Origin of the sequence: Actinomadura vinacea, assembly GCF_039532545.1 — a bacterium.
Lineage (GTDB): Bacteria > Actinomycetota > Actinomycetes > Streptosporangiales > Streptosporangiaceae > Spirillospora > Spirillospora vinacea.
Genome location: NZ_BAAARW010000037.1, coordinates 112,859 through 168,359 on the forward strand (window position 1 = coordinate 112,859; position 55,501 = coordinate 168,359).

A 55,501-nucleotide genomic window follows, 5' to 3' on the forward strand; every position below is an offset into this window, starting at 1 on the left:
TCACCTCGGCCGCCGTCATCTTCGCCGTCGTGATGGCGGCCCTGGCGACCTCGGGCCTGGCGCTGCTGAAGATGATCGGCGTCGGGCTCGCGCTGGCCGTGCTGCTGGACGCGACCCTCGTGCGCTGCCTGCTGGTGCCCGCCGTCATGCGGCTCGCGGGCCGGGCCAACTGGTGGACGCCTTGGCCGTCGCGATGGCCCTGGCCGCCGTCCAGGGGAGCGCCCCGCCGGTCGTCCGGGCGTTCGCGACGGCGGTCGCCCGGGGTGCTGGACGGCGTGCCGCTCACCGACACCCCGAGTCCCGTCCCGGTGAGGGAGCGCACGTGGTCATGACCGGCGAATTCTCCGTCCAGCGGGCGCACGCGCTGGTGAGCGACCTGTTCACCCCGCGTCTAGGCGTCTACTGGGGCGACCTGCTCGCCTCGTTCACGGTGTGCGCCGCGGCCTTCTGGGCCGCGGGCCCGGCCGGATACGCCACGCCGCTCGGGGTGCTGCTGTCCGCGGTCTCGACCCTGGCCGCGTACCGGTGCGCGGCGTTCATCCACGAGCTGGCGCACCTGCGCGGGAAACGCGCCCTGCGCCGGTTCCGCCGCGCGTGGAACCTGCTGGTCGGGACGCCGCTGCTGATGCCGGCGTTCACCTTCGACGCGCACGTCAACCACCACAACGTCCGCTCGTACGGCACCAGCAGGGACCCCGAGTACCGGCCGCTGGACCGGCTATCGCGGCGGCAGGCCCTGGCGTTCCTGGGCTCCTCTTTCGTCCTGCCGCTGCTGGCGCCGATCCGGTTCGGCCTGCTCACCCCCCTCTCCCTGGTGAACGCCCGGCTCCGCCGCCACCTCTACACGCACTTCACGACGCTGAAGATCGACTTGGACTACGCCGGGGCCGCCCCGGCCGACCGCCGCCAGGCGCGGGCGTGGCTCGTCCAGGAGGCCGGCTGCATGCTCTGGGTCGTGCTCGCCGCGGCGCTCCTGCTGAGCGGGACCGTTCCGGCCGAGCGCGCCGTCCAGGCCTACGCCGTCCACAGCGCGCTGCTGCTGATCAATGCGGTTCGCACGCTGCTCTCCCACCGCTGGAGCGGCGACGAGGAACCGATGAGCCTGGTCGACCAGATGATGGACAGCATCAACCACCCGCGCCGCCCCCTGCTCACCGGGCTCTGGGCACCGCTCGGGCTGCGCCTGCACGCCCTCCACCACCTCTTCCCAGGCATGCCGTACCACTCGCTCCCCGAAGCGCACCGCCGGCTCAGCGCGGCCCTTCCACCGGATTCGGCCTACCACCGCACCGCCAGCGACGGGCTGACGGCGTCCGTGGCGGCCCTCTGGAAAGAAACCGGACGCGTCCGGCGCCCGGCGCGGGGGCGCCGGACCGCTCCTCGACCCCTGATCCGCTCCTGACCTGGGATTCTCTTCTGTCACAGGCGGCTGCCAGGATGGATCCATGAGCGATCGGCCCCGCCTCCTCCTGCTGGACGGCCACTCGCTGGCCTACCGGGCGTTCTACGCGCTGCCCGTCGAGAACTTCAGCACGACCGGCGGGCAGCCGACCAACGTGATCTACGGTTTCGCCAACATGCTGGCCAACGTGCTGCGCGACGAGCGGCCCACGCACCTCGCGGTCGCGTTCGACGTCTCCCGGCAGACCTTCCGCACCGAGGCCTATCCCGAGTACAAGGCGGGCCGGGCGCGGTCGCCCGAGGAGTTCAACGACCAGCTGGAGATCCTCGACCGGCTGCTGGCGGCGATGAGCGTGCCGACGCTCCGGGTGCCCGGCTTCGAGGCCGACGACGTGATCGCCACCCTGGCCGCGGCGGCGGAGGCCGGCGGTTTCGAGGTGCTGATCAGCACCGGCGACCGGGACGTGCTCCAGCTGGTCGGCCCCGATGTCACCGTCCTGTACTACTACCGCACGGCCACCGAGATGGTTCGCTACACGCCCGAGCTGGTCGAGGAGAAGTACGGCCTGACCCCGCGGCAGTACCCCGACTTCGCGGCGCTGCGCGGCGATCCGTCCGACAACCTGCCCGGCATCCCCGGCATCGGCGAGAAGACGGCCGCCAAGTGGATCCGGGAGTACGGCTCGCTGGCCGCGCTCCTCGACCGGGCCGGCGAGGTGAAGGGCAAGGCGGGCGAGCGGCTCCGCGGCGCGCTGGACACCGTGCGGCTGAACCGCCGGCTGACCGAGCTCGTCCGCGACGTCGACCTGCCCGTCGGCGTGCACGACCTGCGGCGCGAGCCGTACGACCTGGCCGTGTTCGCCGCGCTCCTGGACGAGCTGGAGTTCCGCAATCCCAGCATCCGGCAGCGGCTCTTCGCCGCCGACCCGGGCGGTGGCACGGGCGGTGGCACGGGGGCGGAGCCGGCCGGCGAGCGAGCGGCTCGGCCGGCGCCGCTGAAGGGCCGCGAGCTCGGCCCGGGCGAGCTGCCCGGCTGGCTGAGCACCAGGGCGGGCGCCGCGGGCGAGCCGGTGGGCCTCGCCGCCGACCTCACGTGGGAGCGGGGCGAGGGCCAGATCGTCCGGGTCGCGCTGGCCACTGCCGGCGGCTACGCGGCCTGCTTCGAACCCGCCCGGCTCATCCCGTCCGACGAGCGCGCCTTCGCGGCCTGGCTCGCCGATCCGGAACGGCCCAAGGCGCTGCACGACGTCAAGTCGCTGCTGCGCGTCTTCGACGGGCGCGGGTGGCGGCCGGCGGGCGTCACCATCGACACGGCCGTGGCGGCCTACCTGCTGCTGCCCGGCTTGGCCGCGTACGGGATCGCCGACCTGTCCGCCCGCTACCTGGGCCGCCGCCCGTCCGCCGAAGGGGCCGCCGGGCTGATGCTCCGGGCCCGCGCCGTTCTGGAGCTGGCCGGCAGGTTCGCGGCCGAGCTCTCCGGCACGGGCATGGACGAGATGCTGCGCGAGGTCGAGCTGCCGCTCGCGGCCCTGCTGGCCCGCATGGAGCGCACCGGCGTCTTCGTCGACGGGGCGCTGCTGCGCGAGCTCGACGAGCGGTTCGGCGCCGCGATGGAACGCGCCGCGGACGAGGCCGCGCGGATCGCCGGCCACCCGTTCAACCCGGGCTCCACCAAGCAGCTCCAGCAGGTCCTGTTCGAGGAGCTGGGCCTGCCGAAGACCAAGAAGATCAAGTCCGGTCACTCCACCGACCTGGACGCGCTGACCTGGCTGGCCGGGCAGACCGGCAACGGGCTGCCGCAGACCCTGCTGCGCCACCGGGACCAGTCCCGGCTGCGGATGACGGTGGCCGGGCTGATCAGGGAGATCGGCGCGGACGGCCGCATCCACACCACCTTCCAGCAGACCGTCGCCGCCACCGGCCGGCTCACCTCCACCGAGCCCAACCTCCAGGTCATCCCGGTCCGCACCGAGGACGGCAGGCTCATCCGCCGGGCCTTCCTGCCCGGCCCCGGCTTCGAGTCCCTCATGACCGCCGACTACGGCCAGCTGGAGCTGCGCATCATGGCGCACCTCTCCCGCGACCCGACGCTCCTGGCGGCGTTCGCGTCCGGGGAGGACCTGCACACCACCATGGCCGCGCAGGTGTTCAAGGTGGCCCCGGACGGCGTCAGCCCGGACATGCGCCGCAAGATCAAGGCGATGTCGTACGGCCTGGCCTACGGGCTTTCGGCGTTCGGGCTGGCCAAGCAGCTGGGCGTGGCCGTGGCGGAGGCCCGGCCGCTGATGGACGCCTACTTCGCGCGGTTCGGCGGCGTGCGCGACTACCTCGGCCAGGTGGTCGAGGAGGCGCGCCGCACCGGCTACACCCGCACCGTTTTGGGCCGCCGCCGCTACCTGCCGCACCTGTCCAGCGAGAACCGGCAGCGCCGGGAGACCGCCGAGCGGATGGCGCTGAACGCCCCGATCCAGGGGTCGGCCGCCGACATCGTCAAGATCGCGATGCTGCGGGTGGCCGAGGCGCTCGCCGCGGCCGGGCTGCGGACCCGGCCGCTGCTGCAGGTGCATGACGAGATCGTGCTCGAGGTGGCGCCGGGCGAGCGTGACCTGGCGGCCGAGCTGGTGCGCGACCGCATGACCACCGCCTACCCGGTCAGCGTGGGGCTGGAGGTGGCCATCGGCACCGGCGCCGACTGGAACGCCGCCGCCCACTGACCGGCGACCGGGTCAGACGACCGGGTCAGGCGACCGGGTCAGGGGTCCTCCGGGGGAGGCGGGGCCAGCCCTTCGAGCCTGCGCACCTGGTCGATGATGGTGTGCACCGCCTCCAGGCCGGTCTGCGAGAGCCCGGCAGCGCGCAGCGCCACGCCGCGCACCCCGATGTCGCGGAGCGCCGCGAGCGCGGTGAGCTCCTGGTCCACCCGCCGGGTCGTCTCCTCGTCGAAGAAGTAGGCGGGCGGGACGCCGAAGAACCGCGCCAGCGCTTCGAGGTGCTTCAGCGTCGGGTTGTCGCGCTCGCCTCTGCGCAGCAGCGACAGGTAATGGGCGGAGATGTCGGTGCCCGCGTCGCGGATGCCCGCCGCGACCTCCTGGTTGGTGTACGGGCCGCGGCCCGGCGGGACGATCGTGGCGAACAGGTGGTTCAGCCGGTCGGCGAGCGTCGCCCCAGGCGACGGGCCCATCGTGTCCACGCTCGCTCCTTCCCGCCCGGCCGGTCCGATCCTGTTCGGGCCTGGCGATGCTCTCGTTCGGCCCGGCGATATCGTGGTCGAGCCCGGCGTGCAGTGAAGCGACGCCAGTCTATGCCGCACCACGGTCCGTTCCGCAACTGTTGTTGCGAGGTTTTCGCGCAGCGGCAATATGAGTTGACTAACCCGTGGTTCCGGTGATTGTGTCGGTGATGTCCCGACAAGCGACGGCACGGGGGAGGAGGCCGCGATGCCCGAGGCCGCGTTCGAGGCCGTCACCGGCTTCGACGCCCTGCGTCCCAGCTCCGCCCGCATCTACGACTACTTCTTGTCGGGCAAGGACAACTACTCGGCCGACCGGAGCCTGGCCGAGCGGCTGAGGCGCGCGGCCCCCGGCATCCGCGTGCTCGCCAGGGCGAACCGGGACTTCCTCGCCCGCGCCGTTCGGATGCTGTCCGCCGAGGCCGGGATCGACCAGTTCCTCGACATCGGCTGCGGGCTGCCGGGTCGCGAGAACGTGCACGAGATCGCCCACCGCGAGGCCCCCGGCTGCCGGGTCGCCTACGTCGACAGTGACCCGATGGTGGTCGCGCACGCCCAGGCCCTGATGGCCTCGGGCGGCGAGACCACCGCGTTCCAGGCCGACCTGCGGGCGCCGGAGACGATCCTGCACGATCGCAGGCTGCGCGCGGTGGTCGACCTGGAGCGCCCCGTGGCCGTGCTCATGACCGCGGTCCTGCACCACCTGTCCGACGACGAGGACCCGCACGGCGCCGTCGCCCGGATCCGCGACGCGCTGCCGCCCGGCAGCCACGTCGTCCTCTCCCATGCCGAGGTGACGCCCGCCCTCAGGCGCGCCGCCGCGCTGCACGCCTGCGCCGACGCCCCGTTCGTGCCGCGGACCCCCGACCGCGTCGCCCGGTTCTTCGACGGCATGGAACCGCTGGCGCCGGGCCTGGTCCGGGCGCCCCGGTGGAGGCCGGACACCTGCGGTGCCCGCCTCACCGGGGCCGGCCGCGTCGCGCTGCTGGCCGGGATCGCCAGAATCCCCGCCTGACCGGACGCGCCGGTTCAGCCGAGCCACCCCGGCGCGACGAGGACGAGCCAGGCGGCGGGCGGGGCGATCAGGGTGACGGCCGTGCCGTACTGGAACAGCCGGCGGTAGAACAGGTCGCGTTCCATGCCGCGCACGTTGGCGACCAGCAGCGCCCCGGTGGTGGAGAACGGGCTGACGTCGACGATGGCCGAGGAGATGGCCAGCGCGGCGACCACCCCGGCCACCCCGATCTCGCCGCTGAGCAGGAACGGCACGGCCAGCGGGATCAGCGCGCCGAGGATGCCCACGGTGGAGGCGAACGCCGAGACCACCCCGCCGAGGTAGCAGATCAGCAGCGCGGCCAGCAGCGGCGCCCCGATGCCCGCGATGGCGTCGCCGACGTAGTCGATGGTGCCCATCTCCTCCAGGACCCCGACGTAGGTGACCACCCCGCCGATGAGCAGCACGGTCGGCCAGGCGATCTTCTCGACCGCGCCGCGGTGCGCGTCCGGGGACGTGATCGCCAGGACGACGGCGACCGTGATGGCCACCAGCCCGACGTCGAGGTCGAAGGCGAGCGCCGCGACGCACAGGACGAGGATCCCGGCGAGGGTGAGGATCTGGTGCGGGGTCAGCCGCAGGTCGCCGGCGGCGGGCCCGGATTCCCCGGATCCGGCCGGTTCGGTCGCGGTGGCCGCGGGCGCCTTCTCCGCGGCCTTCTCCGTGGCCGGATCCGTGGTCGGCTCCGGGCCCGCGGGCTCCTTTCCGTCCGGTGCTTCGTCCCCGTCCGTGCCGGCGGGCCGGGTGTGGCGGCGGTGCAGGAGGGCGATGCCGCCGAAGAGGACGAACGCGATCGCGGCGGCCGCGACGTTGAACAGGAAGCTGCCCAGGAACAGCGCGAGGTCGTTGCCGGGCAGCTTCTCCTTGTCGAGGACGCCGTTGACGATGCCGCCCAGGACGCTGATCGGGGAGAACGCTCCGGCGTTCGTCCCGTGCGCGACCAGGACGCCGATGAGCATCGCGTTGATGCCGTACTCGGCGGCGAACCCGAACGCGATCGGCGCCAGGATCGCCGCCACCGCCGGCGCGGGCGCGCCGATGGCGGTGAACAGCGCGGCCAGCAGGAACATCACGATCGGGATGGCGACGATCCGGCCGCGGACCGCCCGCACCGACGCGCGCACCAGCCAGTCGACGGTGCCGTTGTTGGTCGCGATCGCGAACAGGTAGGTGACCCCGACGAGGATCACGAACAGCCCGCCGGGGAAGGCGCTGACGATGTCGTCCTCGGACATCCCGGCGACCAGGGTGCCGACGAGGAACGCGCCGGCCAGTGCCAGCGCGCCCAGATTGATCGGGAGAAGGGTGCCGATGACGAACATGATCACCAGCGCGAGGATGGATACGTGCTCGGCGGACACGGGCGTGTCTCCGTTCTCCCCCGAGCTTCATGTGGGCGGGCCTGCGGCCGGCAGCGCCGGTCAGGGCGGGGTCATGGCACGGCGGACGAGTTCGACGGGGTGGACGGCGGGGCGGCCGGAGCCGTGCGCGATCTGCTGGCGGCAGGACACCCCGGTGGCGGCGATCAGCGTGTCCGGCGGTTCGGCGCCGATCGCCGGGAACAGCCGCAGGCCGCCGATCCGCATGGACAGGTCGTAGTGCTCGGACTCGAACCCGAACGACCCGGCCATCCCGCAGCAGCCGGCGTCCAGCTCGCTGACGTCGGCGCCGGGGAGGCGTTCCAGGAGCGCCCGGGTGGACGCGGTGCCGGTGACGGCCTTCTCATGGCAGTGGCCGTGGAACAGGATCCGGCGGCCGCCGGTCGCGGCCTCCGGGTCCAGGACGAGCGAGCCGTCATCGATCGCCTCGACCAGGAGGTCCGGCACGAGCCGCGCGGCGTCGGCCACCGCGCGCACGCGCTCGTCGCCGGGCAGCAGCGCGGCGTACTCGTCCCGCAGCGTCAGCAGGCAGGACGGCTCGACGCCGACGATGGGGACGCCGCGCGCCGCCGCCGGCGCGAGCCGTTCCACCATGGCGGCGGCCTGCCCGCGGGCCTGGTCCAGCAGTCCCTTGGACAGCGCGGGACGGCCGCAGCAGCCCTGGCCGTACAGCCGGACCCGCCAGCCCGCCGTCTCGAGCAGCTCGACCGCGGCGCGCCCGACCGCGGGCTCGGTGTAGGCGGTGAACGAGTCGGCCAGCAGGATCAGGTCGCCGCGCGGGAACGGGCCCGGGGGCGCGGCCCGCCGGTTGAACCAGCGGATCAGGGTGTCGTGGCGGAAGCGCGGCAGCGGCCGGTGCCTGCTGATCCCGAGCCGGCGGTCCAGCACGGCGCGTGCGGCGCCCATGCGGCCGGGCAGGTTGGACAGCGGGGCCAGCGCCGCGCCGAGCCGGTTGAGCGCGCGGATCGAACCGAACGCGCGGGAGCGCAGGGGCGTCCCGTGCGCGGCCTGGTAATGGTGCAGCGCCTCGCTCTTCAGCGCCGCCATGTCGACGCCGAGCGGGCACTCGGACTTGCACGCCTTGCACTCCAGGCACAGGTCGAGCACCTCGTGCAGCCGCTCGTCCCCCAGAGCGGCCGCGGGATCCGGCTCCGACAGGGCCTTGACCAGCGCGTTCGCGCGGCCTCGCGTGGAGTGCTCCTCCTCGCGGGTGGCCATGTACGAGGGGCACATCACCCCGGCGCCGTCCTTGCGGCAGACGCCGATGTTCTGGCAGCGGTCCGCGGCGTCCCGCATCCCGCCGGCCTCGAACTCGAGCCGGGTGGTCAGCGGCACGGCGACCGGGAGCGCGCGGTCGCGCAGGTTCTCGGTCATCGGCGGCGCGTCGACGACCTTGCCGGGGTTGAGCCGGCCGGCGGGGTCGAACAGCCGCTTGACCGCGCGCATGTCCTCGTACAGCTCCGCGCCGAACAGCTCCCGGTTGAACTCCGAGCGGGCCAGCCCGTCGCCGTGCTCGCTGGAGTTGACGCCGCCGTACCGGGCCACCAGCTCGGCGATCTCGCCGGCGACCGCGCGCATCGCCTCGACCTGGCCGGGCGCCCGCACGTCGACGAACGGCCGGATGTGCAGGCAGCCGACCGAGCAGTGGCCGTAGAAGCCGGCGTGCAGCCCGTGCCGGTACAGGATCTCGGAGAACTCCCGGACGTAGGGTTCGAGCCGCTCCGGCGGCACGGCGGTGTCCTCGACGAAGGCCAGCGGCCTGCGGGTGCCGACGCTGGAGGCCATGAGCAGGCCGAGACCGGCCTTGCGGACCTTGCGCACGGCGGCCTGCACGTCCGGGGTCAGGGCGCGGAGCGTGTGGTAGCCGTGCCCGCCGCGGCGCCAGCTCGCCGCGAGCCGGTCGACCTGCGCGGCGACCTGCCCCGGCTCGTCGCCGAAGAACTCCACGAACAGCAGGGCCTGCGGCGTACCCTCCAGGACGCCGGAGAGCCCGGCGTACTCGACCCGTTCGCGCGACAGCCGCAGGATCGCGTCGTCCATGAGCTCGACGGACGCCGCGTCGAGGGCGAGCGCGTCGCCGGTGGCGGCGATCGCCGCCGGGGTCGAGTCGAAATGGCCGACCGCGATGGCGCGGGCCCGCGGCCGGGCCACCAGGTCGACCTCCGCCTCGGTCACCACCGCGAGGGTGCCCTCGGATCCGACGATCAGCTTGGCGGGGTCGAGCCGGCCGCCGTCGGCGGTGCGGTCCAGGGCCCGGTCGAGCCGGTACCCGCCGGAGTGCCGCCAGTACGGCGGGAAACCGCCCTGCCTGTCCGCGCTCTTCTCCAGCAGGCCGGGCAGCTCGCGGTGGAGGCGTCCGGCCAGGCCGCCCGCGCGGCCGCGGCGGCGCGCCTCGTCCAGCGCGACCGGCTCGAGCCGCGCCTGCGTCGCGTCCGACAGCACCACCTCGAGCCGCTGGACATGATCGATGGTGGAACCGTACAGCACCGAGTGGCTGCCCGCCGAGTTGTTGCCGATCATCCCGCCGATGGTGGCGCGGTCGCTGGTGGAGGTGTCCGGCCCGAACACCAGCCCGGCGTCGGCGACGGCCCGGTTGAGCTGGTCCTGGACGACGCCCGGCTGCACCCGGGCCCGCCGCGCCCCGGCGTCGACGTCCAGGATCCGGTTCATGTGCCGGGAGCAGTCGAACACGATCGCCCGCCCGACCGCCTGCCCGGCCAGGCTGGTGCCGCCGCCGCGCGGCAGCACGGGGACGCCCAGCCGCCCGGCGGTCTCGACGATCGCGGCGATGTCGGCGGCGTGCCGGGGGAACGCGACGGCCAGCGGCTCGATGGCGTACATGCTCGCGTCGCCGGAGTAGAGGTGCCGGGTGTAGTCGTCGATCCGGACCGTGCCCTCCATGACGGGCGCGAGCGCCGCGCGGATGGCCTCCGAGTCGGCCGCGGAGTCGGCTGCGGAGTCGGCCGCTGGGCCGGGCGCGGGGCCGGACGGGGGTCGCGGGGTCATGACGCCTCCAGGCTCGCCAGGGCGGCCTGCACGCCGCCGCGCTCGATCGGCACGCCGGCCGCGGCGAGGCCCATCTCCACCCCGCACAGCGTCCCGGCCAGCGAGATGTCGTCGAAGTGGCCGAGGTGCCCGATGCGGAACACCCGTCCGGCGAGCCTGCCGAGCCCGGTGCCGAGCGACATGTCGAAGCGCTCCAGGACGATCCTGCGGACCTTGTCGGCATCGTGGGGCTCGGGCAGCAGCACCGCGGTGAGCGAGCTGGAGTACTCGCGCGGATCGGCGCAAAGGATCTCCAGGCCCCAGCCGCGCACCGCGCGCCGGGTCGCCTCGGCGTGCCGGTCGTGCCTGGCGAACACCGCGGGGAGCCCCTCCTCCTCCAGGAGCGCGAGGGCCTCGCGCAGGCCGTAGAGCAGGTTGGTCGGCGGCGTGTACGGGAAGTAGCCGTCGCGGTTGGCGTTCAGGATCGGGCCCCAGTCCCAGTACGAGCGGGGCAGCCGGGCCGACCGGGCGGCCTCCAGGGCCTTCTCGCTCACGGCGTTGAAGCCCAGCCCGGGCGGGAGCATGAGCCCCTTCTGGGAGCAGCCCACCGTCACATCGACGCCCCACTCGTCGTGCCGGTGGTCCATCGACGCCAGCGAGGAGATGGTGTCGACGAGCAGCAGCGCCGGATGCCGGACCCGGTCCAGCGCGGCGCGGATCTCCGCGACCCGGCTGCGGACCCCGGTGGAGGTCTCGTTGTGGACGACCATTACCGCCGCGAACGCGGGTTCGGAGGAGCCCGCGGCCAGGTCGGCGGTCAGCCGCTCGGCGATCGCGTCCGGATCGGCGCCGTGCCGCCAGTCGCCGGGCAGGAACTCCACGCGCAGGCCGAGCTTCTCGGCCATGTCCCGCCAGAGCGTGGCGAAGTGGCCGGTCTCGCAGGCCAGCACGCGGTCACCGGGGGAGAGGGTGTTGACCAGGGCCGCCTCCCACGCCCCGGTGCCCGAGGACGGATAGACGATCACCGGTCCGCGGGTGGCGAACACCGTCTTGAGCCGTTCCAGCAGGTCGAGCGCCAGCGCGGCGAACTCCGGGCCGCGGTGGTCGATCGTGGGCGCCGCGAGCGCGCGCAGCACCCGGTCGGGGACGTTGGTCGGTCCGGGGATCTGCAGATGATGCCGCCCACCGGGCACGCTGTTCGCCTCCTCGCTGTACCGTTATACGGCACATGTTCCGTGTAGAGGTACGCGGATCGTAGAATCGGAAGTTCCCGGGAGTCAATGCATGCAGAACGTTGTGAACGCCCTGCGGGTCCTGGAAGAGGTGGCGGTGCGGCAGCCCGTCGGCGTCGGCGAGCTGGCCCGCGTCCTGGGCCTGCCCAAGAGCACCGTCCAGCGCGCACTGCGGACGCTCGACACCGCCGGGTGGATCCGTCCCGCCGGCGGAGAGGTCACCCGCTGGGTGCTGACCGCCAAGGCGCTCCACGTCGGGCGGCACGCCAGCGGCGAGCTGAGCCTGCGCGACGTCGCCGTCCCGGTGATGGAGGACCTGCGCCGGCGCACCGAGGAGACGATCCACCTGGCCGTGCCCGAGGGCGACAGCGCCGTGCTGATCGAGCGGCTCGAGACGCCCAAGGTGGTGCGGATCATCCTGCCGCTGGGCAAGGCGCTGCCGGTGCACGCCTCCGCCAACGGCAAGGCGATCCTGGCGAACAGCCCGCCCGAAGTGATCGAACGGCACCTCGGGCACGGGCTGCCCCGCCACACCGGGACCACCGTCACCGACCCTCAGTCGCTGCGCGCCGAACTGGCGCTGATCCGCGAGCGCGGGTACGCGACCAACGGCGGCGAGTGGCGCGAGGACATCGCCGCCGTCGCCGCGGCCGTGCTCGGCCAGGGCGGCCGGCCCGTCGCCGGGCTGAGCATCTCCGTCCCGGCGATGCGCATGACCGAGGAGCGCTACCCCGAGTACGGACGCCTGGTCGTCGAAGCCGCGGCCACCCTCGCCGACCGCCTCGCGGCGCGCTGATCGGCCGTCCGGGAGGTGACCGATGAGTCGTTTCATTCCCGGTTCGGGTCCTTCGCGCCGCCGCAGCGGGCAGTATGGCCCCCATGGACCTGGTGGAGTTCCTCAGAGCGCGGCTGGCCAAGGACGAGCAGATCGCACGTGCCTGCGACGGCGCGTCCTGGGCGGCCTCGCCCTCCGGGACGGTCCACCTCGACACGCCCGACGGCGGCCCGTCCGAGCCCAGGTTCGTGGCGTCGGTGGAGAACGGTGCCTGCGCCGAGCACATCGCCCGGTACGACCCCGCCCGCGCGCTGCTGGAGGTCGCCGCCCGGCGGCGGATCATCGACGACTACGAGAAGGGCGCCTGGGTGCTGGAGCAGGGCCACCGCACCGAGGCGGGCGAGGCGGCCCACGCCGCCCGCCTCGAGACGCTGCGGCTGCTCGCGCTCGCCTACGCGCAGCACCCCGAGTTCCGGCCGGAGTGGCGTCCCTGAACGGGACGGGCGTCAGGCCAGCAGGCCGCCGAGCGCGATCATGACCGGGATCGACAGCAGCGTGCTGACCAGGACGGCGCCGCGGGCCAGCCGGGTGGCCGTGCGGTAGTGCGTCGCGTACACGTAGATGTTCTGCGCCGTGGGCAGGGCGGCGAACAGCGTCGAGGCCAGCAGCGCCGTGCCGTCGAGGCCCAGCGCGAACCGTCCCACGAGGTAGGCGGCGGCGGGCTGGAGGAAGATCTTCAGGAATACGGCCAGTGCGACGTCGCGGCCGGCGCCGTCCTCCTCATCGGTGCGCCGCGGTCCGCTGAGGCTCAGCCCGTAGGCGATGAGCGCGACCGGCACCGCCGCCCCCGCCACCAGCTCCACCGGCCGCATCAGCACGGCCGGCGGGTGCAGGCCCGCCACCGCGATGGCCAGGCCCGCCAGCGAGGCGACGCTCAGCGGGTTGCGCAGCGGCCGCAGCAGCGCCGCGCGCACCGCGCGGCCGCGCCCGCCCTGACCGCCCCCGCCGTCCAGGACCAGGAACGCCGCGGGTGTCATCACCAGCAGCTGGAGCAGCAGGATCGGCGCGATCAGCGCGCCGTCGTCCAGGACGTACACGCTGACCGCCATGCCGACGTTGCCGGCGTTGCCGTACGACGCGGCCAGCAGTCCGATGGTCGTCTCGGACCGGGAGCGCCGCCAGATCCAGCGCGCCACCGCGACGTACACCGCCTGGGCGGCCAGCGCCCCGGCGACATAGGTCGGCAGCACCGGCGAGAAGATCGATCCCAGGTCGGCGGTGGCCACCGTGGTGAACATCAGCGCGGGCGTGGCGACGAAGAACGCCAGCCGCGAAAGGACCAGCTCGTCCTGCCCGCGCAGCACCCCGGCCACGCCGACCAGGTAGCCCAGGACCGCGACCGACACCAGCGTTGCGAACGCCGCGACGACTGCCGACAAGGCGCCGGCCCGCTCAGGTCCGTGCCATGGATCGTTCCATGGCCGCGCCCGGGATGAGGATGACGTCTCCTGGATCTGTGTGAAATGTACGGATCGGTAGGAGATTAGTCCCCGCACCGCGAGCGCCCGCGCGGCGGGTGGCGCCGACCGGCCGTCACTAGGGGATCATCACGGAGTCCGGGGCCCGGCCGTCCACGCCGACCAGGCGCCGCTCGAACAGCCACCGGTCGCCGACCGGCACCAGGGTGTCGCGGTAGCGGCCCCAGTGGTCCGGACCGTGCGCGTTCATCGCCAGGAAGTACGCGGACGTACGGGCGCGGTGCGGAGTGATCTCCTCGAACCGCAGATTGGCCACGAAGTGCCGGATGACGCCGGGCCGCCCCTGGTGGCCCGGCGCCGAACCGCGCTCCACCGCGTCCGACAGCATCTCCGCGATCGCGTCCCGGCCGAGGTGGGTTCCGCCGCCGCGGATCTCCAGCACTCCGTCCTCGGTGAAGGTCGCGGCCAACTCCCCGATCCGGCCCCGGTCGCCGGCGTGGGTGTAGGCGGCCAGCGTGTCGCGGACGCGCTCGCGCGCCACCAGCTCCCAGGTCTGCACCGGACCTCCGAAGATCATGCGGGAGGGAAGAGCGTACTTCGCCGCGGTACAGGACGAGGCGGTGGCCCCAGGGGACGGAACCCGCGAATCCCCGGGGCGCGGGGACGCGCGCCGGACGGAGTTCTCGCGATGGCCCGGTTCGGGTGAATCGCGTCCGATCAGCCCCGGGAAACGGCTTCGCCGATGGGGCGGGCGACCTCGGCATGTCCCAGGTAGCGGTCGATGGCATGCGGCCGGTCGCCGTTCTCCACCTGGACGTCCCGTAGCGGTTCGCCGTACATCGGGCGCAGCGGGTGGCCCAGCGCGACGATGTCGTTGACGTCGTAGGCGCTGACCCACTCGACCGTGGGGCCCGGATGCCGGGCACCGGGCGGGTTCATGTTGCGCTGCACGGCCTCCAACCCGAGCGGGGAGCCCGCGGTGATCCAGGCCAGCGTCCGGCTGCGCAGGCCCGCGTCGTCGAGCAGGTCGCGGCCGACCACCGTGCCGAGACTGTGCGTGACCAGCACCACCGGCCCGTTCGGGGGCAGGCCGGCGCGGACGGCGGCCAGCACCTCGGCGCGGCCGCGGGTGAGGTAGACGGCGACGTCCCGCAGATGCGCGCTGATGATCTCCTGGTCCACCCGGGTGCGCCGGGCGAGGTCCACCAGGACCCGGCGGGCCAGGTCCCAGGACAGCAGCCGGTCGGGCGTCCACATCCGGGCCTCGGGTCCGGCCGTGTCGAGGGACGCGACGGCGGCCATGTCGGCCAGCAGGCTCCGCTCGGTCTCGCCCACGTCGGCGGGCAGCTCCGGGTGCAGCGGCCCGGGGGCGCCGGGGCCGTCGGGCAGCACCTCCAGCCGCGGCGGCTGCGAGAGCCGGGCCGTGATCTCGTAGAGGACGTTGCCGTAGTGCGGCAGCACCACCTGCTCGGGCCGGATCGTCGCCAGGCCCGCCTTCGTGAGCCCCGCGTTGAGGCCCGCCACCCATTCGAGCGCCAGGGCGGCGGGATCGCGGAACTCCTGGGCCCGGCCGTGCACGAAAACGATCGTGGGCGTCATGATGCCGCCCCGTTCGTCACGAAGGTCCACGGCGTGAACGCGTTGGACCGCCCGGCGAGCGCGGGCCGCAGCGCCGGGTAGTGCCGCAGCAGCACCGTCGACATGGTGTTGTCCGCCACCCAGGCCAGGCCCTCCGGCGTGTAGACCTCCGGCCGGTACGCCTCGGTGAGGAACCGGTCGGCGGAGAGGCGGCGGGTGGCCATCAGCAGGAAGACGCGGAAGGCGGTGTCGCTGACGGCGAACCCGCGGGGCCGCCGCTCGGCGTACATGCCGACCATGAGGTCGACGCGTTCGATGTCGCCGCCGTAGACCTCCGCCATCTCGCGCGCGGCCACCGGGTCGCCGGTGAGCTGCCGGAAGCCGCGGGCCGGCGGCAGCCGCAGCAGCCGGCGGAAGGCGTTGTAGCGCGGGACGCCCAGCTCCCTGGTGCGCAGGATGTCGGTCGCGGCCAGGTCCTGCATTCTGCCGTCCGGACGTTCGAACTCCTGCAGGAACCGCGGGAAGTTGTGCAGGGTGACCAGGCCGGGCCACATCGTGCCGAAGGAGTACAGCAGGTTCGCGATCCCGTGCCGGCGCGCGACGTCGAGCGCCGCGGGGCCGGTCAGTTCGCGCAGGGTGGCGGCCTCCGGGTCCGGGCCGTACCCGCCCTCGACGTCGAGCGAGCGCAGCGCGAAGTCGTCCGGGACGAGCGGATGCATCCGGTACACCGCGGCGAACTCCTCGGTGAGCGCGAACGGGACGCCGTCGAGCCGGGTACGCGACCCCGGGATGCCGCTGATGAGGGCGCCGTCGCCGATCCGGCCGAACAGCCGGCGGGCGTGCTCGCCCGCCAGGCCCCACCAGTTGGCGCGCAGGCCCGCCCGGGTGGCCGGATGGCCGAAGACCGCGGGCGTCCACTCGACGGTGTGGATCTTGGCGATCAGCGCCGCGTTGATCAGCCGCGCGCGCTGGAACAGCTCCTCGTCGGACCAGGTGGGGTGCTCGGCGCGGAGCCGGTCGCAGATCGCGTTGTGCTCGAGGGTGAACAGCGTCTGCATCATCAGGATGCCGGCCCAGAAGCCGGGGACGCGCGCGACGTCCGCGGCGGCGTCCGCGGGCCACCCGGGCAGGCCCTCGGGCGTCACGCGAAGCCTGCCGTCCCGGCCCGAGCGGACCTGCCGCTGCCACCGGAGGTCCGAGCCGTAGATCTGCGAGGCGTCCCACCAGTGGGTTTCGGTGTTCGCCCAGGTCGGCGGGCGGGAACCGGGCGGCATGGTCGGGTCCGGCCGGGTCCGCGGCACCGTCATCGGCCGTGCCGGCCACGGGTCGTCGGCGGCCAGCGGGATGTGCCAGGGATCCTCCCGCGGGCCGGTGCCGTGGCTGAACCAGTCCCGGACCATGAACTGGAGCCAGGCGCTGACCAGCGTGTTCACCGATGTGGCGGGGATCAGTTCGGCCCGGGTCAGCAACCGCCGGCTGATCTCGCGCGGGCTCGGCGACAGCATCAGGGCCGGCGGCTCCGGGACGGTCGCCCGGTGCGGGACGTTACGGCCGAACCGCGTTCCGGCCATGCCCATCCGCGGGCTGTCCTGGGCGTTGTAGGCGCCGTCGGCGGAGCGGGACGCCCGGTCGGCGGGCGCGGGCGGGCGCAGCGGGGGACGGCCCGTGGAGGGCAGCTCCTCGGTGTCGAAGAGGTTCTTCTGGCGCAGCACGTCCCGGAGCCCGGTCAGCACCAGCAGCCCGAGCGGCGCCGGCAGGCGGTGCCAGCCGATCGTGCGGTCCAGCAGCAGGGCGCCGCCCTGGTGGAGCCGTGCGAGCGCCGAACGGCCCCGGGCCCGTCGCGACGGCACCGCCCGCCGTCGCGTCCGGACGCGGGTCGGCGCGGGCCGTGCGCGTTCCGCGGTTCCGGCCATGGTGATCACCTCCTCGTGCGGGACCGCCCCGTCGGCATCGCGGTCGTCCCGATTCCCTGTTCCGAACATTTATCGGCGCAGGGTAAAGCCCGCAACCCGGCTCCGGTGAAATCCGGCGAAATGGCCGGAAAGAGCGTTGCTGCGGGCCGTGCCGTCGCACAGCGCCCCGACGATTTATTTCATGACACAGGGGAAATATAAACTTCTATCGCCATCGGATCGGGTGAGGCCTCGCGGGGCCGGCGAACGGCCGGAGACCGTGCCGCGGCCCCGCGCGGCGGCGGAGCGGCGCTCAGACCGTCACGGGCACCCGCTCCAGCCAGGCGGCGTCCCAGGTCTCGTGGTCGACGCGCCCGGTCACGGGCAGCCCCTTGAACGCCTGCAGCGCGTTGCAGGCGCTCTCGGTCTTGGGGCCGAAGACGCCGTCGGCCTCGAGGGGCCAGCCGCGGCTGTCCACCTGGCGCTGCCAGGTGCGGACGTGCTCACCGCTCGAGCCCTTCTGCAGGACCTCGCTGGGCGCGGGCGGCGGCATCGTGCTGGGCGCCTCCCAGGTGGCCTTCCAGGTGTTCGGGCCGACGATGCCGTCGACGGGGAGCCCGTGCTCGCGCTGGAAGTTCTTGCAGAGCCGCTGGCTGATCGGGCCGTAGTCGCCGTCGGCGGTGATGTTCCAGCCGCGTTCGCGCATCTGCGTCTGCCACCGCCTGACATTGGGGCCGCTCGTGATGGGCGGGAACTTCATCAGCGGTGGTTGGAACGGTGGGGCCGACATGGCGCCTCCTCACGGAATCGAGCCGGTTCCTTTCCCTTCCAGCCAAGCATCGGCGGGGTTTAGGAAAAACCAATGAGGGGCACTTCGGGGGCTCGCTTGACGGCCAATGCAATCACCGCCAAAATCGTCGCGTTTTCAACGGCGCGGGCCCCGCTCATTTGGCGATCACGAGCTTGTCGGCGGTGCAGGACAGCACCCGGATCTCCCGCGTGCGCCCCGCCCCGGCGGAGTCCGGGGCGGGGGGAAAGGTGAGCCGCAGGACGCCGCCCGGCCCGGCCTCCCAGCGGCCGGTCACCGGGCGCGGCCGGTCGTCCGGGCCGGGACGCAACTCCACGACCGTCCCGTCCGCGCGGAACTCCAGCCCCCGCCGCGGCCTGCGCGAGGGACGGAACGGGTGGTCCGCGGGACGGTACACCTCCTCGGCCGCGGTGTCCTCCTCGCGGGAGTGCAGCCACGCGCCGACGATGCCGGGCGGCGCCTCGCTCATCGGCGCCCGCTCATCGGCGCGGCCCGCGCGCGGGCGGCGCTCAGGACCGTCCCGCCGCGCGGCCGGTGACCAGCCCGAGCACCTTGCGGATCTCCTGCAGGACCTCCCGGGTCAGCCGTTCGCTGTCGTGCAGCAGCCGCTCCAGCTCCCCGTCCTGCGCCGCCGGGGGCATGGCGGGGACCGCGCCGGCTGCCGCCGGGGCGGCCGCGGCCACCGGTTCCGGCGCCCGCCGCTCTCCCCCGATCAGGAACGACGCCCGGGGCCCCTCCAGGCAGGCCCGCATCCGCGTGCCCTGCCCCCGCGTGAACATGAACATGCCCACGTCGTCGGTGTAGTCCATGTAGTTCATGAACATGTCGCCGTGCGGGCCGTTGTTGCAGGTGATGTGCGGGAACGCGGGCTGGCCGGTGTTCGCGTCGGCCTGGTTGGGGGTGTCGGCGACCTTGTCGTCGCTGGAGCAGGCGCCGTCGTCGTCCCCCCAGATGTGGTACAGGTCCAGCCAGTGGCCGATCTCGTGCGTCGCGGTCCGGCCCCGGTCGAACGGCGCCGTCGCGGTCCCGGTGGTGCCGAACGCCGAGTGCAGGACGACCACGCCGTCGGTGTGCGGCGGCCCGCCGGGGAACTGGGCGTACCCCAGCAGCCCGCCGGTGAGCTGGCAGACCCACAGGTTGAGGTACTGATCGCTCGGCCAGGGATCGGCGCCGCCCGTCGAGGCCGATTTCACACCGTCGTCCCAGGTGAAGCCGTGCTGGTCGGTCTCGACCCGGATGATCCCGCCGGTGGGGTCCCCGTCGGGGTCGAGGTCGGCGAGCCGGAACTCGACCTGGGCGTCGGCCACCAGCGGCCGCCACACCTCGGGCACCAGCCCCGCGTCGGGATTCTTGGCGCGGAAGTCCTTGTTGAGCACCTCGATCTGGCTGTGGATCTGCTCGTCGGCGATGTTCTGCTCGGGCATGTCGGGATGGTGGACGACGTGGACGACGACCGGGATGGTGACGAGGTCCTGCGTCAAGGGGGTGCGGCGTCCCTGCTCGTACCGGAGCGCACGGTTCTCGATCATGCCGCGCTGGGCGCGGTAGGTCATGCTCTCGTTGAGGAGCCGGCGGTGCACGAGCATGGTCCCGCACAGGTCGCGGGACGGCGGATGCGGAGCGTCGGTCTCGGTCATGCGGACGCTCTACCCCCGCGGATCCGGGGGCAAGCTGACCGGGAAGCAAGCTCTTCACCATGCGAACGACATACGAACCGGTCACGACGGCTGGCACGCGGGGCACCAGACGGTGCCGCGGCCGGAGACGCGCCGCCGCGCCAGGATCGTGCCGCAGCGCGGGCAGGCGCCCGCCGGTTCGTCGCGGACGCCGGTGAGCCAGGTGTCGCTGGGCGGGACCCGTCCCGCCTTCACCGAGTCGCGCAGCACCTTCCGCATCGCCCGGTGCAGCGCGTCCAGGCCGGCGTCGTCCAGGTCCCCGGCGGGCCGGAGCGGGTTGACGCGGGCCCGCCAGCAGATCTCGTCGGCCAGCAGGTTGCCCAGCCCGGCGATCAGGGTCTGGTCGGTGAGCGCCGACTTCAGCCGGCCGCGCCGTCCGGACAGCAGCTCGCCGAGCCGCCGGCGGGACACCTGGAGCGCGTCCGGGCCCAGCTCCTCCAGGACCAGGCGGGCCTGCCCCTCGTCGTCGGCGAGCCGGACGCCCTGCAGCTTGCGCATGTCGCGCAAGCGCAACTCGCCGTCCGCCAGCCGCCAGACGACCCGGTCGTGCCGGTGCGGCGGCTCGGCGGCGGAATGCCAGGAGAGCGAGCCGGTCATGCCGAAGTGCAGCATCAGCACGGGCCCCTCGGCCGGCGCGACCAGCCACTTCCCGTGCCGCCACGGCTCGCCGAACCGGCGGCCGCGCAGCGCGGCGTCCAGCTTCCGCGCGCCGACGCCGCGGAGTACCCCCTCGTCCCGGACCCGCACGGCCTCGATGGGCTCGCCGGCGTGCTCTGCCAGTACCCGGCGGAAACCCTCCACGTCAGGAAGCTCCGGCATACGGCAGCCTTACCCGCTGTCACCCGGTCAATCTCGCCCCTCGGGATCCTCGGCGAGGAAATCCGCGACCAGCTCGGGCGGGTTCGCCGCCCTGCTGAGGGCGAACATCTCGTCGGGGTTGAACATGTCGTACAGGATCACCGGGACGGGGCGCCCGAGGGCTTCGCGGATGTGGCCGCCGGCGTGGAGCCCCTTCGCCACGTCGACGCAGAGCCGGTGGAACCGCTCGTCGAGCCGTTCGCCGCGCTCGTCCCGCTCGTCTTCGGACAGGCCGTCGTCGTCCTCGTACCAGAGCCCCTGCCGGACCGCCTCCCGCCGGTGCAGTCCGGCGCCGACGGGGTCGGACCCGACACTGCGGACGCCCTCGAGCCCGGTCGGCGGGAAGTAGGCGTAACTCCAGCGGGCCTCCCACGCCTCCGGCGGGTGCGGCGAGGCCAGCAGCGCGGCCACATCGGCCTCGGTGCTGTAGCCGATGGCCAGGTACGGGTGCCGGGGGTCCTGGTCGACGCCGTCGATCCGGAAGGTGACGCAGTGGATCTGCGGCACGTGCTCGTCCGGAAAGGCCGCCAGGGTCTGGGCGGCGGCCCGCTCCATGTGCTCCCGGAACGTCATCGGCGGCGCGCCCCCGGCCGTCGCGGAGATCGTCATGCCGGAACTCTAACGAGCCGGAGACCGCGCCCGAACTCCGCTCCCGGATGGAGCTGCTCACCGGCCTCGACCGGCCCGAGTACCGCCGCCGCGGGCATCGTTCGCCGCCCGGTTGCAAGACGCCATGCCGTTTCGGCAGATTTGGGGTCATGGACGATCTGAACGACGTGCTGACCGCCGTGGGGCCGCGCCTGCGCGCGCTCCGCCGGGAACGCGGCGTCACCCTCGCCCGGGTGGCGGAGCTGACCGGTATTTCCGAGAGCACGCTGTCCCGGCTGGAGGGCGGCGGGCGGCGGCCCAACCTGGAGCTGCTGCTGCCGCTGGCCCGCGTTTACGGCGTCCCGCTGGACGAGCTGGTCGGCGCGCCCCAGACGGGCGATCCGCGGGTGCACTTCAAGCCGGTGCACCGCCACGGCAGGACGTTCGTGCCGCTGACCAGGCGGGCCGGCGGGCTCCAGGCATTCAAGGCGGTGATACCGGCGGACTGGCCGGCCACCGCCGATCCCGACCCGAAGTCGCACGAGGGCTACGAATGGCTGTACGTGCTCAACGGCCGGTTGCGGCTGATCCTCGGAGAGCGTGAGCTGGTCATGAAGCCGGGGGAGGCCGCGGAGTTCGACACCCACGTCCCGCACTGGATGGGCGCCGCCGGCGGCGAGGCCGTCGAGCTGCTCGTCCTGTACGGGGCGCAGGGCGAACGGGCCCACGTGCGCGCCCGCCCGACCTGACGTGACGGCCTACTCGGGCGGTGGGGTCCGGTCGACGGGATGGCCGTTCTTCCAGATGGCCGTGATGGCGCGCACGGCGCCGATGTCGGTCGTGGGGTCGCCGTCCACCAGCAGGAGGTCGGCGCGCAGGCCGGGGGCGACACGGCCGCGGTCGGCGAGGCCGAACGCGCGGGCCGGTGCGGAGGTGGCCGCGGCGAGCGCCGCGCGCGGGCCGAGTCCGGCGCGGACCAGATGGCCCAGCTCGGCCAGCATGCTGACGCCGTTGGCGTTGGCGCGGATGGGTGTGTCGGTGCCGGCCAGGATCGGCACGCCGGCCGCGTGCAGCCGGCCGACGTTGGCGGAGCCGATCGCCAGGAAGTCGGGCCGGCCCGGCCGGTCGGGCGGGACCTGCTCCAGGAGGTAGCGCTGCGTCGGGCTGAGCCAGGGCGTGATCCGCTCGTCGGCGAGCAGGTCGCGCGCGCCGGCCCCCCAGTCGACGACGGACAGGGTCGGGACGACGAAGGCGCCGCCGCGGCTGATCTCCGCGATGTCGCCGGGGCCGCCCTCGCCGTCCCAGAAGGCGTGCACGAGGCCGTCGGCCCCGGACCGCACGGCGGCGAGGGCGAGCCGGAGCTTCTCGGCGTGGACGACCGCGCGGCGGCGGTGGGCGTGCGCGGCGGCGATCACCTGCCGGGCCTGTTCGGGCGTCAGGCTGGGCAGCGACGGCCGGGGCGGCGGCCCGCCGTCCTCCAGGATGACCTTGATGTAGTCGGATCCTTCGGCGACCCGGTCGGCGACGAAGCGGTCGATGTCGGTGCCGGCGGTCACGCGCGGGATGTCCCAGTCCGGGTTGACGGGGTGGCCGCCCGGCACGGTGACGCCGATGCCCGCCGACCACAGATCCGCCCGCTCGGTCCTGGCCGTGGAGCGGCGCTGCCTGCGGGCGGCGGGGAGGATCGCGGGGTCGTTGAACATGTCGAGTTCGGTGGTGACCCCGAAGCGCAGCGCGTCCGCGCGGCCCTCGTCGAAGGAGTGGACGTGGCAGTCGATGAGTCCGGGCAGCAGCGTGCGGCCGCGGCCGTCGTGCACCCGGTGGCGGGGGGACGCGGGCACGTCGCCGACCGCGCGGATGAGCCCTTCGGCGACCAGGACCGAGGCGCGTTCGATGACGCGCCGGCCGTCGAAGACGCGGACGTCGCGGATGACGAAGGAGCCGCCCGCCGCGGCCCGGGGGCCGGAGGCCGCCGCCGCGGCCGGTGGGACGCCGACGGCGGCGGCGCCCAGGTAGGCGGCCAGGGACAGGACGCGGCGCCGTGACGTTGGCTGGTTCATGGGCTCTGACGCTACGAAGGCGGGCGACGCGCCGTAAGCGACTTTGGTCGTTGCCGGGGCGACCGAAGTCCAGCGGTGGCGACCACCAAGGTTCGGCGGGATGGGGTTTCAGCGGGGCGGGGTTTCAGCGGGACAGGAGGTCGCGGGCGATGTGGGTCACCTGGATCTCGTCGGTCCCGGCGTAGATCTGGAACGACTTGGCGTCGCGGGCCAGCTGCTCCACCCGGTACTCCGACATGTAGCCGTTGCCGCCGAACAGCTGCACCGCCTCCATCGCGACCTCCGAGGCGGCCTGCGCCGAGTACAGCTTCATCGCCGACGCCTCCGCCAGCGTGGGAGTGCGGCCCGCCTTCTGCATCTCGATGTGCCGGAACACCAGGTTCTGCACGTTGAGCCGCGCGACCTCCATCTTGGCGAGCTTGAGCTGGATGAGCTGGAAGTCGCCGATGCGCTGCCCCCACAGTTCGCGCTTTTTGGCGTAGTCGACCGACAGCGCCAGGCACTCCTCGATGACGCCGAGCGACATCGCCGCGACCCCGGCGCGCTCGGTGGCGAAGTTCTGCCTGGCCGACTCCTTGCCGCCGCCGGCGCCGGCGCTCAGCAGCCGGTCAGGGCCCACCCGGACGTCGTCGAGGAACAGCTCGCCGGTGGGGGAGGAGTGCAGGCCCATCTTGCGCAGCGGCTTGGTCTGCGTCAGGCCCGGCATGCCGCGGTCGAGCACGAAGGTGAGGATCTCGCGGTCGCGCGGGCCGGCGCCGTCGTCGAGTTTGCAGTAGACGACGATGGTGTCTGCGTAGGGGCCGTTGGTGATGAAGGTCTTGTTCCCGTTGAGGACGTGACCGTCGCCGTCCCGCCGGGCGGTGGCCCGCATGCCGCCGAACGCGTCGGAGCCGGACCCGGGCTCGGTGATCGCCCATGCTCCGACCTTGTCGAAGGTGAGCAGGTCCAGGGCCCAGCGGCGGCGCTGCCCGGGCGTGCCGCGCTTCATGATCGTCCCGGCGGCCAGGCCGAGGCTGACGCCCATCGCCGACACCAGCCCCGGCGCGACCCGGCAGAGCTCGATGATCGGCAGCATGCTCATCGCCGCGTTCCCGCGGCCGCCGCCCGGGCCCTGCTCGCCGCCCGCGCCCGGCTCGTCGTCCGCGGTGCGCTCCGCCCGGGCCTGGAACGACGAGCGGGCCAGCTCGTCCAGGCCGAAGGTCTTGTAGAGGTCGCGGATCAGGTCGTACGGGGGGAGCCCGCCCGACTCCAGCTCCTCCAGCCGGGGCCGGAGCTCGGCGTCGATCCAGCCCCGCACCGCGTCCCGGATCATCACGTCCTCGTCGGACCACTCGATCATGTCGCGCCTCGCCTCCGGCCTCCGCCTGATGATCGTCCATCCAAGCAGAAGTTGAAAGTGATCGCTTACGCAGGGGCCCGGGTCGCCGGACGTGCCCTCCTTCCCGGTGCCCTACTTCTCGAAGGTGAGCACGTCGGCCAGCACCCCGCCCGCCGAGGTCAGCCGCTCGTCGGCGGGGCTGTCGTAGACCACCAGCAGCTTCGGCCGCCCGGCGGCGTCGGTCTCGTCCAGGACCGCGATGCCCTCGGGGTGGTCGTCGCCCACCCCGTACGGCAGCTCGCCCAGCACCGGCAGGTCCTCGGCGGGGACGACGCCGGGGTCCTCCACCTGGGCGGCGCCCGGCCAGCGCACCACCTGCACCGGGCCGTCCAGGTCCATGGTCGGGCCGGTCAGGATGAGCAGGTCGTCGCCGTGCGGGCACAGGTCGCGCACGCCCAGGCCGGCCAGGTCCAGGAAGTGCGTGCGGTACGGCTCGCCGTCGTCCCCGATCGGCCGGAGCCGCAGCCGCCGCGGATCGTCCGGATGGGTCTCGGGCTGGATCTCCATCAGCACGGCCCAGCCGCGCAGCACCGGCCCCCGGAACCCGATGTAGAGGCGCTCGCCGTGGGCGGCGATGCCCTCGATGTCGATCCCGTTGTCCTTGCTCGGGACGGACAGGAACGGTGCCAGGTGCGGGTCGTCGGAGAGCAGGTCGGTGATGGAATCGCCGTGCGCGCCGAGGACGGCGGCGGTGCGGTCGCCGTCCTCGGCGACGGCCTCCGACAGCCCGTCCTCCCCGGCGGCCAGCGGCAGCCGGGCGAGGATGAACCGGTTGTCCTCGCGGACCACGCTCGCCAGCCGCTTGCGGGACTTGGCGACGGACTGGCCCCGCTTGATCTTCTTGCGCTTGAGGCTGTGCGACCCGATCGCCCAGAGCCAGCCGTTGGTACGGGCCAGGCCCTCGATGTCGGCCTCCTCGTCGGGGCCGGCCGGCAGCGGCACCAGGTCGGCCAGCCGCACGGTGCGCTGGCCCTCGTAGCCGGTGACGTGCCCGGAGGAGTCGGTGGTCGCGGTCAGCCGCTCGATGGTGGCGGTCTCGTCCCCGGCCACCCAGAGGCAGCGGCCGTCCTGGCGTACGGCGGACAGGTTGGTGTGCGTCTCGGCCTCGCGGCTCTCCTGCGCGAAGCGGAGCTCGACCCGGCGTTCCACGATCATGCTGTCGATGGTGTCACATGTCGCTTGAAACGGCGGTCGCGCCCCAGAGAACACGCAGGTACCGGGGCTTGCGGAAAACCAGCCCGTGTGCATGCGGCGCCGGTCCGGGCGCGAATCGCAGGTTCGGCAGGCGGGTCAGGACGGCCTCCAGCGCGGTGCGGGTCTCCAGCCGGGCCAGGTGCGCGCCGAAGCAGAAGTGCGGTCCGTGGGCGAACGCCAGGTGGTCGGCGGCGTTGGCGCGGCGCACGTCGAAGTCGTCGGGGTCGGGGAAGACGGCCGGGTCGCGGTTGGCCCCGGCGATCGACACCCGCACCAGGTCGCCCTTGCGGACGGGGACGCCGCCCAGCCGGATGTCGCGGACGGCGTACCGGTCGACCACCGAGGCCGACGGCTCCAGCCGCAGCGACTCCTCGATCGCGCCCGGGAGCAGCCGCACCGGCTCCGCCCGCACGAGGTCGAGCTGGTCGGGACGGCCGAGCAGGTGCAGGAGGGCGTTGGAGATCATGCCCTCGGTGGTGTCGATGCCGCCGAACATCAGCACGGCGGCGTTGGCGACCACCTCGGTCACGCTCAGGCCCTCCTCCTGGTGGGCGGCCTCGGCGAGCAGCGACGCCGAACCGGGCGGGCCCACGGCCTCCTCGACCGCGGCGCGCAGGCGGGCGTGGGCCTCGTCGGCCCGCCCCGAGGGGGTGCGGCCGGCGGTGATGTCGGAGACGGCGTCGACGAACGCCCCGTACCACGACCGGATCGTCGCGGGGTCCACGCCCTCCAGCCCCAGCGCTGCGGCCACCACCGCGACGGCCAGCGGCCCGGCGAGCTCGCCCCGCAGCTCGGCCCGGCCCGCCGGTGCGAGCGAGGTGACCAGCCGGTCCACCTCCGCCGCGACGAAGGCGGTGAACCGCTCGCGGGTCTGGGCGGGCCGGAACGGGCGGGCGAACGGTTCGCGGTGCCGCGTGTGCGCCCGCCCGTCCAGCGCCAGCATGCTCGGGCCGAGCAGCCGCGCGGTGGAGAAGCGGGGATCGTCGACGGTGAACGCGGCGGCGTCCCGCATGACCCGCACGGCCAGGTCGTGCGAGGTGACCAGCCAGCCGCCGAGCGCGGGCAGCCAGGAGACCGGCTCCTGCGCCCGCAGCCGGGCCAGGAGCGGATGGGGGTCGGCCTCCAGCTCGGCGATGGTGGCGCCCGCACCGACCGGAAAGGTGTTGTTCGTCTCGGATGTCACCTCGGAAGCCTACGTGGCCCCATTATTGATCTACATTGTAAAGGCGCCGGGCCGGACGCGCCACGGCGGCGTCACGCGGCCGTGGACGGGCGCCCCCACCAGGCCCGCCCCGGTCCCGGCAGCGTGTAGATCGGGTCGTAGTACTCGTAGCGCCTGGTCAGCGCGTCGGGATCGGCGCTCTCGATCCCGGTGCGGTAGTTCTTCGTCCAGTACGAGACGCCGCGCTCGCGGTCGTAGTCGGCGAGCTGGTGCACCCACCGCTTGCCGACGTACGGGACGTCGCACACGATCCGCGGTGTGGCGAAGCCGGGCAGGTAGCCCATGATGGCGTGCTGCAGCTCCTGCGCCTCCCAGACCGCGACCCGCCAGTGCTCGCTGTAGGGGATCATGTCGCACATGTACAGGTAGTACGGCAGGATCGCGGCCTCGTCGAGCAGCGCGAACGACAGGTCCAGCAGCGCCTCGGGCGTGGCGTTGACGCCGCGCAGCAGGACGCCCTGGTTGCGCACGTCCCGGATGCCGGTGTCGAGCATCGCCCGGGAGGCCCGCGCGACCAGCGGGGTGAGTGACTGGACGGCGTTGACGTGGGTGTGTATCGCGATCTGGGCGCCGCGCTCGTGCGCCTTGGCGGCCAGGCGCTCCATGCCGGCGCGGACCTCGTCCTGGAGCCAGTGCTGGGGCAGTCCCATGAGCGCCTTGGTGGCCAGGCGGATGTCGCGGATGTTGTCGATGTCCAGCAGCGCGTCGACGAACGACTCCAGGCGCGGCCAGGGCAGGTTGGCCACGTCGCCGCCGGAGACGACCACGTCCCGGACGCCCGGCGTGCGGCGCAGGTAGTCGAGCATCGCGCCGTGCCGGTCGGGGGCCTTGATGGCGAACTTGTGCTTGTCGACCGCTGGAGTGGAGTTGCCCACCAGGTCCATGCGGGTGCAGTGGCCGCAGTACTGCGGGCAGGTCGGCAGCAGTTCGGCCAGCACCTTGGTCGGGTACCGGTGCGTGAGCCCCTCCACGGCCCACATCTCCGCCTCGTGCAGGGAGTCGCGCGTGGCGTAGGGGTGGGAGGGCCAGTCGGTGCGGCGGTCGCTGAGCACCGGGACCATGTAGCGGCGCACCGGGTCGGCGTAGAACGCCTCGGTGGAGGAGACGTCCATGGTGTTGAGCATCTGCGGGGTGACCAGCATCGACATCGTGGCGCGCTCGGCCTGGTCGCGTTCCAGGTCGGCGTAGAAGGACTCCTCCAGCAGGTCGCCCATCACCCGGCGCAGCTGCCGGATGTTCTTGACGCAGTGCGCGCGCTGCCACTGGGCCGACTCCCATTCCGCGGCCGTCACGTCCTTCCAGCCCGGCAGCCGCCGCCAGTCGGGCTCCACCAGCGGCCGGCGCCGGTAGGCGTAGGGCTGGCGGGTGGAGGCTCCGGTGGCCGAGGTCGGCCGCGTGGACGGGACGGAGTGGGTGGCGTCCGGTTCCGGACGCAGGGGGGTGGTCATCGTTGACCCCTCCTCGCGTTGCGTGGGCGTCGACATCTGGATTGCATAAAACTCTTGTATAGGGCAGACGTTACGGGAAGAATTTCGATGCAACCAGTGATACTAAGTACATCTTCCGTTACCTGGTCGTAGTGTGCGGCACGGTGCGGAGGGCGGCGGCGAGGCGCGAGGGGGCGTCAGATGATCGGAACCGAGGTGGGGCTGCACCGCGTGCTGGAGCCGGCGGGCGTGCTGCCCCAGGCGGCGCTGCGGCTGGACCCCGACCCCCGGATCCGCCCGGACGAGGTACGGATCAGGGTCGAGCGGCTCAACCTGGACGCCGCCTCCTACCGCCAGCTGCACACCGCCCACGGCGGCGACCCGGGCGCCGTACGCCGCGAGGTGCTGCGGATCATCGGGGAGCGCGGCAAGATGCACAACCCCGTCACCGGCTCGGGCGGCATGCTCGTCGGCGTCGTCGACGAGGCCGGCCCCGACTCGCCGCTCGGCCTCAAGCCCGGCGACCGCGTCGCCACCCTGGTCTCCCTCACGCTCACCCCGCTGGCCGTGGACGACGGCCTGGCCCGCTGGGACGGCCGCTCGGAGCAGATCCCCGCCTCCGGCCACGCGATCCTGTTCGCCCGGTCCATCGCCGCCGTCCTGCCCGACGACCTGCCGGTCCCGCTGGCGCTGTCGGTCATGGACGTGTGCGGCGCGCCCGCACTCACCGGCCGCGTCGTCGCCGGCCTGCGCGATCCGGTGGTGGCGGTGCTGGGCGGCGCGGGCAAGAGCGGGTCGCTGTCGCTGGCCGCCGCCCGCCGCGCCGGCGCCGCCCGCACGATCGGGCTCGTCCCCACCCAGGACGAGGAGCGCCGGCTGGCCGCCACGGGACTGGCCGACCGGGTGGTGCGCGCCGACGCGCGCGACCCGATCGCCGTCGCCGCCGCGCTCGGCGAGCCCGCCGACGTCACCGTGGTCTGCGTCGACGTGCCCGGGTGCGAGCACGGCGCGATCCTGGCCACGGCGCCCGGCGGCACCGTGGTGTTCTTCTCCATGGCCACCTCCTTCTCCGCCGCCGCACTGGGCGCCGAAGGGCTGGCCGCCGACGTGACGATGCTGGTCGGCAACGGCTACGTCCCCGGACACGCCGAGCTGGCGCTGGAACTCTTCCGCGACGTTCAGGGGGTTCGCTCGCTGTTCACCGCGCGGGCAGGCCACGATTCGGCAGAATGACGCGGGTATGCCCCGGCAGTGGCGGGGAGCGCACCCGAACATCGAGGAGGACCGTTTCATGGCCGGCATCACCAAGGCCCTGCGCGAGAAGGATCCCAAGGAACGGCAGGCCCAGATCGTGGACGTCCTGGTGGACACCTTCTCGCACCTCATGGAGCGCAGCCCCGCCGAGTTCCGCCGGCGGTTCCGGAAGATGGCCTCCGACCCGTTCGCCTTCTACCGGGGCAGCGCCTGCCTGTTCTACGCCGACGTCATCCACGACGAGGACCCGTGGGCCGACGAGCGCACCGGCCGGGTGTGGATCCAGGGCGACCTGCACGCCCAGAACTTCGGCACCTACATGAGCGACGACGGCGTCTTCGTCTTCGACGTCAACGACTTCGACGAGGCCTATGTCGGGCACTTCACCTGGGACGTCAAGCGGCTGGTGGCCAGCCTGGCCCTGCTGGCCTGGAGCAAGGCCATCTCCGACGCCGACATCCGCCGGCTGCTCGAGACCTACACGCGGGCCTACGTCGACCAGGTGCGCCACTTCGCCGAGCACGCCAGTGACCACCAGTTCGCCCTCACCCTCGACAACACCGACGGGTACGTCCGCGGCGTGCTGATCGCCGCGCTGTCGTCCACCCGGGTCGGGCTGCTGGAGAGCAAGACGCTGGTCGACCAGCACGAGCGGCGCTTCCGCCAGCGCACCGGCGTGCGCCGGCTCGACGACGCCGAGCGCGCCAAGGTGGAACGCGCCTACCAGGAGTACCTGCAGACGATCCCGAAGGAGAAGCGCTTCGGCAGCCTCACCTACGAGGTCAAGGACATCGTCGGCGCCTCCGGGTTCGGCATCGGCTCGGCCGGGCTGTCGGCCTACAACATCCTGGTGGAGGGGCACAGCCAGGCCCTGGAGAACGACGTCATCCTGTCGATGAAGCAGGGCAACGTCGCCGCGCCCAGCCGCGTCGTCGACGACCCGCGCATCCGCGAGTACTTCCAGCACCACGGTCACCGCACCGCCGTGTCGCGGCGCGCCCTGCAGGCCAACACCGACCCGTGGCTCGGCTACACCGAGATCGACGGGGTGGGTTACGTCGTCCAGGAACTGTCGCCGTACGAGGCCGACCTCGACTGGTCGGGGCTGACCGAGCCGGAGGAGATGCTGTCGGTCCTGGACGACCTGGGCCGCGCCACCGCCAAGGTCCACTGCGTGTCCGACAGCGACTCCGACCACACCCTGGTGGACTTCCAGGTCGAGGACGCCATCGGCTCGGCCATAGGCCCCGACGAGCACGACTTCGTCGAGGCCATGGTCGCCTTCGGCACCGAGTACGCCGCGATCGTCCGCGACGATCACAGGCTTTTCGTCGACGCTTTCCGGAACGGCCAGATTCCCGGCCTGTGACGGCGGGGATCAGCGGCGGGACAGCACCCGCGCCACGGCCGCGGCGATCACCGTGACCAGGATCCACCCGGCGGCCACGAGCGCGTACGAGAACCACTGGTACCCGCCCGCGGGGTTGAACGCGCGCTCCTGGCCCAGGTCGACCAGGGGAAGCAGCAGGTCCAGGGCATAGACGACGGGGTTGAAGTGCGGAGCCTCACCGGGCTTGAGCGGCTTGGGCGGCTCCGCACCGTAGACCAGTGCGCCCGCCGTCACCAGCAGCCCCAGCCACAGCACCGCCCGCCAGGGCTGGTAGCCGTAGCCGACGGCGGCGTCCTGCAGCACGCCCCACACCCTGCCGATCGGGGTGCCGCGGCGATGGTGGAGCCGTTCCTTGGCCAGCAGCACCTGGCGGGCTTGGCCGTGCTGGCCCAGGGCGGTGTAGTGCGCGGCGAGGTGCTCATAGGGCTGCGGCTGGCGCGCGCCGGGGTCGAGGGCGAGCCAGCGCAGGCGGTCGCGGGCGGGCAGGCGCGGCTCCAGGCTCTCGTAAGTGAGCCCGTTGAGCGACAGCGCCTCCGGCCAGGTGCCGGGGTCATCGTGCAGGACGCCGATGCGGGCGTGCTCCAGGATGACCGTCCCCTCGACGGGCTCGGACGGGCGTAGCACGAACTCGCTCGCCTGCAGGCCGCGGGCGTGCAGCGCCACTCCTCCCGGAGCGCTCAGCCGGGCGGGCTTCAGGTCGAGCCGCCCGCCGATCCTGGCCCCGGTGAGTTTGACCATTCCAAGCGCCACGGTGCGGTTGCCGAACACGTCGGCGGCGATCTCGGCGCGCGACAGCCGCAGTGCCTTGCCGCCGGGGTTCTCCAGGTGGGCGTCCTGGAGCAGGAGGCGGCCCCCGATCCGCGACAAGACCGCCCGGACCTCGCCCTGCGCCCGCATCCCGCCGCAGTCGAAGGTGGCGCCGACGGCGGCGTTGTCGGCGGTGAGCGCCACGCCGTCGTTCCGCAGACGTGCCCGGCTCAGTCCCACGTGGTTGGCCACCTGCGCGCCTGACAGGTTGACGGTGCCGGCGGACACCTCCAGCGCGGTGCCGTCCAGTTCGCCGAGCGAGGCGCGGCCCAGGTCGAGTGCGGTCCCGTCCAGGGCGGCCAGGGACGCGCCGCGCAGGGCCAGGACGGAGCGGATCTGGGCGCCCGGCAGGAGGATGCCGCCTTCGGCGGTGAACCCGTCCCGGCACAGCAGCGGGCCCTCGACCGCGAGCCCGCCGGCGCCGAGTGCCGGGCCCTCACGGTTGCGGAGCACGGCGGCGTCGAGGTGCACGCCCCCGCTGACGCGCGTGTCGCGCAGCGCCGTCTCGCCGTCGACCGTCAGACGGGAGCCCATGAGGCCGCCGTTGACGGTGGCGCGGGACACGTCCAGCGCCGGCCGGCCGGTGCCGGCGGGGGTGTTCACCCGGGCGTCCTGCAGGTCCAGCCGGCCCTCGATCCGGGTGCCGCGCAGCACCGTCATGCCCTCGACGGCGATCCCGGTCGCGATGAGCCCGCCGTTGACCGTGGCACGGTCGAGGGTCAGCGCCATACCTCCCGGTGCCTCGACGACGGCGTCCTCCAGTCCCAGTCGGCCTTCGATGCGGGCGTTGCGCAGGCGGACCGCACCGGTGGCGCGGAAACCGTGGTTGGCCTCCATCTCGCCGTCCACGACCAGGCCGTCGGCGGCGACCGCGACCCCCTCGGCGTCGGGGGCGATCCGCGCGGCGCGCAGCGTGATCTCGCCGTTGACCCGGGCGCGGTCGAGTCTGAGCCCGTGCCGGACGGTGCTGCGGTGCAGGTTGAGCAGGCCGTCCAGAACGAGCCGGGGCGCGTTGATGGAGTGGATGTCGGAACCGGTGATCCGGATGGTGCGGGTCGTGGCCTCGACCAGGCGGATCGGGCCGTCGAAGTGGCAGTGCTCGCAGACCAGTGTGTAGGGGACCTCGGCGCCCATCAGGTCGAGGCGGCCCTCGATCCGGGCGCCGCTCAGCCGGATCGCGGGGCGCCGTCCCGGGTCGGGCGGGACGGCGCCCAGCAGCAGCGCGGCGATCACCTCGCCGCGCACGACACGGCCGTCGTCCCAGGCGGCGCCGGCGGACGGGTCGTCCTCGGCGGAGTCGCCGGTGCGGAGGTCGACCCATTCGCCGCGGGGGAACGCCGACCATACCCGTTGCTCGGCCGCACCGAGCCGCCACTCCGCCATGCCCCAATCTTGGGGCAAAAATGATCTCAGTGGGCGAAGGTCGACTTAGCGGGCGAAGGCCACCGCGCTCGCCGCGCTGATCACCACGGCCAGGACCACCAGGACGAGCGGATTGGCCAGCGGGTGGCGCCGCCTGACCGGTGCCACGGCCGCAGGCGGCCGCTCGGGAGCGGACGCGCGCGACGGGGACGGTGAGGGCCGGGACGCGGGCTCGGAGGGCGCCGTGCGCGCGACCGGTGCGGGTGCGGCCGGAGGAGCGGCGAGCGGCCGGGGCGCCGGAGGAGAACTCCGGGCCGGCGGGGCGGCCGGTGTCGTGACCGTGGGCGGCGACGGTTGCGCAGGCTCGGCCGGCACCGGTGGCTTCGGCGCCGCGGGTGCCGCCGGTGGCGCGGGTTGCGCTGGCGCTGCAGGCGGTGCGGGCTGAGCGGGTGGTTCCACGGGCGGTGGAGCCGCGGGTGGTGGAGCCGCGGGTGGTGGAGCCGCGGGTGGTGGAGCCGCGGGTGGTGGATGGCCGGGACACGCCGATCCAGGGATCGCGACGATGGCGCTCACGCTGACGATCGCGTCCACGGCGACGTTCACGCAGACCGAGACCAGGGGAGCCACCAGGACCGAGGCCTGCAGCGACGGTCCGGGCACCAGGGGCGGCTGGGCCAGGATCGCCGGGAGGCCGAGAACCACCGCGGCGGCGCCACCGATATCGCCGCCGCCCCCGACGCCGAGTTCGGTCCCGCCCTTGGCCCCGAGCCCGGGTTCGGCCCTGCGGTCGGCTGCGCGTTCGAGCTCGCGGCCAGGTGCGCTGTCGGGTGCGTGGTCTGGCGATCGAGAGGAGGGCCGCCCTCGTACCGAGGAGGTGGCCCCCGCCGACGACGGCGGAGAAGATGAGGGGCCCGCCAGAGAACCGCGTGGAGGGCCGGGCGGAGAGGCAGGCGAAACGCCCGCCACAGAGCTGGGCGGAGAGCCCGCCAGAGAGCCCAGCGGTGGGGAGCCCGTCTGCAAGGTTGACGGGGAGGCCGGGGGAGAGGTCGGCGAGGCTGGTCTGGAGATCGGCGGGGAGGCCGATGGGGAGCCCTTCGGCGGGGCCGCCAAAGAAACGGGCAGAGAGACGGGCGGAGAGCCCTTTGGCGGGACTGGCTTGGAGGCTGGTGCGGAGGCCGAAGGGCCCCTCGGCGATCCCGCCGGTGAGACCGCCGGGTGGATCGCGCGGGAGGGTTCGGCGGAGGCTCGCGGTGCGGGGGCGTCGGACGGGCCGGGGGCGGCAGCGGCCGCCGCGGGGGCGCATAGCGGCAGGAGCCCGGCGGCCAGCGCCGGGACGGCGCCGACCGACCAGGTCAGGACACGGCGCCGCGCCGGGAACTGCGTCGCGGGCATGGTCAGGGGCCTCCCGAGATGCGCTGGATCTCGGTGATGGCGCCGGTGAACGCGTCGGGCCGCACGCCCAGGCCGCCGGTGAAGGTGTGCGTGATGTCGAGCGCCAGGTAGATCCCGATGGCCAGCAGCCCGGCCATGAGCGCCAGCGGCACCAGGGCCATCCCGCGCGGTCGCGCGCCCGCCAGGTAGGGCAGCGCGACGACCAGCAGCCCGGTGGCGACCGTGATGATCAGCAGCCCGGCCGGGGGCGTGGTGCGGGCGTCCATCGCGCGCTGGTGGCGGGCCGCCGAGATCGCGGTGACCTGGCCGAGGAAGGTGGTGCGGGCGTCCTTGATCTCGTCGTCGTCGGGCACCGGCAGTGCGATGACCTGGCGGCGGACCGCGTCCAGCCGGGTCCAGCCGCCGGGGCTGAGCCGCCCCTCGGCCATCTCCCGCCATTCCTCGTCGCGGACGAAGCGGGCGTAGTCGAGCAGGCCGGTACGGGCCTGGTCGCGGGACGCGGCGGGCAGCCGCTCGGCCGACCAGTACGCCTCGGTGATCGCCTGCGCCTCGGTGTAGGTGTTGAGCCGGGCGGAGTCGGTGGCGGCCCAGGGCACCACGATGGCGACCGCGAACGCGAGCAGGAACATAGCCGAGATCATCGACCCCGCGTGGCCGACGGTGGGGCCGTCGGGTTCGCCGTCGTCGCGGCCGCGCCGGACCAGTCGGCCCGCGACGAGCACCACGCCGACCGCGCAGGCCGCCGCTATCAGATAGACCACCGAGCCCCCTTCAGATCTTCCTCACCGGGACGAAGCCATGACCTGTGACGTAGGGCAACTTTACGTGCACGGAAGGTTATGGGGGAATGCTTGGCTGGTGAGATAGGTGTCGCCTTGCGGGAGTAAAGTGGAGGGTCTTGCGAAAAGCCTGCTCCAGGCAGGAAGATCTCAATAGAAGGACGTAAGAGAATGTAGATATTCGAGTGTCGTGCGAAGTGGAGTGCAGGCGAGCGTGAGGGGAGGCGGCAATGGCGCCGCAGGGGAAACTCGATCTGGACCCGGATCTGGTACACCGGGCCCGGGCACTGGCGGCGCGGGCCGCCGAGCCGGTCATCCGGATGGCCCGGACGCACACCACCGTCTCGGTCGAACGGGCGCTGCTGAGGATCGCCGGGCTGGCCGGCGCCGACGCCGCCGGCAGGCCGTGGGTCAACCATCTCACCGACGCCGTCCGCGACCAGGTCGGTCTGGAACACGGCGTGGCCCTCCCGGTCTGGGACGCCGTCCTGCGCGGTCCCTACCGGTCCGCCGCCGACCTCGCCCAGGCGGCGGCGCGCGGCCAGGCGCGCTTCCGGCTGCCCGCGGGCCCCGGCGCCCAGGCGGCCCGGGACGCGGCCCGCCGCGCCGCGCGCTCGGGCATCGCCCGCATCGACCGCCGCCGCGCCGAGCGCGACCGGATGCTGGCCGAGGTCGGCGACCCGCCCCGCCCGTGGATCTACCTGATCGTGGCCACCGGGGACATCTACGAGGACATCCCGCAGGCTCAGGCCGCGGCGCGGGAGGGCGCCGACGTGGTCGCGGTGATCCGCTCCACCGGGCAGTCGCTGCTGGACTTCGTCCCCGAGGGCGCCACCCGGGAGGGGTACGCCGGCACCTATGCCACCCAGGAGAACTTCCGGCTCATGCGCGCCGCCCTCGACGACGTCTCGCGCGAGCTGGGCCGGTACGTGCGGCTCACCAACTACGCCTCCGGGCTGTGCATGCCCGAGATCGCCGCGCTGGCCGGGCTGGAACGCCTGGACATGATGCTCAACGACTGCATGTACGGGATCATCTTCCGCGACATCAACCCCCGCCGCACCTTCATCGACCAGCGCTTCTCCCGGCAGGTGCACGCGCGCGCCGGCATCACGATCAACACCGGCGAGGACAACTACCTCACCACCGCCGACGCGGTCGAGGCCGCGCACACGGTCGTCGTCAGCCAGCTGCTCAACGAGCGGTTCGGGCACGAGGCCGGGCTGAGCGACGCCCAGCTGGGGCTGGGCCACGCGTTCGAGATCGACCCGTCGCTGCCCGAGTCGTTCCGGCTCGAGCTGGCGCACGCCCAGCTGGTGCGCGAGCTGTTCCCCGACGCGCCGCTGAAGTACATGCCGCCGACCAAGCACATGACCGGCAACATCTTCGCCGGGTACCTGCTGGACGCCTTCTTCAACCTGGCCGGGGTGATGACCGGCCAGTCCATCATCCTGATCGGGATGATGACCGAGGGCATCCACACCCCCTGGCTGTCGGACCGCGACCTGGCCCTGGAGAACGTCCGGTACGTCCGCGACGCCTGCGGCGGCCTCGCCGAGGACTTCGTGCCGCGCCCCGACGGGCTGGTCGCCCGCCGCGCCCGCCAGGTGCTGGGCGAGTCCGTCGAGCTGCTGGAACGCGTCGAGCGCGACGGCCTGCTCACCGCTATCGCCGAGGGCACCTTCGGCGTCACCCGCCGCCCGTCCGACGGAGGCAAGGGACTGGACGGCGTGGTGCCCCGCGCCGAAGGGTACTTCAACCCCGCCATCGAGATCCTGGACGACGAGGACCCGCACGCCGTGCACACCGAGGAGGTGCCCGCATGACCGACCCCGCCGCCGGAACCGGCACGCAGGCCCCGGCCGAGCCCGCCGACACGAGGCAGGTCATCCGTCCGTACGGGGACACCACGGGCGACGGCCTGGTGCAGTTGTCGTTCACCCTGCCCGTCCCCGCGGGCAAACGCGCCGACGCCGCCGCGCTCCAGCTCGCCGGGAAGATGGGCCTCGAGTCGGCCAGCGTGGTGCACTCCAAGGCGATGGGGCCCGACTACACCTTCTTCATCGTGTACGGGCGGGTCAACCACCTCATTGACTACGCGGGCATCCCCGCGCCCCCGGAGCGGGAGTATCCGCTGCTGTCGTCCCAGGAGGTCAACCTGGCGATCCGCCGCGCGCTCAACCGGCGGCTGGTGATCGTGGGGGCGTGCATCGGGACCGACGCCCACACCGTGGGGATCGACGCGATCCTCAACGTGAAGGGCTTCGCGGGGGAGAAGGGCCTGGAGTACTACCGCGAGATCCAGGTGGTGAACATGGGCGCCCAGGTCACCGTGGAGGAACTCGTGGAACGGGCCAAGGCCGAGAACGCCGACGCCGTCCTGGTCTCCCAAGTGGTCACCCAGCGGAACGCCCACCTGCACAACACCAAGCAGATGGCCGCGGCCTTCCACGCCGAGTACCCGACCGCCGTCGCCGCGGGCATGGGGCGGCCCCTGCTGGTGGTGGGCGGCCCCCGCTTCGACACCGTCTCGGCCGAGGACCTGGGCGTGGACCGCGTCTTCGGCAAGGGCACCACCCCGGCCGAAGTCGCCGCCTACATCGTGCACGCCCTGCTTCCCGCCGAACCGTCCGACGAACCGCCCGAGGAGGACCGGAGACCGTGAGCGATCCGCGCGAAGGCCTCACCGTCACGCACCGCCGCTACATCCCCTACTCGCACGCCCACTACGCGGGCGACCTCGTCGACGGCGCGTACCTGCTGGCGCTGTTCGGGGACGTCGCCACCGAGGTCGGCATCCGCACCGACGGCGACGAGGGCCTGTTCGCCTCCTACTCCGACGTCCAGTTCCGCGCACCCGTAAGGGCCGGGGACGTGGTGGAGACCAGCGCCACCGTCACCCGCGTCGGGCGCCGCAGCCGCGTGCTGGAGTTCGAGGCGCGGGTGGTGTGCCGGGGACGTCCCGACAAGGGGGAGTCGGCGGCCGAGGTCCTCGCCGACCCGATCGTCGCCGCCACCGCCACCGGAACGGTGGTGGTGCCCGGCCCGCCCGCCGATTCGTGACGGACTCGTTGCGAACACCGGTGTGTGACAGCTGGGACGCCCGTGACCGGCGGGATTTCCCGCCAGAGCACCGATCATGGTTCTGAGCTGGTGGAACGTGGAGTCGCCGCAGAACATGCGGCGGTTGACAAGGACGGGGACTTCGGTAGTTTTGCTGCAGTCCAGCACAGGACTCACCGATCGGCCGCTCACGGCGCCACCGGACCGCGCCACGACGGGATCGGCGGCGGAGCGCTCGAGGCCCGTCCGAGGCCCCGTGCGGCGCCCGCCGGAGACCGTCCGAGCCAGGGGTGGTGACCGGTAGCCGCGTCAGGGCGGAGCCGCCCGATCGGGCGGGGGCTTGGACCCGGAAAGGGCCCGGACATCCAGTAGAAAACGGAGCATCGTTCTCACCGCCTGTGGGACGACTTCGGCCCGAGGGATGTCACGGGCCCTCTTCCGTGCCCGATTGCGGCCGGCTCCGTGCCATTTCCACCGGGCTTTCCCGCCTCGCCATCTCGCCGCGCCTTCGGCGCCAGGTCGCCGTGGGCGCCCGGGCCCGGTAGCGTTCCGGCAGACGATGAAACAGGGGACGCGACCGTTTGACCGCGGGTCGGAACACGGACGGGGGGTCGCGACCTCTGGCATGGACAGGGAGCGGATGTGGCGCAGGAGATCCTGCCGGAACGGGCCTCAGGCCAGGCCGGCGAGCGGGCCGACGGGGCCGCCGTCGGTGCGCCGCCCGCACCGGAACCCCGCCCGTCGCCGCTGGCCCCGTTGCTCGCCTCCTTGCGCGCCCCCTCCCGCTCACGCGCGCCCGCCGGCACCTGGCGGCGCCCGCACCGTCCCCTCCGCCACGGCGGACGTGCCGGATGGCCGCGCACGCTGCTGGCCGTCACCGCGGGCCTGGCCCTGTGGCCGGCCTTCCCGCCCGTCGACCTGACCCCGCTGATCTTTCCCGGCGTGGCGCTGCTGACGGTGGCGCTGCACGGGCTGCCCGCCCGCACCGCGGCCTGGCTCGGCTTCCTGGCCGGGGTGGCGTTCTTCGTCCCCGTCCTGCAGGGCCTGGTCAAGATCGGCCCGGACGCGTGGATCCTGCTGGCCGTCGTCCAGGCGCTCTACTTCGCCCCGATGGGCGCGGGCGTGGCCCTGGTCACCCGGCTGCCCGCCTGGCCGGTGTGGGCGGCGGCGATGTGGGTGGCCGAGGAACTGGTGCGCGGCCGGGTGCCGTTCGGCGGCTTCCCCTGGGCCCGGCTCGCCTTCAGCCAGACCGCCACGCCCCTCACCCCCTACGCGTCCCTGGGCGGCGCGCCCCTGGTCAGCTTCCTCACCGCCCTGATCGGCGGACTCCTGGCGTACGGGATCATCGTCGTCCTACGGGCCCGCGCGGGCACCGCAACCCCGGCGGCCGACTCCGGCGACGGCGCCGGCGAAGGCCCGGGTGAAGGCCCGGGTGAAGGCCCGGGTGAAGGCCCGGGTGAAGACGCTGAGGGGGCCGAGAGGGCCGGCGGGCTCGGGACGGCGCTGCGAGCCTCGGTCAAGCCGCTGGCGCTCGCGGTGGCGGCGGTGGCCGCGCTCGTCGGCGGCGGGCTGTTCATTCCCACGCCGGCGACCGGACGGCCCGTCACCGTGGCCGTCCTCCAGGGCAACGTGCCCCGTCTCGGCATGGACTTCAACGAGCAGCGCAAGGCCGTCCTCGACAACCACGTCAAGGTCACCCGCGAGCTGGCCGCGCAGGTCAAGGCGGGAAAGGTGGCCCGGCCCGAGCTGGTGGTGTGGCCGGAGAACGCCAGCGACCTCGACCCCTACGCCGAACCCGACGCCTACCGGACGATCGACGCCGCGGTGAAGGAGATCGGCGTACCGGTCCTGGTGGGCGCGCTCACCGACACCCCCGACGGGGAGAAGGTGGAGAACCGCGGGATCGTCTGGGACCCGGCGCGCGGGCCCGGTGACTACTACGTCAAGCGGCACCCGGTGCCGTTCGGCGAGTACCTGCCGTTCCGCGACATCCTCACCCGGCTGATCAGCCGGTTCGAGCGGATCCCGCGCGACTTCGCGCACGGCACCCGCGACCCGGTGATGCGGCTCGGCCCGGCCACCGTCGGCGACGTGATCTGCTTCGAGGTCGCCTACGACCGCGAGGTGCGGGACGCGGCCGCGGCCGACCTGGTGGTCGTGCAGACCAACAACGCCACCTACGGCAAGACCAGCCTGCCGCCGCAGCAGATCGCGATGTCCCGGCTGCGCGCGATGGAGCATGGCCGTACGATCTTGGTGGCGGCGACCAGCGGGATCAGCGCGATCGTGGCCCCGGACGGCCGGATGATCGACCGGTCCCGGGAGTTCGTACCCGACATCCAGGTGGCCTCCGTCCCGGCGCGCACCTCGGTGACGCTCGCCGGCCGGGTCGGCGCCGTACCGGAATGGGCGCTGGCCGCGCTGGCCGTGGGGGCGGCCGGCTGGGCCGCATGGTTCACCGGCAGGAAGAACGAGGGGAATTGACGCCGATGGAGATCCCAGCCGAACTCGGCCGGGTGCTCGTGATCATCCCGACGTACAACGAGCGGGACAACATCGAGGGCATCGTCGGGCGGGTGCGCGAGGCCGTGCCGCCGGCGGACGTCCTGGTCGTCGACGACGCCAGCCCGGACGGCACGGGGCAGCTGGCCGACGCGCTGGCCAAGGCCGACGAGCACGTCCAGGTACTGCACCGGGCCGGCAAGGAGGGCTTGGGGCCCGCCTACATCGCCGGGTTCCGGTGGGCCGCCGAGCACGGCTACGACGTCATGGTCGAGATGGACGCCGACGGGTCGCACCAGCCCGAGGAACTGCCGCGCCTGCTGGCCGCGCTGGAGGATGCCGACCTGGTGCTCGGCGCGCGCTGGATCCCCGGCGGGAAGGTGCGCAACTGGCCGGTGCGGCGCGAGGCGCTCTCCCGCGGCGCCAACACCTACGCCCGGCTGATGCTGGGCATCCCGTTGCACGACGCCACCGGCGGGTTCCGCGCGTTCCGGGCGGCCACGCTGGAGAAGATCGGTCTGGAGGAGGTCGACTCGCGCGGCTACTGCTTCCAGATCGACCTGGCGCTGCGGACGCTGCGCGAGGGCCTGAAGGTGGTCGAGGTGCCGATCACCTTCGTCGACCGTGTGCACGGCACCAGCAAGATGAATCAGGACGTCTTCGCCGAGGCGGCGTTTCGGGTGGCCCGCTGGGGTCTGGCCGACCGGGTGGAACGGCTGCGGCGCCCGCGGCGTTGAGCCAAGCGAGGCGCATTCCACGACACCCGAGTTGGAGCCATGCCGGCACTCCTGACGCTCCTGGCGATCCTGCTGATGCCCGTTCTGGAGATCTTCGTGATCGTCCAGCTGGTGGGGTTGGTCGGCGGCTGGTGGACGTTGGCGGCGCTGCTGGCCACCACCGCGCTGGGCGGCTGGATCGTCCGGCGGGAGGGCCGCCGGGCCTGGGGCGTGCTCCAGGAGGCCGTGCAGCGCGGCACGTCGCCCGACCGCGAGCTGTCGGGCACGGGGATGGTGCTGGCGGGCGGAATGCTGCTGATCGTGCCCGGGTTCGTCTCCGACGCGATCGGGCTTCTGTTCGTGCTGCCGTTCACCCGACCCCTGATGCGGCGGCTGCTGACCGCCTACGGGGCGCGCCGGCTGCGGCGGGCCGAGGCGCGGGGGACGCTGTTCCCACCCGGCGCGGGCGAGAGGCTGGGCGGTTTCTCCCCGTACGGCAGGGCCGATGGCACGGCGGACGAACCCAAGGGCCGCGTGGTGCAGGGCGAGGTCGTCCAGGACGATGACCGGCCCGCCCAGAAGTGACCGCCCAGGTGGCATCCCGGACGGCCCGGAAAGCCCGGACGGCAGGGACTTGCTCAGGGCGCGGTGCCCGGCCGGGAGAGGCCCTCCCTGGCGGCCATGGACCATCGCGCGCCGGGCGGTGCGCGGGCGGTGGCAGATCTTCGGACGCACGAGCACTGCGAGGCGGCGCCGGTGAACGACCAACGCGTGATGGGGCCAGGCGCGCGTGCGCCTGGCGGCCGGACATGGCCGGGCCCGCGCCACCGCGGTGGCGCGGGCCCGGCTCTACGACTCGCGGTGAACCCGTCGCGGTCGAAGAAATCGTCGCGTCGGTCCGGGGATCAGGCGGTCTTCCTCCGCCCGGCCCTGAGGATCTCCAGGCGCTCGGCCAGGACCTCTTCGAGGTCCTCCAGCGTCCGGCGCTCCATGAGCATGTCCCAGTGGGTTCGCGGCGGCTTTCCCTTCTTCGCTTGCGGCAACTCGCCGTCGACCCGCAGTGCGGTCGCTCCGCAGCTGCGGCATTCCCAGGTCATCGGCACCTCGGCCTCGGCTGCGAGCGTCACGGTGAACCGGTGGCCCTTCGTGCAGGTGTAGTCCACTTCTTGGCGAGGGGCCAGATCGGTGTTGCGATCGTTCTCGTAGCTCGTCGCTCCGAGTCGGGTGCCGCGAAGTGCGCGCTCGGCCATCGTCACGTGCCTCCCAGACGGCTTGCGGTCTCGAACAGACCAACGCTGGTCACCGTCTCAAGATTCCCGCCCCGGGGGTCGTCCAACCCTGCTCTTTCCGCGTCGTTGGGCGGCCCCGGGAAAACGTCCCGGGGGCCTGGAGGGGCTCTGCCGTCCGGTCCGGCGCCGGCCGAGCCCGCTCCTCCGGTGGTCAGCCCCGTGTGGTGAGCACCTCGTCGATGAGGCCGTACTCCTTGGCCTCCTCTGCGGTGAAGTAGCGCTCCCGGTCCAGGTCCCGGCGGACGACGTCGGGGTCCTTGCCGGTGGCCTCGGCCACGATCAGCTCCGTCTGCCCGCGCAGCCGCAGGATCTCCCGGGCCTGGATCTCCATGTCGCTGGATTGGCCCCGGACCGCCCCCTCGACGCTGGGTTCGTGCAGCAGGATCCGGGACCGTGCCAGCGCCGCCCGCCGTCCCCGGGTGCCCGCGGCCAGCAGGACCGCCGCGGCCGAGCCCGCCTGCCCCACGCAGGTCGTCTCGACTTCGGGGCGGATGTACCGCATGGTGTCGTGGATGGCCAGCATCGAGGTCAGCGCTCCGCCAGGCGAGTTGATGTAGATGCTGATGGGACGGTCGGGGTCCATCCCCTCCAGTGCCAGCAGCTGGGCGGTGACGTCGTTGGCCGCGGTGTCGTCGACCGGCGTTCCGAGGAACACGATGCGGTCCTCGAAGAGCTTGTTGTACGGCGTCATCTCCTTGGTGCCCCAGGAGGTGCGCTCGACGAACGAGGGCATCACGTAGCGGCTCTGGGGGCGGTTCTCCGGCCGCGTGCGGCCGCTCATCAGGACCCCACCCGTTCGGTGCTGTCGATGACGTGGTCCACGAGTCCGTAATCGCGGGCCTGCTCGGCGGTGAACCAGCGGTCCCGGTCGGAGTCGGCCTGGATCTCCGCCAGCGGGCGGCCGGTGTGGCGGGCGTGCAGCTCGGCCAGGATCGTCTTGAGGTAGAGCGACTGCTCGGCCTGGATCTTGATGTCGGACGCGCTGCCGCCGATGCCGCCGTGCGGCTGGTGCATCATGACCCGGGCGTGCCGCAGCGCGTACCGCTTGCCGGGGGCGCCCGCGCACAGCAGCGTCTGCCCTGCCGAGGCGGCCATGCCCATCGCGACGGTGGAGACGTCGTTGGGCACGAACTGCATCATGTCGTAGATCGCCATCGCGGCGTCCACGACGCCGCCGGGCGAGTTGATGTAGAGCGTGATGTCGCGCCCGCTGTCCTGCGCGGCCAGCAGGAGCAGTTCGGCGCAGACCCGGTTGGCGACCTGGTCGTCGATCTCCTGGCCCAGGAAGACGATCCGCTGCGCGAGCAGGCGCCCGAAGAGCGCCTCGTTGACGAGGTGTTCCGGTGCGGCGACCGAGGAGTGCGACCTGCCGATGTAGGTCTCCGGCCGTTCCGGCCGCGGAAAGCGAGGTTCTGGCTGCTCCATCATGAGCCCTCCCGAAGTGAAATGTACATTGCGTACACTCTGTACATGTACGGAGCGTACATTTCAGGGTGAGGTAGTGCCAGGGAGTTCGCCGTAGGATGAACAGCGTGGAGAAAGCGGTGACGGAGGCGCGCAAGGAGTTCGCCGATCTGGTGAACCGGGTCGCCTACACGGGCGAGCGCGTCGCGCTGACCCGGCGCGGCAAGATCATGGCGGCGCTGGTGTCGGCGGAGGACCTCGAGCTGCTGGAGAGCCTGCGGGCGGGGCGGATCGACCTCGTCCAGGGCGGCCGTCCCGGCGCCGCCGACGAGCATCCCGCGGCGCCTCCCCAGGCAGCGCCCCAGACCGGCCCGCAGACGGCGCCGCAGCCGCAGCACGCGCCGTTGCGGATCGCGGCCGAGTACCGTCCGGGCGGGCCGTCCGGACGGCCCGGGTTCGGGCGCTGACCGGCCTCGCCGGTCAGGCGGGCCCGGTCCACAGGCCGCGGGCGCTCATGATCTCGCGCAGGGTGGTCAGCTCGTCGGTCATGATGCCGTCGATGCCCAGATCGAGCAGCCGCTTCATCTCGGCGGGGTCGTTGACGGTCCAGGCGTGCACCTTCAGGCCGAGATCGTGGGCCTGGGCCATGAACGCCTCGGTGACGAACGGCAGCCTGCCCAGCCCGTAGGGCACCTGGGCGCAGGCGACGCCGGTGGCGGCCAGCCGCACCAGCTTGGCGGTGGGGCCGCCGTAGGACTTGGCGCGCAGGGCCATCAGGCCGCGCGGGCCGAGCGCCATGCAGACGTCCTGGTCGGTGAACAGCGGCAGCCGCGTGCGCATCTGGGCCAGCCGCCGGGTCGAGAACGAGGTGATGCAGATTCGGTTCCAGGCCTGGGTACGGTGCAGGACCCGGGCGAGCGGGCCGATGACGGCGGCGTCCTTGAGGTCGATGTTGACCCGGGCGTCCGGCCAGGACCCCAGGATCTCCTCCAGGCGGGGGATGGGCTCGGTGCCGGCGATGCGCGCTTTGGCGACCTCGCCGTAGGGCAGGCGGGCGATGACGCCGGAGCGGTCGGTGACGCGGTCGAGGGTGCGGTCGTGGAAGGCGACCACGACGCCGTCGGCCGTGGCGTGCGCGTCGGTCTCCAGGTACCGGTAGCCCAGGTCGATGGCGCGCTCGAAGGCGGCCATGGAGTTCTCCGGACGTCCCTCGGCGCCGCCGCGGTGCGCGAACGGGATGGGTGCGGGGTGGTCCAGGAATTCGTACGAGCGGGACACTCACATGATTATGGCCTGCCGCCTGCGGACGGACGATCCAGGTCCTGCCTTACAACGTCAAGGCGGCCGGCCTGGTGCTAGCGTCCAAGCGACGGCTGGAACACCGGAGTCCCATGTGACGTAAGTGAAGGGGTGTCGCACCGATGAGCAACGCGGAGAACTACCGGGCCACGTTCGAGATGGTCGACGCGGACGGCGACGGCTACATCTCGACCGCGGAGTTGAAGAACGTGATGCGGGCGCTGGGCCGTGAGATCACCGACACCCGCGCGGTGGAGGTGATGGTGGACGCCGACGCCAACCGCGACGGCAGGATCTCCCTGGAGGAGTTCGCCGATCTCATGGAGCAGGGCGCGGAGAACGGCTCGGCGGCCGGTTGATCGGGCGCGCCGTCAGCCGGCGGTCCATTCGCGGCGGCGCGTCTCGGCCAGGGCGATGGCGGTGGCGACGGCGACGTTGAGCGACCCCACCCGGCCGATCTGCGGGATGTAGGCGACCGCGTCGGCGGCCGCCAGCAGCGCGGGGGAGCAGCCGTGGTCCTCGCCGCCGACGGCCAGGCACACGTCGCCGTCCAGGGGCGCCTCGTGCAGCGGCACGGCGTCGCCGGTGAGCTCGATCGCCACCAGCCGCAGGCCCTCCTTGCGGATCGCGGCGGCGGCCGCGTCCGGCGCGCCGGCGTGCTCCCAGGGCACCAGGCGCTCGGTGCCGAGCGCGGTCTTGGCGACGTTGCGGTGGGTGGGGTCGGTGGCGTTGCCGGCCAGCCAGAGGCGTTCGACGCCGAACGCGGCGGCGCTGCGGATGATCGAGCCCATGTTGAACGGCTGGGTGACCGATTCCACCAGCAGCCCGAGCCGCGCGTCCGTGCGCCGCCGCCAGTCGCGGTTGAGCCGTTTGACGTCGGTGGGGCGCAGTTGCTTGCGCGCCGGTCCCGGTGCGGGATTCATGGGGTGTCGCCGTTCATGGGGTGTCGTTTCCGGTACGGGCGGGTCGGTGGGGTTGGTCGGGCAGGGTGACGGCCAGGACGCGGTAGGCCGAGCGTGAGGCGATGCGCTCGGTGGGGAGGCCCTGGTCGTTCAGCCAGCGCTGCAGGGAGTCCGAGCCCAGGTGCTTCTGGACGACCAGGTGCGCCCGGCCGCCGGGGGTGAGGCGGGGGAGCCAGGCCAGCAGCAGGTCGTGGAGCGCGGCCTTGCCGATGCGGATCGGCGGGTTGGACCAGATCGCGTCGAAGCGGAGCTCGGGGTCGATCTCGTCCGCCAGTACGAACCTTACAGTGTCAAGGCCGGCGGTTGAGGCGTTCCACCGAGCCAGCTCCAAGGCTCGTTCGTTCACATCCACTCCATACACACTCGCCTGCGGCGAGCGGCATGCCTGGGTCAATGCGATCGGACCGTAGCCGCATCCGAGGTCGAGGAGGTTCCCGGTGGGCGGGGGAGGGGGAACGGTCTCCAGCAGGATGCGGGTACCCGGGTCGATCCGGTCGGGCGAGAAGACGCCGCGGTCGGTCTCCAGGCGCAGGTGCAGGTCGGGCAGCACCAGGTCGATGGTGCGGGTCCGGCTGGCCGCGTCGGGCCGGGACGAGAAATAGTGTTCCCCCACGTCGGGAGACCGTATCAGCGTCCGGGAGCGTTCGCGCCCGCGCGCGGGCCGGTGCGGGCCCGCGCGCCGGGCGGATCGGGGGCCGGTCAGGGGAGCCGGGAGAACCACGCCAGGGACGCCCCGCCCGCGGCCAGGGCGAACAGCAGGGCGATGCCGGTGAAGCGGGCCGCGATGTCACGGTGTTCGATCTTGAAGCCGAGCGAGCTGCCGATGCTGGAGTAGACCTCCGACAGCTGCCCGCCGTCGGCGGCCTCGTAGGCCTTGCCGCCGCTGCCCTCGGCCAGGGTGCGCAGCGTCTCCTTGTTGACCGAGACGCTGGTGGTCTCGCCCTCTATGTCGACGGTGCCGTAAGGGGTGCCGAACGCGATCGTGGAGACCGGGATGTGCGCGGCGCGGCCGGCGTCGATGGCCTCGCTGACCGACCGTCCGGTGGTGTTGTCGCCGTCCGACAGCAGCACGACGTGCGCGGGCGGCGGATCCTGGCTGGCCTGGGCGTCGAAGGACCGGACGGCCTGCAGGGAGGTGAAGACGGCCTCGCCGATGGCGGTGCGCTTGGCCAGCACGAGCTGGTCGATGGAGGCGATGGCGGCCTGGCGGTCGGCCGAGGGGGCGGCGACCAGGTTGGCGTTGCCGGCGAAGGAGACGACGCCGACGTTGAAGCGGCCGGGCAGGTCGCGGATGAACTTCTTGGCGGCGTCCTTGGCGGCCTCGAACCGGTTGGGCGCCACGTCCTTGGCCATCATCGACAGGGAGACGTCCACCGCGACCATGATGGTGGCGCGGTCGCGGGGGACCTTGACTCCGGTGGCGGGGCGGGCGAACCCGATCATCATGATGAGCAGCATGGCCAGGAAGAGCCCGGCGGCCACGTGCCGGCGCCAGCCCGGCCGGCGCGGCGCGACCTGGGAGAGCAGCGCCAGGTTGGTGAAGCGGACGGCGTACTTGCCGCGCCGCATCTGCAGGACGATGTAGGCGCCGACCAGCGGCGGGAGCAGGGCCAGCAGCCAGAGCCGCTCGGGTGACAGGAAGGTCATGGGCGCACTCCCCGGGCTGCGATGGCGCGTCCGGAGGCACGGCGTTGGCGCAGGGCGAAGCGGGCGACGTCGGAGATCCAGTCGCGGTCGGTGCGCAGCACCAGGTGGTGGGTGCCGCAGCGGCGCAGCGCGGCCCGAGTGCGCTCGCGCTGGGCGGCGGCGGCCGCGGCGTAGCGTTCGCGGACCTTGCGGTTCAGGACGATCTCGTGCACGGCTCCGGTCTCGGGGTCGGTCATCTCCACCAGTCCGACGTCGGGCAGGTCCAGTTCGCGGGGGTCGATGACCTCCACGGCGAGGACCTGGTGGCGGGTGGCCAGGCGGCGCAGTGGGCGTTCCCATGCGGGTGGCCTGTGTGCCGCGCCGTCCTCGCCGTCGGCGAGGGCGGGGTCGTCGGGGGGTGGGAGGAAGTCGGAGATGATGACGCGGAGGCCGCGGCGGGTCTGGCCGCGGTCCAGGGAGGCGATGCCGTCGGCGAGGCTCGGGGCGGGCGTGGGGTCGCCGCCGAAGAGCCGGTCGCCGAGCGACCTGCCGCCGAGTGCTCCGCCGCTGTTCTTGTCCCGGTGGGCATCGCGGGGCTCGGTGTTGTCGGCGTCCAGGACGGCCTCCAGGAGGGCGTACAGGGCGGCTTTGCCGGTGCGGGCGGGCCAGCGGCGCGTCCCGTCGGGGTGGAGGAGGTAGGCGCCGACGCGGTCGCCGAGCCGGACGGTGAGGAATCCGACGGCGGCGAGCGCGGCGACGGCCAGCTCGCGTTTGACCATGGCGCCGGTGCCGAAGTCCATGCTGGGGGTGAGGTCCATCAGGGCCCAGGCCTCCAGCTCGTGATCGGCGATCAGGTCGCGGACGTGCGGGGTGGTGGTGCGGGCGGTGACGGCCCAGTCCATGTGCCGGACGTCGTCCTCGCCGGGCTGGTAGAGGCGGGCCTCGGCCAGTTCGGTGCCGGGGCCGGGCAGCAGGCCCAGGTGCTCGCCGTTCAGCAGGCCCTCCAGGCGGCGGGTGACCGACAGTTCCAGCCGGCGCAGGGTGCGTTCGGGGGCGAGGTGCGCGCGTTTTCGCCCGCCGGCCTGCCCGCCGGCCTGCCCGCCGCGGGTGCGGCGGGGCGGCGGCTGCGGCCGTCCGGCGGCCGGGTCGGTGGTCACTGGGCGGTCACCGTGCCGTGGTTCCAGACGACGCGGGGCGGTGGTACGGCGGTCAGGATCTGCGCGACGACCTCGCTGGTGTCGACGCCGTCGGCGAGGGCGTCGAAGGTGAGGACGATGCGGTGCGACATGACGTCGCGGGCGACGGCGCGCACGTCGTCGGGCAGCACGTAGTCGCGTCCGGAGAGCAGGGCCAGCGCGCGGGCGCAGGAGACCAGGCCGAGGGTGGCGCGGGGGCTGGCGCCGATCTCGATGACCTGGCGCAGGTCGGGCAGCCGGTACTGCTCGGGTTCGCGGGTGGCCATGACCAGGCGGACGATGTAGTCGGCGACCAGTTCGTGGACCGAGACCTCTTCGGCGGCGCGCTGGAGGGCGATGAGTCGTTCGGGGTCCAGGACGGGTTCGGCCTCGGGCGGGTCGACGCTCATCCGCTGCAGGATCTGCAGTTCCTCGTGGGCGCCGGGGTAGCGGACGTCGATCTTCATGAGGAAGCGGTCGCGCTGGGCTTCGGGGAGCGGGTAGACGCCTTCGGACTCGATGGGGTTCTGGGTGGCCAGGACGATGAAGGGGCGGGGCAGGGGATAGGTGTTGCCGCCGAGGGAGACCTGGCGTTCGGCCATGACCTCCAGCAGGGCGGACTGGACCTTGGCGGGGGCCCGGTTGATCTCGTCGGCGAGGACGAAGTTGACGAAGACGGGGCCGAGTTCGACGTCGAACTGCTCGGTGGAGGGGTGGTAGATGCGGGTTCCGACGATGTCGGAGGGGACCAGGTCGGGGGTGAACTGGAGGCGGGCGAAGTTGCCGCCGACGACCTGGGCGAGGGTGCCGACGGCCAGCGTCTTGGCCACGCCCGGGACGCCTTCGATCAGGCAGTGCCCCTTGGCCAGCAGTGCGACGACCATGCGCTCGACCATGTGCTCCTGGCCGACGATGACCTTTTTGACCTCGGTCACGGTGTGCTGCAGCAGTGCCGCGGCCTGGTCGAGATCGTGCTGCGCTGCGACGGTCATCGGGAGATCCTCACTAGTCCTCCGGGTGCTGGCGGGCGCATTCCGACCCTACGGGATCACATGTACCCGTTCGTGCGGGACGACTGCACCCGGGGGTGAAGATGCGCGGGTGAGAGCCTGCCATTCATGGCCGTATGGACGGTGTAAAGACTCCGAGGAAAGGCGGATATGTAGCCTTGAATGGAGTTTGGTGCGGCGTGGGGAAGGCTGTACGGGTCGTATCGGGGGCGGTGCGGGCGGTTGTAGTCTTGCGGCCATGTCCAGGCCGTTGCCACCCGGTGATCCCGTTCAGTTGGGCCCTTTCCGGCTGTCCGCGCGGTTGTCGGAGACCTCTGCGGGGATCGTGTATCTGGGCGTGGACGGGGCGGGGCAGCGCGCGAGCGTCGCGGTGCTCAATCGCGGTGCGGCGGGGGACGCGGCGGCGCGGGATCGGTTCCGTGCGGCGATCCGCTCGGCGCTGCCGGGGCCGGGGCGTGCGCCCGAGTTGGGGCCGGGGGATCCGGCGCCGGTGGTGGCGGCGCAGCCGGACGGGCCGGCGCCGTGGGTGGCGACGTTCTATGACGCCGACCGGATGGAGCGGGCGGGGGCTGAGCGGTTTCTGGACTCGGTGGTGCTGGCTGGATCGTTCCGGGGCCGGTGGAAGAGCCGTCGGCGGGGGCCGCAGTTCCAGCCGTACTGGCTCGGGTCGGGGGAGCCGGCGTTGGAGCGGCCGCCGGACCCGTTCGCGGCGGTGCCGGTGGTGCCGGAGCGTCAGGAGCGGGGCCTGGTCGCGGCGATCGTGACGCTGGCGGGGATCCTGGCGCTGCTGGCGTTGCTGATGCTGTTGTTGTTCGCGTGCCAGCCGAAGGTGACCGAGCCGCCTCCGCCGCCGCCGGATCCGCCGTCGCAGCCGTTGCCGCCTCCGCCGTCGCCGTCGCAGCCGCGGCAGTCGCCGAGCCCGTCGCCCAGTCCGTCGTCGCCGTCGCCTCCGGCCACGCCGACGCCCGGTCCGAGTGATGGTGAGGGCGGCGACGACGGGGGACCGTTGTGAGGCGGTGTGAGCGGTCTGCGGGGTAATGCGTTGCGGTGCCGGGACGGTGCCGCCAGCATGAGGGCATGCTGGAGAGTCTGGTCGCTTTCGCCGGTGCCGCGATCCTGATCGCTCTGGTGCCGGGGCCGAGCACCGTGGTGATCATGCGGTCGTCGATGCTGTCGGGGCGCCGCGCGGGGTTGATGACGGTTCTGGGGAACGAGACGGGCGTGCTGGTGTGGGGGCTGGCCGCGGCGCTGGGCCTGTCGGCGCTGCTGTCGGCGTCCCGGCTGGCCTATGACGGGCTGCGGATCGCGGGCGCGGCGGTGCTGGTGTACTTCGGGGTGAAGGCGCTGTGGCAGGCGCGCCGGGGCGCCGGGACGGTGCCGGTGGAGCGGGTCGCGGCGGACGCGCCGCGCGGGGACGTGAGTGGGGGCGGGGCGCCGCTGTGGCGGTGCTTCCGGCTGGGGTTGATCACTAATTTCGCGAACCCGAAGGCGGGCGTGTTCGCGGTGTCGTTCCTGCCGCAGTTCGTGCCGGAGGGGTGGTCGGTGCCCGCGGTCCTGGCCGGGTTCTCGGTGCTGTGGGCGCTGATCGACCTGCTCTGGTACGCGCTCGTGGTGTGGACGGTGGACGCGGCGCGGCGGGTGTTCGAGCGGTCCGGGGTGCGGCGCCGTCTGGAGCAGGTGTCGGGCGTGGTGCTGGTGGCGTTGGGCGTGCGGCTGGCGGCCGAGAGTCGCTGAGCCGGTTGGGTTCCGCGGCGCCGCGGTGGAGAATGGCGGCGGTCGGGCGGTCCCGCGCGCGGGGCGGGTGGTGGGAGAGGGAACGGCATGCGATGTTCGTCGTGCGGCGGCGACACCGGTGGCGATCTGACGCGTTGCCCAGTGTGCGGCGCGCCGCTGCCCGAGGCGTCCGCGGCGGGCGGTGAGGTCACGGTGTCCGCCGAGAAGGCCGAGGTTCTTCTCAAGGGCGACTCCGAGGGCGGTTTCGCGGCCGTTTTCGAGGACGATCCGACGCTGGTGGAGACCCGGTTCGCCGACATCCCTCCGGCGCAGCCCGGCCCGTTCGCGCCGCCAGGGGCCGCGTCCCGCGGGCGTGGCCTGCCGGGGTTTGCGGGCTGGGCGGTGGCGGGGGTGTTCGCGCTGGCGCTGGTGGCGGTCCTGATCGTGCTGTGGCCGTCGGGGCGTTCGGGGGAGGGTACGGCGACCGGCACCGGTGGCCGGGACGGATCATCTCCGTCCCGGCAGGTCCCGCCGTCGACGGTGCTGTCGTCGACACCGGTGGGGGACCAGAGGTTCTACGTCGATACCTTCGCCGCGGCCGAGGGGTACGCCCGGCCGGACACCTCGGGTGGTGCGGTCGGTGAGTTGCGCAAGGGGACGCATTACGTCTTCTGCAAGAAGCAGGGGCAGCGGATGGATCGCAAGGGCGGCGAGGCGTACAACCATTGGTGGCTGCTGACCGATCTGGACGTGGTCTACGGCGGGGGCGGGGCGCGGGCGTGGGTGCCGGCGCTGTATCTGAGCCGGTGGGGCAACGACGAGGTGAAGGACAACGACGGGCGCGACATTCCGGCCTGTTCTTGAAGATCATTTGGTCTAGCCTGGCGGGATGAGCGCACTGGACGAGCTGGCCGACAGGTACGTGGAGGAGTTCGCCGGACTCGACCCGTGCACGGCGACGATCATGGGGATCGCGGGGTACGACGCGGGGCTCACCGACTACGGTCCGGAAGGGGTGGCCGCTCGCTCCGACCTGAGCCGCCGTACCTTGGCCGCGCTGGACGCCCTGCCGCGTCCCGGTGGCAAGGACGCTGACCGGGCGGACGCGGAGCGGGTCGCGGCGGAGGTGCTGCGGGAGCGGCTGGAGACCGAGTTGGCCCTGGACGAGGCTCGGGTACGGGACCACTGCCTCGACACCACCGACGGGCCGGTGCAGCGGCTCCGGTACGCCTTCGAGCTGCTCGACCAGGGCGAGGACACCGACTGGGAGACGGTGGGTGCGCGGGTGCGGGCCCTTCCCGCGGCGCTGGAGAACCTGCGTGCGGGCCTGCTGCGGGCCTGTCAGCAGGGGCGCGTGTCGGCGCGGCGGCAGGTGGGCCGCAGCGCCCGGTCGTGCGTGGACCTGCGCGGCCACCTGTCCGGCCTGGCCGGCCGCGGTGGCGGGCTGGAGGAGCCCGTGCGGGCCGCCGCGCAGGCACTGACCGGCTTCGTCCGCTTCCTGGAGGAGGAACTGGCCCCGCACGCCCCCGAGCGGGACCCGCTCGGTGCCGACCGCTACCACGTGGGCGTGCGCGACTTCCTCGGCACGAGCCTGGACCTGGAGGAGACCTACGCCTGGGGTTGGGAGGAGCTGGCCCGGATCGAGGCGGAGATGGCGGCGCTCGCCGATCGGATCAGCCCCGGCCGCACGCCCTCGGAGGTGGCCGCCCTCCTGGACGCCGATCCGGCGTACCGGGTCGGTGCGGGCGACTTCGTGGGCTACATCCAGGAGTTGGCGGACCGGGCGATCGACGACCTGGACGGTGTGCACTTCGACATTCCCGCGCCGCTGCGCCGGGTCGACTGCCGGCTGGCGTCCTCGGACGCGGGGGTGTACTACCTGGCTCCGGCCGAGGATCTGTCGCGTCCCGGGACGGTGTGGTGGTGGGTGCACCCGGCGGAGGAGGAGATCGTCACCTGGAGCGTGCCGGCGGTGATGTTCCATGAGGGGGTCCCCGGGCACCACCTGCAGCTGGGGACGACGGCGCTGAACACCGCGACCCTCAACCGCTTCCAGCGGGTGTCGGCGGAGCTGTATCCGGGGCACGGGGAGGGTTGGGGCCTGTACGCCGAGCGGTTGATGGGGGAGTTGGGGTACTACCGCGATCCGGCGCACCGGTTGGGGATGCTGGCGGACGGGCAGCAGATCCGCGCGGCGCGGGTGGTGCTGGACATCGGGATGCACCTGGAGTTGCCGATCCCGGCGGGGACCGGGTTCCACGAGGGCGAGCGGTGGACGCCGCGGCTGGGGTGGGAGTTCCTGCGGGCGCACAGCGGGCCGTGGCCCGATGAGCACGTGACCTTCGAGATCGACCGGTATCTGGGCCGTCCGGGGCAGGCGATCGCCTACAAGCTGGGGGAGAAGGTCTGGTTGGAGGCGCGCGAGGCCGCGCGGCGGCGCGATGGGGCCGCGTTCGACCTCAAGGCGTTCCACCGGCGGGCGCTGGATCTGGGCCCGATGGGATTGGACCGGCTCCGCGCCGAGCTGGTGGGTCCCGCCTGACTTGCGGAACCGTGTTCCAGGCGGGTTCTCAGACGGGGCCGTGGTCCTCGGCCGGGACGGCCCCGGGCTTGGTCCAGTCGAAGGAGCGCTCGACCGCGCGTTTCCAGTTGTGGTATTCGGCGGCGCGGCGGGCGGGGTCCATCGCCGGGACCCAGCGGGCGGCGCGGTGCCAGTTGCGGCGCAGCCCCTCCAGGTCGGCCCAGTAGCCCACGGCGAGGCCGGCGGCGTACGCGGCGCCCAGCGACACCGTTTCGACGATCATGGGCCGGACCACGGGCACGTTGAGGACGTCGGCGACGCCCTGCATCAGCAGGTGGTCGGCGGTCATTCCGCCGTCGGACTTCAACTCCCGCAGTGTCAGTCCGGAGTCGCGGTTCATGGCGTCGACGACCTCGCGGGTCTGCCAGGCGGTCGCTTCCAGGACGGCGCGGGCCAGGTGGCCCTTGGTGATGTAGGAGGTGAGGCCGACGATGACGCCGCGGGCTTCGGCGCGCCAGTGCGGGGCGAACAGGCCGGAGAAGGCCGGGACGATGTAGCAGCCGCCGTTGTCGTCGACGGTGCGGGCCAGTGTCTCGATCTCGGGCGCGGTGGTGATGAGCCCGAGGCCGTCGCGGAACCACTGGACCAGGGCGCCGGTGATGGCGATGGAGCCCTCCAGCGCGTACACCGCGGGCTCGTCGCCGATCTTGTAGCCGACGGTGGTGAGCAGGCCGTTGGCGGATCGGATGGGTTCGGGGCCGGTGTTCATCAGCAGGAATCCGCCGGTGCCGTAGGTGCACTTGGTCTCGCCGGGGGCGTAGCAGGTCTGGCCGAACAGGGCGGCCTGCTGGTCGCCGAGTGCGGCGCCGATCCGCACGCCGGGGAACACCTTGCGGGCGGCGCCGTAGATCTCGGTGGACGAGCGGATGCGCGGCAGCATGGTGCGGGGGATGCCGAAGAAGGCGAGCAGTTCGTCGTCCCAGGCGAGGGTCTTGAGGTTCATGAGCAGGGTGCGGCTTGCGT

General features: G+C 73.0%; 51 protein-coding genes (2 of these 51 cut by a window edge). 21 read left to right on the forward strand and 30 right to left on the reverse strand.

The genetic code is table 11. The annotated features are described in order from the left end of the window. The 3 genes in view from ABD340_RS39460 to polA are tightly spaced (at most 43 nt apart) and all read left to right on the forward strand, a layout consistent with a single transcriptional unit that may run on beyond the window. On the forward strand, positions 1–332 hold the 3' portion of the coding sequence (locus tag ABD340_RS39460) for an MMPL family transporter (RefSeq protein ID WP_344596245.1). Its footprint begins 2,008 nt before the window's first position; only the last 332 of its 2,340 coding nucleotides appear in the window; its start codon lies off the left edge, out of view; its stop codon occupies positions 330–332. Continuing rightward, on the forward strand, positions 329–1,402 hold the full coding sequence (locus ABD340_RS39465; protein WP_344596246.1) for a fatty acid desaturase family protein: 1,074 nt from the start codon (positions 329–331) through the stop codon (positions 1,400–1,402). The genes ABD340_RS39460 and ABD340_RS39465 overlap by 4 nt, the downstream gene beginning before the upstream one ends. 43 nt (positions 1,403–1,445) lie before the next feature. Next, positions 1,446–4,115 (forward strand): DNA polymerase I, encoded by a 2,670-nt coding sequence (gene polA, locus ABD340_RS39470; RefSeq protein ID WP_344596247.1) that lies wholly within the window; start codon positions 1,446–1,448, stop codon positions 4,113–4,115. Positions 4,116–4,153: 38 nt separating this feature from the next. Here the strand turns inward: polA and ABD340_RS39475 are convergent, their stop codons facing one another. Then, the gene (locus ABD340_RS39475; RefSeq protein ID WP_344596337.1) at positions 4,154–4,582 is read right to left on the reverse strand and encodes a helix-turn-helix domain-containing protein; all 429 of its coding nucleotides are present in this window, start codon (positions 4,580–4,582) and stop codon (positions 4,154–4,156) included. A gap of 256 nt (positions 4,583–4,838) precedes the next feature. Here ABD340_RS39475 and ABD340_RS39480 point away from each other — a divergent pair, with 256 nt between their 5' ends. Next, entirely contained in the window at positions 4,839–5,645 is an 807-nt protein-coding gene (locus tag ABD340_RS39480; RefSeq protein WP_344596249.1) for an SAM-dependent methyltransferase, read from the forward strand. Between the two features lie 14 nt (positions 5,646–5,659). Here the strand turns inward: ABD340_RS39480 and ABD340_RS39485 are convergent, their stop codons facing one another. The 3 genes from ABD340_RS39485 to ABD340_RS39495 are packed head-to-tail and all read right to left on the reverse strand — an operon-like array spanning position 5,660 to position 11,241. Next, positions 5,660–7,045: an SLC13 family permease gene (locus ABD340_RS39485; protein ID WP_344596250.1), complete on the reverse strand. Its 1,386-nt coding sequence runs from the start codon at positions 7,043–7,045 to the stop codon at positions 5,660–5,662. Positions 7,046–7,105: 60 nt separating this feature from the next. Next, complete coding sequence (locus ABD340_RS39490; RefSeq protein WP_344596251.1) at positions 7,106–10,069, reverse strand: FAD-binding and (Fe-S)-binding domain-containing protein; 2,964 nt, start codon at positions 10,067–10,069, stop codon at positions 7,106–7,108. Continuing rightward, positions 10,066–11,241 (reverse strand): pyridoxal-phosphate-dependent aminotransferase family protein, encoded by a 1,176-nt coding sequence (locus tag ABD340_RS39495; RefSeq protein WP_344596252.1) that lies wholly within the window; start codon positions 11,239–11,241, stop codon positions 10,066–10,068. The genes ABD340_RS39490 and ABD340_RS39495 overlap by 4 nt, the downstream gene beginning before the upstream one ends. 91 nt (positions 11,242–11,332) lie before the next feature. On the opposite strand from ABD340_RS39495, the gene ABD340_RS39500 reads away from it, so the two are divergent. Beyond that, positions 11,333–12,076: an IclR family transcriptional regulator gene (locus ABD340_RS39500; RefSeq protein ID WP_344596254.1), complete on the forward strand. Its 744-nt coding sequence runs from the start codon at positions 11,333–11,335 to the stop codon at positions 12,074–12,076. An 83-nt stretch (positions 12,077–12,159) separates the two neighbouring features. After that, positions 12,160–12,549, forward strand: a complete 390-nt coding sequence (locus tag ABD340_RS39505) for a DUF6221 family protein (RefSeq protein ID WP_344596256.1) — start codon at positions 12,160–12,162, stop codon at positions 12,547–12,549. Between the two features lie 12 nt (positions 12,550–12,561). Here the strand turns inward: ABD340_RS39505 and ABD340_RS39510 are convergent, their stop codons facing one another. The 9 genes from ABD340_RS39510 to ABD340_RS39550 form a co-directional block, all read right to left on the reverse strand. After that, entirely contained in the window at positions 12,562–13,494 is a 933-nt protein-coding gene (locus tag ABD340_RS39510) for an AEC family transporter (RefSeq protein WP_344596258.1), read from the reverse strand. Between the two features lie 157 nt (positions 13,495–13,651). Further along, positions 13,652–14,110, reverse strand: coding sequence for a nuclear transport factor 2 family protein (locus tag ABD340_RS39515; protein ID WP_344596259.1), 459 nt, complete (start codon positions 14,108–14,110; stop codon positions 13,652–13,654). Between the two features lie 140 nt (positions 14,111–14,250). Further along, positions 14,251–15,132, reverse strand: coding sequence for a hypothetical protein (locus ABD340_RS39520; RefSeq protein ID WP_344596261.1), 882 nt, complete (start codon positions 15,130–15,132; stop codon positions 14,251–14,253). After that, the gene (locus ABD340_RS39525; RefSeq protein ID WP_344596263.1) at positions 15,129–17,093 is read right to left on the reverse strand and encodes a peroxidase family protein; all 1,965 of its coding nucleotides are present in this window, start codon (positions 17,091–17,093) and stop codon (positions 15,129–15,131) included. The genes ABD340_RS39520 and ABD340_RS39525 overlap by 4 nt, the downstream gene beginning before the upstream one ends. A 223-nt stretch (positions 17,094–17,316) precedes the next feature. After that, a complete protein-coding gene (locus ABD340_RS39530; protein WP_344596265.1) occupies positions 17,317–17,793 on the reverse strand; it encodes a peptidoglycan-binding domain-containing protein in 477 nt (158 codons plus the stop codon). 154 nt (positions 17,794–17,947) lie between these two features. Continuing rightward, a complete protein-coding gene (locus ABD340_RS39535; protein WP_344596266.1) occupies positions 17,948–18,280 on the reverse strand; it encodes a hypothetical protein in 333 nt (110 codons plus the stop codon). A 40-nt stretch (positions 18,281–18,320) separates the two neighbouring features. After that, positions 18,321–19,448 (reverse strand): zinc metalloprotease, encoded by a 1,128-nt coding sequence (locus tag ABD340_RS39540; protein ID WP_344596268.1) that lies wholly within the window; start codon positions 19,446–19,448, stop codon positions 18,321–18,323. Between the two features lie 81 nt (positions 19,449–19,529). Continuing rightward, positions 19,530–20,306 carry an Fpg/Nei family DNA glycosylase gene (locus tag ABD340_RS39545; protein ID WP_344596270.1) on the reverse strand — a complete coding sequence of 259 codons (777 nt, stop codon included), beginning with the start codon at positions 20,304–20,306 and terminating at the stop codon, positions 19,530–19,532. Positions 20,307–20,333: 27 nt separating this feature from the next. Next, the gene (locus tag ABD340_RS39550) at positions 20,334–20,954 is read right to left on the reverse strand and encodes a hypothetical protein (RefSeq protein WP_344596272.1); all 621 of its coding nucleotides are present in this window, start codon (positions 20,952–20,954) and stop codon (positions 20,334–20,336) included. Positions 20,955–21,103: 149 nt separating this feature from the next. Here ABD340_RS39550 and ABD340_RS39555 point away from each other — a divergent pair, with 149 nt between their 5' ends. Then, entirely contained in the window at positions 21,104–21,682 is a 579-nt protein-coding gene (locus ABD340_RS39555; RefSeq protein ID WP_344596273.1) for a helix-turn-helix domain-containing protein, read from the forward strand. Between the two features lie 9 nt (positions 21,683–21,691). On the opposite strand, the gene ABD340_RS39560 is transcribed toward ABD340_RS39555, so the two are convergent. The 5 genes from ABD340_RS39560 to ABD340_RS39580 form a co-directional block, all read right to left on the reverse strand. After that, positions 21,692–22,993: an amidohydrolase family protein gene (locus tag ABD340_RS39560; protein ID WP_344596275.1), complete on the reverse strand. Its 1,302-nt coding sequence runs from the start codon at positions 22,991–22,993 to the stop codon at positions 21,692–21,694. A 124-nt stretch (positions 22,994–23,117) separates the two neighbouring features. Next, positions 23,118–24,332 carry an acyl-CoA dehydrogenase family protein gene (locus ABD340_RS39565; protein ID WP_344596277.1) on the reverse strand — a complete coding sequence of 405 codons (1,215 nt, stop codon included), beginning with the start codon at positions 24,330–24,332 and terminating at the stop codon, positions 23,118–23,120. Positions 24,333–24,443: 111 nt separating this feature from the next. Beyond that, a complete protein-coding gene (locus ABD340_RS39570; RefSeq protein ID WP_344596278.1) occupies positions 24,444–25,526 on the reverse strand; it encodes a DUF3616 domain-containing protein in 1,083 nt (360 codons plus the stop codon). 13 nt (positions 25,527–25,539) lie between these two features. Beyond that, positions 25,540–26,748, reverse strand: a complete 1,209-nt coding sequence (locus ABD340_RS39575; protein WP_344596279.1) for a cytochrome P450 — start codon at positions 26,746–26,748, stop codon at positions 25,540–25,542. A 71-nt stretch (positions 26,749–26,819) separates the two neighbouring features. Continuing rightward, positions 26,820–28,235: a KamA family radical SAM protein gene (locus ABD340_RS39580; RefSeq protein WP_344596281.1), complete on the reverse strand. Its 1,416-nt coding sequence runs from the start codon at positions 28,233–28,235 to the stop codon at positions 26,820–26,822. Positions 28,236–28,415: 180 nt separating this feature from the next. Between ABD340_RS39580 and kdd the strand changes: the two genes are divergently transcribed. Then, the gene (gene kdd, locus ABD340_RS39585) at positions 28,416–29,447 is read left to right on the forward strand and encodes an L-erythro-3,5-diaminohexanoate dehydrogenase (protein ID WP_344596282.1); all 1,032 of its coding nucleotides are present in this window, start codon (positions 28,416–28,418) and stop codon (positions 29,445–29,447) included. Between the two features lie 58 nt (positions 29,448–29,505). Next, positions 29,506–30,837 (forward strand): DUF2252 domain-containing protein, encoded by a 1,332-nt coding sequence (locus ABD340_RS39590; RefSeq protein ID WP_344596284.1) that lies wholly within the window; start codon positions 29,506–29,508, stop codon positions 30,835–30,837. Between the two features lie 9 nt (positions 30,838–30,846). On the opposite strand, the gene ABD340_RS39595 is transcribed toward ABD340_RS39590, so the two are convergent. Continuing rightward, a complete protein-coding gene (locus ABD340_RS39595; protein WP_344596286.1) occupies positions 30,847–33,048 on the reverse strand; it encodes a translocation/assembly module TamB domain-containing protein in 2,202 nt (733 codons plus the stop codon). A 1,373-nt stretch (positions 33,049–34,421) separates the two neighbouring features. Then, complete coding sequence (locus ABD340_RS39600; RefSeq protein ID WP_344596288.1) at positions 34,422–35,180, reverse strand: bestrophin-like domain; 759 nt, start codon at positions 35,178–35,180, stop codon at positions 34,422–34,424. Between the two features lie 248 nt (positions 35,181–35,428). On the opposite strand from ABD340_RS39600, the gene kamD reads away from it, so the two are divergent. The 6 genes from kamD to ABD340_RS39630 all read left to right on the forward strand — a co-directional run bounded on the left by kamD (position 35,429) and on the right by ABD340_RS39630 (position 42,064). After that, a complete protein-coding gene (kamD, locus tag ABD340_RS39605) occupies positions 35,429–37,024 on the forward strand; it encodes a lysine 5,6-aminomutase subunit alpha (RefSeq protein ID WP_344596290.1) in 1,596 nt (531 codons plus the stop codon). Continuing rightward, a complete protein-coding gene (gene kamE, locus ABD340_RS39610) occupies positions 37,021–37,863 on the forward strand; it encodes a lysine 5,6-aminomutase subunit beta (protein WP_344596292.1) in 843 nt (280 codons plus the stop codon). The genes kamD and kamE overlap by 4 nt, the downstream gene beginning before the upstream one ends. After that, positions 37,860–38,261: a 3-aminobutyryl-CoA ammonia lyase gene (kal, locus tag ABD340_RS39615; RefSeq protein WP_344596294.1), complete on the forward strand. Its 402-nt coding sequence runs from the start codon at positions 37,860–37,862 to the stop codon at positions 38,259–38,261. Before kamE ends, kal begins: the two co-directional genes overlap by 4 nt. A 642-nt stretch (positions 38,262–38,903) precedes the next feature. Beyond that, positions 38,904–40,745, forward strand: a complete 1,842-nt coding sequence (gene lnt, locus ABD340_RS39620; RefSeq protein ID WP_344596296.1) for an apolipoprotein N-acyltransferase — start codon at positions 38,904–38,906, stop codon at positions 40,743–40,745. Between the two features lie 5 nt (positions 40,746–40,750). Then, complete coding sequence (locus tag ABD340_RS39625) at positions 40,751–41,500, forward strand: polyprenol monophosphomannose synthase (protein WP_344596298.1); 750 nt, start codon at positions 40,751–40,753, stop codon at positions 41,498–41,500. Positions 41,501–41,539: 39 nt separating this feature from the next. After that, positions 41,540–42,064, forward strand: a complete 525-nt coding sequence (locus ABD340_RS39630) for an FxsA family protein (RefSeq protein WP_344596300.1) — start codon at positions 41,540–41,542, stop codon at positions 42,062–42,064. Between the two features lie 320 nt (positions 42,065–42,384). Here the strand turns inward: ABD340_RS39630 and ABD340_RS39635 are convergent, their stop codons facing one another. The 3 genes from ABD340_RS39635 to ABD340_RS39645 form a co-directional block, all read right to left on the reverse strand. Beyond that, positions 42,385–42,729, reverse strand: a complete 345-nt coding sequence (locus ABD340_RS39635) for an RNA polymerase-binding protein RbpA (RefSeq protein WP_344596339.1) — start codon at positions 42,727–42,729, stop codon at positions 42,385–42,387. Positions 42,730–42,919: 190 nt separating this feature from the next. Then, positions 42,920–43,549: an ATP-dependent Clp protease proteolytic subunit gene (locus ABD340_RS39640; RefSeq protein WP_344596302.1), complete on the reverse strand. Its 630-nt coding sequence runs from the start codon at positions 43,547–43,549 to the stop codon at positions 42,920–42,922. Next, positions 43,549–44,196, reverse strand: a complete 648-nt coding sequence (locus tag ABD340_RS39645) for a ClpP family protease (protein ID WP_425547513.1) — start codon at positions 44,194–44,196, stop codon at positions 43,549–43,551. Before ABD340_RS39645 ends, ABD340_RS39640 begins: the two co-directional genes overlap by 1 nt. 95 nt (positions 44,197–44,291) lie before the next feature. Between ABD340_RS39645 and ABD340_RS39650 the strand changes: the two genes are divergently transcribed. After that, entirely contained in the window at positions 44,292–44,639 is a 348-nt protein-coding gene (locus ABD340_RS39650) for a type II toxin-antitoxin system Phd/YefM family antitoxin (RefSeq protein ID WP_344596304.1), read from the forward strand. A gap of 13 nt (positions 44,640–44,652) precedes the next feature. Here ABD340_RS39650 and ABD340_RS39655 read toward each other — a convergent pair whose 3' ends face one another. After that, positions 44,653–45,450: a glycerophosphodiester phosphodiesterase family protein gene (locus ABD340_RS39655; RefSeq protein ID WP_344596306.1), complete on the reverse strand. Its 798-nt coding sequence runs from the start codon at positions 45,448–45,450 to the stop codon at positions 44,653–44,655. A 143-nt stretch (positions 45,451–45,593) separates the two neighbouring features. On the opposite strand from ABD340_RS39655, the gene ABD340_RS39660 reads away from it, so the two are divergent. Continuing rightward, positions 45,594–45,830 carry an EF-hand domain-containing protein gene (locus ABD340_RS39660; protein ID WP_344596307.1) on the forward strand — a complete coding sequence of 79 codons (237 nt, stop codon included), beginning with the start codon at positions 45,594–45,596 and terminating at the stop codon, positions 45,828–45,830. A gap of 12 nt (positions 45,831–45,842) precedes the next feature. Here ABD340_RS39660 and ABD340_RS39665 read toward each other — a convergent pair whose 3' ends face one another. The 5 genes from ABD340_RS39665 to ABD340_RS39685 form a co-directional block, all read right to left on the reverse strand. Next, positions 45,843–46,394: a TrmH family RNA methyltransferase gene (locus ABD340_RS39665; RefSeq protein WP_344596308.1), complete on the reverse strand. Its 552-nt coding sequence runs from the start codon at positions 46,392–46,394 to the stop codon at positions 45,843–45,845. A 13-nt stretch (positions 46,395–46,407) separates the two neighbouring features. Then, positions 46,408–47,046, reverse strand: a complete 639-nt coding sequence (locus ABD340_RS39670) for a class I SAM-dependent methyltransferase (protein ID WP_344596309.1) — start codon at positions 47,044–47,046, stop codon at positions 46,408–46,410. An 86-nt stretch (positions 47,047–47,132) separates the two neighbouring features. Then, a complete protein-coding gene (locus tag ABD340_RS39675) occupies positions 47,133–48,080 on the reverse strand; it encodes a VWA domain-containing protein (protein WP_344596311.1) in 948 nt (315 codons plus the stop codon). Next, on the reverse strand, positions 48,077–49,099 hold the full coding sequence (locus tag ABD340_RS39680; protein WP_344596343.1) for a DUF58 domain-containing protein: 1,023 nt from the start codon (positions 49,097–49,099) through the stop codon (positions 48,077–48,079). Before ABD340_RS39680 ends, ABD340_RS39675 begins: the two co-directional genes overlap by 4 nt. A gap of 113 nt (positions 49,100–49,212) precedes the next feature. Then, complete coding sequence (locus ABD340_RS39685) at positions 49,213–50,226, reverse strand: AAA family ATPase (RefSeq protein ID WP_344596313.1); 1,014 nt, start codon at positions 50,224–50,226, stop codon at positions 49,213–49,215. 256 nt (positions 50,227–50,482) lie between these two features. Between ABD340_RS39685 and ABD340_RS39690 the strand changes: the two genes are divergently transcribed. From ABD340_RS39690 to ABD340_RS39705, 4 genes are all read left to right on the forward strand, one after another. Beyond that, positions 50,483–51,256 (forward strand): hypothetical protein, encoded by a 774-nt coding sequence (locus ABD340_RS39690; RefSeq protein ID WP_344596314.1) that lies wholly within the window; start codon positions 50,483–50,485, stop codon positions 51,254–51,256. A 65-nt stretch (positions 51,257–51,321) separates the two neighbouring features. After that, positions 51,322–51,978, forward strand: coding sequence for a LysE family translocator (locus ABD340_RS39695; RefSeq protein ID WP_344596316.1), 657 nt, complete (start codon positions 51,322–51,324; stop codon positions 51,976–51,978). Positions 51,979–52,065: 87 nt separating this feature from the next. Then, positions 52,066–52,821, forward strand: a complete 756-nt coding sequence (locus ABD340_RS39700) for a hypothetical protein (protein ID WP_344596318.1) — start codon at positions 52,066–52,068, stop codon at positions 52,819–52,821. Positions 52,822–52,846: 25 nt separating this feature from the next. Continuing rightward, entirely contained in the window at positions 52,847–54,499 is a 1,653-nt protein-coding gene (locus ABD340_RS39705) for a DUF885 domain-containing protein (protein ID WP_344596320.1), read from the forward strand. Between the two features lie 28 nt (positions 54,500–54,527). On the opposite strand, the gene glpK is transcribed toward ABD340_RS39705, so the two are convergent. Further along, positions 54,528–55,501: the 3' portion of a glycerol kinase GlpK gene (gene glpK / locus ABD340_RS39710; RefSeq protein WP_344596322.1), read on the reverse strand. The gene runs 562 nt beyond the window's last position; 974 of the gene's 1,536 nt are visible here — the last part of the coding sequence; the start codon falls outside the window, past its right edge; it ends in the stop codon at positions 54,528–54,530.

What these genes read in the sequence shown, in the direction of transcription:
- ABD340_RS39525 (WP_344596263.1), bottom strand. Translation starts at nt 17,093, where the DNA reads ATGTTCGGAACAGGGAATCGGGACGACCGCGATGCCGACGGGGCGGTC.
- ABD340_RS39645 (WP_425547513.1), bottom strand. Translation starts at nt 44,196, where the DNA reads ATGATGGAGCAGCCAGAACCTCGCTTTCCGCGGCCGGAACGGCCGGAG.
- polA (WP_344596247.1), top strand. Translation starts at nt 1,446, where the DNA reads ATGAGCGATCGGCCCCGCCTCCTCCTGCTGGACGGCCACTCGCTGGCC.
- ABD340_RS39570 (WP_344596278.1), bottom strand. Translation starts at nt 25,526, where the DNA reads ATGATCGTGGAACGCCGGGTCGAGCTCCGCTTCGCGCAGGAGAGCCGC.
- ABD340_RS39465 (WP_344596246.1), top strand. Translation starts at nt 329, where the DNA reads ATGACCGGCGAATTCTCCGTCCAGCGGGCGCACGCGCTGGTGAGCGAC.
- kamD (WP_344596290.1), top strand. Translation starts at nt 35,429, where the DNA reads ATGGCGCCGCAGGGGAAACTCGATCTGGACCCGGATCTGGTACACCGG.
- ABD340_RS39555 (WP_344596273.1), top strand. Translation starts at nt 21,104, where the DNA reads ATGGACGATCTGAACGACGTGCTGACCGCCGTGGGGCCGCGCCTGCGC.
- kdd (WP_344596282.1), top strand. Translation starts at nt 28,416, where the DNA reads ATGATCGGAACCGAGGTGGGGCTGCACCGCGTGCTGGAGCCGGCGGGC.
- ABD340_RS39530 (WP_344596265.1), bottom strand. Translation starts at nt 17,793, where the DNA reads ATGTCGGCCCCACCGTTCCAACCACCGCTGATGAAGTTCCCGCCCATC.
- ABD340_RS39635 (WP_344596339.1), bottom strand. Translation starts at nt 42,729, where the DNA reads ATGGCCGAGCGCGCACTTCGCGGCACCCGACTCGGAGCGACGAGCTAC.
- kamE (WP_344596292.1), top strand. Translation starts at nt 37,021, where the DNA reads ATGACCGACCCCGCCGCCGGAACCGGCACGCAGGCCCCGGCCGAGCCC.
- ABD340_RS39500 (WP_344596254.1), top strand. Translation starts at nt 11,333, where the DNA reads ATGCAGAACGTTGTGAACGCCCTGCGGGTCCTGGAAGAGGTGGCGGTG.
- ABD340_RS39520 (WP_344596261.1), bottom strand. Translation starts at nt 15,132, where the DNA reads ATGACGCCCACGATCGTTTTCGTGCACGGCCGGGCCCAGGAGTTCCGC.
- ABD340_RS39650 (WP_344596304.1), top strand. Translation starts at nt 44,292, where the DNA reads ATGAACAGCGTGGAGAAAGCGGTGACGGAGGCGCGCAAGGAGTTCGCC.
- ABD340_RS39660 (WP_344596307.1), top strand. Translation starts at nt 45,594, where the DNA reads ATGAGCAACGCGGAGAACTACCGGGCCACGTTCGAGATGGTCGACGCG.
- ABD340_RS39550 (WP_344596272.1), bottom strand. Translation starts at nt 20,954, where the DNA reads ATGACGATCTCCGCGACGGCCGGGGGCGCGCCGCCGATGACGTTCCGG.
- ABD340_RS39480 (WP_344596249.1), top strand. Translation starts at nt 4,839, where the DNA reads ATGCCCGAGGCCGCGTTCGAGGCCGTCACCGGCTTCGACGCCCTGCGT.
- ABD340_RS39675 (WP_344596311.1), bottom strand. Translation starts at nt 48,080, where the DNA reads ATGACCTTCCTGTCACCCGAGCGGCTCTGGCTGCTGGCCCTGCTCCCG.
- ABD340_RS39640 (WP_344596302.1), bottom strand. Translation starts at nt 43,549, where the DNA reads ATGAGCGGCCGCACGCGGCCGGAGAACCGCCCCCAGAGCCGCTACGTG.
- ABD340_RS39490 (WP_344596251.1), bottom strand. Translation starts at nt 10,069, where the DNA reads ATGACCCCGCGACCCCCGTCCGGCCCCGCGCCCGGCCCAGCGGCCGAC.
- ABD340_RS39700 (WP_344596318.1), top strand. Translation starts at nt 52,066, where the DNA reads ATGCGATGTTCGTCGTGCGGCGGCGACACCGGTGGCGATCTGACGCGT.
- ABD340_RS39540 (WP_344596268.1), bottom strand. Translation starts at nt 19,448, where the DNA reads ATGACCGAGACCGACGCTCCGCATCCGCCGTCCCGCGACCTGTGCGGG.
- ABD340_RS39695 (WP_344596316.1), top strand. Translation starts at nt 51,322, where the DNA reads ATGCTGGAGAGTCTGGTCGCTTTCGCCGGTGCCGCGATCCTGATCGCT.
- ABD340_RS39545 (WP_344596270.1), bottom strand. Translation starts at nt 20,306, where the DNA reads ATGCCGGAGCTTCCTGACGTGGAGGGTTTCCGCCGGGTACTGGCAGAG.
- ABD340_RS39625 (WP_344596298.1), top strand. Translation starts at nt 40,751, where the DNA reads ATGGAGATCCCAGCCGAACTCGGCCGGGTGCTCGTGATCATCCCGACG.
- ABD340_RS39685 (WP_344596313.1), bottom strand. Translation starts at nt 50,226, where the DNA reads ATGACCGTCGCAGCGCAGCACGATCTCGACCAGGCCGCGGCACTGCTG.
- ABD340_RS39515 (WP_344596259.1), bottom strand. Translation starts at nt 14,110, where the DNA reads ATGATCTTCGGAGGTCCGGTGCAGACCTGGGAGCTGGTGGCGCGCGAG.
- ABD340_RS39565 (WP_344596277.1), bottom strand. Translation starts at nt 24,332, where the DNA reads ATGATCGAGTGGTCCGACGAGGACGTGATGATCCGGGACGCGGTGCGG.
- ABD340_RS39580 (WP_344596281.1), bottom strand. Translation starts at nt 28,235, where the DNA reads ATGACCACCCCCCTGCGTCCGGAACCGGACGCCACCCACTCCGTCCCG.
- ABD340_RS39475 (WP_344596337.1), bottom strand. Translation starts at nt 4,582, where the DNA reads ATGGGCCCGTCGCCTGGGGCGACGCTCGCCGACCGGCTGAACCACCTG.
- ABD340_RS39705 (WP_344596320.1), top strand. Translation starts at nt 52,847, where the DNA reads ATGAGCGCACTGGACGAGCTGGCCGACAGGTACGTGGAGGAGTTCGCC.
- ABD340_RS39595 (WP_344596286.1), bottom strand. Translation starts at nt 33,048, where the DNA reads ATGGCGGAGTGGCGGCTCGGTGCGGCCGAGCAACGGGTATGGTCGGCG.
- ABD340_RS39505 (WP_344596256.1), top strand. Translation starts at nt 12,160, where the DNA reads ATGGACCTGGTGGAGTTCCTCAGAGCGCGGCTGGCCAAGGACGAGCAG.
- ABD340_RS39690 (WP_344596314.1), top strand. Translation starts at nt 50,483, where the DNA reads ATGTCCAGGCCGTTGCCACCCGGTGATCCCGTTCAGTTGGGCCCTTTC.
- ABD340_RS39560 (WP_344596275.1), bottom strand. Translation starts at nt 22,993, where the DNA reads ATGAACCAGCCAACGTCACGGCGCCGCGTCCTGTCCCTGGCCGCCTAC.
- ABD340_RS39535 (WP_344596266.1), bottom strand. Translation starts at nt 18,280, where the DNA reads ATGAGCGAGGCGCCGCCCGGCATCGTCGGCGCGTGGCTGCACTCCCGC.
- ABD340_RS39665 (WP_344596308.1), bottom strand. Translation starts at nt 46,394, where the DNA reads ATGAATCCCGCACCGGGACCGGCGCGCAAGCAACTGCGCCCCACCGAC.
- ABD340_RS39630 (WP_344596300.1), top strand. Translation starts at nt 41,540, where the DNA reads ATGCCGGCACTCCTGACGCTCCTGGCGATCCTGCTGATGCCCGTTCTG.
- ABD340_RS39590 (WP_344596284.1), top strand. Translation starts at nt 29,506, where the DNA reads ATGGCCGGCATCACCAAGGCCCTGCGCGAGAAGGATCCCAAGGAACGG.